The organism is Rheinheimera sp., assembly GCF_030690345.1.
Taxonomy (GTDB): Bacteria; Pseudomonadota; Gammaproteobacteria; order Enterobacterales; family Alteromonadaceae; genus Alishewanella.
The window spans coordinates 1-57,347 of sequence record NZ_JAUYGV010000001.1 but is presented as its reverse complement, the minus strand read 5'-3'; the positions used below and the strand labels follow the sequence as shown (position 1 = coordinate 57,347).

Genomic DNA, 57,347 nt, shown 5'->3' with positions numbered 1-57,347 from the left:
GACAAATCGTCAAACGGGTTCTGGCTATGATTATTTACCTTACTCAGCGCCATTTTCTGCGCAACTTCATCAGAAATATGCCGTGCGCCGGAATACACTTTACGAATGGCCGACACCATTTCCCGCGGTGGTGAATTTTTTGAGATAAACCCGGCAGCGCCAAGTTGCATCACTTTGGTCGGCACAGGCTCTTCACAGGATACCGATAGTGCCAACACCTTAATGTCGGGACAATAATGTAAAATACGTTTTGTCGCTGTCATGCCGCCCATACCGGGCATATTCATATCCATCAGCACCACATCGGGCTCATGTTGACGACAAAATTGCAGAGCTTCCTCACCAGAGCCAGCTTCGCCTATCACCTTGATACCGCGCTCATCCATTAGTATGCGACTGATCCCAGTGCGCACAAGCTCGTGGTCATCAACTAACAAGACGTTAATCAATTTCGCTTCTCCGCTTCACTGGTTATTAGAATTATTATTGCTGTCTAGCATAGCCGGGCATGAGCCGTTTTGCTAAACAAATTAGACCTGAATCGCCGGTTTTGGCCGGTTGAGTTTAAGTGTGCCAGAAAGGTTAATATTATGAAACAATTGAATTGTATTAAAGGTGATTTTCGCAAGACTTAGCTAGAACAGACTATGGCAGGAAAGTGGCGGAGGGAGAGAGATTCGAACTCTCGGTGGGCTATTAACCCACGCCGGTTTTCAAGACCGGTGCATTAAACCGCTCTGCCATCCCTCCGCGTTACAGGGCGCATATTAAAAACTGCCTGATACTTTGTAAAGGGCTTTTTTATGATTTTCAGCCGTTTGCTTAGTAAAGCAACAACAAAGCCATTTATCGCACAGTTTAATTGACTAAAAAGCAGCGCTTAACTACAGATATTTTTATTCAGCAACAAAAAAACCACCCTGAGGTGGTTTTAGTGGCGGAGGGAGAGAGATTCGAACTCTCGGTGGGCTATTAACCCACGCCGGTTTTCAAGACCGGTGCATTAAACCGCTCTGCCATCCCTCCGGCGACGCGTATATTAATCAGTTAATACGCTAAAAGAAAGCATTAAATGCAAAATATTAACGCTAAGCTGAAATTGTACACCCGGGTGCTGGTCTGTAAGGAACTAACCGGCTATGATGGCATCAAATGCGTTGATAAACCTTTGTATCAGGAGAACATAACTATGTCATACAGAGAAACCTCTACTCTCAGCACTGCCGGACGCAGTGTCGAGATTAATAAAGTACTGCGTAATACCTACTTTCTGCTGGCAATGACACTGACTTTCAGTGCTGTTACTGCAGGTGTAGCAATGGCAATGAATATGTCACCGATGATGTCTATCGTTTGCTTTGTTGCCGGCTTTATTATGCTGTTTGTGGTAAACAAAAAAGCAGACTCGGCCAGTGGTATTTTCTGGGTATTCGCCTTTACCGGCGCTATGGGTGCATCTTTAGGTCCAATGCTGAACTACTACGCCGGCCTGGCCAATGGCCCTGCGTTAATTATGCAGGCACTGGGTGGCACAGCACTGATCTTCTTCAGCCTGTCCGCTTATGCCTTAACTACCCGTAAAGATTTTTCTTTTATGGGCGGTTTTTTAACGGTCGGTCTGATTGTAGTATTAGTGGCAGCGCTGGCGAATATCTTCCTTAACATCCCGGCCCTGAGCCTGACCATCAGCGCTGCCATTATTCTGATTATGTCAGCCCTGATCCTGTTTGATACCAGCCGTATTATTAACGGCGGTGAAACCAACTATATCCGCGCTACCGTGGGGTTATACCTGAATGTGTTCAACATTTTTGTTAACTTGCTGCAGCTGTTAGGTATCTTTGGTGGTGATGACTAAGCACAAGGCTTTGCGTTACTAAGGTTATTAGTTAAAATGCCCCGCTCGTCGGGGCATTTTTTATTTGCGGAACAGGTTATGACACGTTTTGGCTTACTGTTAACATCAGACGGCTTTGCCAGCCAAAGTGTGCCGGCCATGCTGTTATTTGCCAAAACAGCACTTAACCACGGCCACCGTATTGATCACATTTTTCTCTACCGGGATGCGGTAACTTGTGCCGCAGCTCATATTGACCTACCGGCCGATGAGCCGGACCTTAGCGCTGAGCTGGCCGCATTTTGCCTGCAGCAGCATATTCCGCTGTTGTTTTGTGTTACGGCCGCCGAAAAGCGTGGTGTTGTCAGCAGCACCCTGAGTGCGCGCCACGGCTATACCGCAGCAGGTTTGGCTGAATTTGCCATGCGCCAGGCCGATATTGATAAGCTGGTGCAATTTTAATGCGTAATATTTTAGTGTTGCAACGCCACAGCCCGTTTAACAGCAGTAACGGCCGTGAAGCACTGGATTTAATCCTCGCGCTGGCGGCAGTAGAGCATAACGTCAGCGTACTGTTTAGCGGTGATGCGGTGTATCAGTTGTTACCTACAGCAGACCAGGCCGACTTTAAGCTTAAAGCCTATCCACGCAGTTTTAAATTGTTCGGTTTGTACGATATCGATCAGGTCTATGTTTGCCACCAGGCACTGACAGAACGCGGCATAGACGCAAACGCATTGAGCATCGGCGTCACTGTGCTGGACAAAGATGCCATAGGCCAACTGCTGCATAAACAACATCAGGTGATCACCGGCTAAGATGAAATTAATCAACATTATTAATCCTGCAGTAAATATCGGCGATTTGGCAGTGATATGTTTAGCTGACGATGTCATCCTGCTCAGGCAAGATGCGGTTTATCTGGCAACACGCAACGATATTGTATGGCCCACAGCCCGGGTTTATGCGCTGGACAGCGACATCGCAATACGCCAACTGACGGTACAACCCGACATTACAGCGCTAAGCGCACAGCAGTGGCTACAGCTGAGCATTGATGCCAGCCAGGTGTTGTTATGGCAGAGCTGACGTTATGACAGAATTAGTATTGCCCGGCAGCGGGCTGGCGCTGGATAAACATGGTTATCTGGCCAATCTACAGGAATGGAATGAACAAGTAGCAGAAGAATTTGCCCTGTTAGAGAGCATCAGCCTGACCGCCTCACACTGGGAGGTAGTATATTTTGTCCGGCAGTTTTATCTGGAGTTTAATACTTCGCCGGCGATCCGCATTCTGGTAAAGGCAATGGCACAGCAACTGGGGCCGGATAAAGGCAACAGTAAATACCTGTTTATGTTATTTCCGCAAGGCCCGGCCAAACAAGCTACCCGTATTGCCGGCCTGCCTAAACCAGCCAAATGCCTGTAACCCCACTACAGCTATTTCTCTACAGACTATCGCTACAGGCTATCGCGGAAAATCCCTAACATCGCCTCTAACGTGACAATTGCAAACACCGCTACGATACCAATAATAATGGCCCAATAAATCGCCCGCATCAGCGCCGGGTTGCTTTGCTTTAAACTTTTACGTGGTTTATTTGTCATTGACCCGTCCTTGTACAGCACCCGCTAAGTATAGCCAATGCTTTACCGGGCGGGTGCAATGACACAACTTAGCGTAATACCTCAACGCCAGCCATATAAGGTCGCAGCACTTCCGGCACAACAATGCTGCCATCTGCTTGCTGATAGTTTTCCAAAATCGCCACCAAGGTGCGGCCAACCGCTAACGCCGAACCGTTAAGCGTGTGGATTAACTCCGGCTTTTTCATCTCGCCACCGCGGTAACGCGCTTGCATACGCCGCGCCTGGAAATCGCCCATATTGCTGCAGGACGAGATCTCGCGGTAGGTATTTTGCGCCGGCAGCCACACTTCCAAATCATAGGTTTTCGTTGAACCAAAACCCATATCGCCGGTGCACAGCAGCATTACGCGGTATGGTAAGCCGAGTAATTGCAGCACTTTTTCCGCGTGCCCGGTCAGCTCTTCCAATGCCTGCATGGAGTGCTCCGGCTGCACCAGTTGCACCAGTTCGACTTTATCAAACTGATGCTGGCGGATTAAGCCACGGGTATCACGGCCATAAGAGCCGGCTTCACTTCTAAAACAAGGCGTATGCGCAGTGTATTTTACCGGCAGTTCACTGACATCAAAGATGGTATCACGCGCCAGGTTAGTTACCGGCACTTCTGCGGTTGGAATAAGTGCCATACCCTGCCCCTCTTCGGTAGCCGGCTGGGTGTGGAACAAATCGCCGCCGAATTTCGGTAACTGGCCGGTACCGTACAAGCTGGCATGATTCACCAGGTAAGGTACATACAACTCGGTATAACCATGCTGCTCAGTGTGTAAATTCAGCATAAACTGCGCTAAGGCGCGGTGCAGCCTGGCGATTTGGCCACGCATGACGACAAAACGTGAACCGGCTACCTTAACTGCACTTTCAAAGTCGAGGCCTTTGTCCAGCGCTTCACCCAGCGCCACATGATCTTTGATGTCAAAGTCAAACTGACGCGGCTGGCCAACACGGCGTACTTCCACGTTTTCGGTTTCATCTTTACCTGCCGGTACCGACAAGTCAGGCAAATTAGGAATGGTCAGCGCTATTTGTTCAACTTCTGTCAACACTGCATCAAGCTGCTGTTTGGCAGCGTCCAACTGAGCACCCAAGCCATCTACTTCTGCCAGTAACGGCGTAATATCTTCACCGCGGCCTTTGGCCTGGCCAATGGCTTTGGATTTGGTGTTACGCAGGTTTTGCAACTCTTGCGTATCAACCTGCAGCGTACGGCGCTGCTCTTCCAGCGCAGTTAAACGCGCAACATCCAGCACAAAGCCACGCTGCGCCAAACGCGCGGCAGTTTCAGTTAATTCATTACGTAAAAATTTCGCATCTAACATAGTAATTACTTCATTGAACCCAGTTTTAGCCCTAACCAGGCAAGCGTTAAACATAACAACACATTTAATAATACGTTGGCGATTGCTTTTAGCCAGTCGCCTTGCTGTAGCAGCAAGACCGTGTCCAGCGAAAAGGTGGAGAATGTGGTAAAAGCGCCGATTAAACCAATAGCGATCAGCGCACGCCAGGGCGAAGCAGCCAAAATACCGCTGCTGAACAAGCCATACAACAGCCCCAACACAAAAGAGCCAAGAATATTAACCAGCAAAGTGCCAAAAGGGAATGACTTACCGAAAACATTCACTGCCAACTCATTGCAGCCATAACGCAAACAGGCCCCCGTAGCGCCGCCGATGGCCACCGCCAGATAAGTCATCAGCATTATTTGTCCCTCTTACGCGGGCTATCGCTGTCCAGCTGTTTAAGGTAGCGCAGTTTTTCTGCCAGCTGCTTTTCCATACCGCGTTCAACCGGCTGATAAAACGCTTGCCCGGCTAACTCCGGCGGTAAATAGCGCTCGCCGGCCGCATAAGCGCCCGGTTCATCATGGGCATAACGGTAACCTTCGCCAAAGCCCAGTTGTTGCATTAATTTAGTCGGTGCATTGCGTAAGTGCAGCGGTACCTCATAGGCCGGCTGTTCTGCAACCAGTTTTTTCAGTTGGTTAAAGGCGCTGTACACGGCATTGCTTTTTGGTGCCAACGCCATATATACCGCAGCCTGAGCAATAGCCCGCTCCCCTTCAGCCGGCCCTACCCGGTCAAAGGTATCCCAGGCATTTAACGCCAGGGTAAGCGCACGCGGATCGGCATTACCGATATCCTCACTGGCAATGGCCAGCAAACGCCTGGCCACATATAACGGGTCGCCTCCACCGGCCAGAATGCGGCAATACCAGTACAACGCCGCATCCGGGTCTGAGCCACGCACTGATTTATGAAAGGCTGAGATCAGGTCATAAAACATATCGCCCTGGTTATCAAAACCCGGCAGTTGTTTCGGTACCAGATGCTTTAAGGTGTCAAAGCGAATAATTTTACCGTCGGCACCGGCATCCGTCAGCTCGGCGGCCTGCTCCAGCAGGTTCAATAATTTACGCGCGTCACCGGCGGCCAATTGCAATAACAACTGCTGCGCATCCGCAGCCAAACTGATGGCTTCATTACCAAGGCCACGCTCTTTATCCGTTAATGCCTGCTGCAGTACCTGGTGTAAATCCGTGTCGCTCAGCGCTTTTAACACGCAAACACGGGCGCGGGATAAAATGGCGTTATTCAACGCAAAAGACGGATTTTCGGTGGTGGCGCCGATAAAAATAATGGTGCCATCTTCAATAAAGGGCAAAAAGGCATCTTGCTGGCTTTTATTAAACCGATGCACTTCATCAACAAACAGTAAGGTACGTTGCTGATACTGCTGCTGGCGCTGCTGCGCCTGGGCAATAGCTTCGCGAATTTCTTTAATGCCGCAGGTAACGGCGGATAACTTACAGATAGCAGCATCGGCGTGTGTGGCAATCACTTCTGCCAGAGTGGTTTTACCGGTGCCCGGTGGGCCCCATAAAATCAGTGAAAACACCCTGCCGGCTTCAATGGCTTTTTTCAGGGCGCTGCCATCACCAATTAAATGTTGCTGGCCGGCATATTCCGCAAGAGTGCGCGGCCGCATCCGCGCTGCCAGCGGGCGGAAATCATCAGCAAAATCTAACGGTAAAGAGTTCACGCTGCTTATCGCTGTCGTTGATCGTCAATATCAGTGTCAGCCGGCGGCTCAAAGCGAAACAGCTCGTCGTCCAGCGCAATATTGAGCTGAACCAGGGTAAAGTTAAATGCACTGGTTTGCCGGTTCATATCCAATACCTGCATGGTGGATAAGGCCGCGCCGGAGAAACTTAAAGTTAGCTGCACTACCGGGCTATCTGCCGCCTTAGAGCGGATAATAAACTGCTCGCCCTGCTGCGTCACCTCATATTGCGCCCACAGTTCAGCTTTGGTTGAGGTAAGCAACACAAAAGGCGTGCGATTAACCTCGTTGGCAGCATCATAAATAGTCAACTGCTCCAGCGGCTCGTTATAAAACCACAGGCTGCTGCCATCGCCGATAAATAAGTTTGGCTCCGGCTCTGTGGTTTCAAAACGAAATAATGCCGGCTGTTTCAGCATCAGCTCGCCCTTGCCCTGTTGCAGCAACTGCTGTTGCTCGTCAAACACCTGTTGTTCAAAGCCGGCGGAGAAACTTTTAATTGCCGCCAGTTTACGCTGCAGCGTTTGCTCAGCACTTTGTGCCACAGACGTGGCAGAAAAACAACACAACACAACAGCTAACACACTACGTAGCATTTAATATCCTTTAGGTGGCGGTGGTGCCATCACTTCACGGTTACCATTGTGGCCCGGGCCACTGACAATACCACTGTGCTCCATTTGTTCAACCAAACGGGCAGCACGGTTATAGCCGATACGAAACTTACGCTGCACGCCGGACACCGATGCGCGGCGCGATTCCGTAACAAAAGCTACGGCCTGGTCATACAAAGGATCGGACTCACCGTCTTCGCCTTCGAGCGTCTCGCCCGGCAATAAGCTCTCTTCAGTGGTTTCACCACTGAGTATTTCAGCAATATAGTTTGGCCGACCACGTTTTTTCCAATCAGCTACCACGGCATGCACTTCATGGTCATCCACAAAGGCGCCATGCACCCGGTTTGGTACACCGGAGCCTGGTGGCAGATACAACATATCGCCCTGGCCTAATAAGCTCTCTGCGCCTTGTTGGTCCAAAATGGTACGGGAGTCAATTTTTGACGACACCTGAAACGCAATCCGCGTCGGAATATTGGCTTTAATTAAACCGGTAATAACATCGACCGATGGCCTTTGTGTGGCCAAAATCAGGTGTATACCGGCAGCACGGGCTTTTTGCGCAATACGGGCAATCAGCTCTTCTACTTTTTTACCGACGATCATCATCATGTCGGCAAATTCATCTATAACTACGACGATAGACGGCAGTTTTTCCAACAGCGGAGCCTCGGTACGCATATCGTCAGACGGCCGCCATAGCGGATCTTTTAACGGTGTGCCCTCTGCGATGGCTTCTTTTACCTTGACGTTGTAGCCCTTCAGATTACGTACGCCCAACGCCGACATTAACTTATAGCGCCGCTCCATTTCGCCGACACACCAGCGCAGGCCGTTAGCAGCATCTTTCATGTCGGTAACAACTTCGGTCAGCAGGTGTGGAATGCCCTCATAAATGGATAATTCCAGCATTTTCGGGTCGATCATTAAAAAGCGCACATCATCCGGCGTCGATTTATACAACAAGCTGCAAATCATCACGTTAACACCGACCGATTTACCGGAGCCGGTAGTACCGGCTACTAACAAGTGCGGCATTTTCGCTAAATCGGCTACTACCGACTTACCGGCAATATCTTTGCCCAGCACCATTGTCAGCGGCGATTTAGAGCCTTCAAATATCTCATCACCGATAACTTCAGATAAACGCACTATTTCGCGGTGCTGGTTTGGCAGCTCTAAACCAATAAAAGATTTCCCCGGAATAACCTCGACCACCCGCACGCTGATCGCTGACAGCGAACGGGCCAAATCTTTGGCCAAACCGGTAATTTTACTCACTTTAACGCCAGGCGCTAAATCCAGCTCAAACCGCGTAACCACCGGGCCCGGGTGTACACCAACCACTTTGGCTTCAACGTTAAAATCCAGCAGCTTGGTTTCTACCAGACGTGACACCCGCTCTAAATCTGCCGGGTCTATCGGGTTAATGGCTTTATCCGGCCGGTCAAGCAAGGCCAGCGATGGCAACTCTTCTAATAAGTGTGACACCTCTTCGCTGTCATCTTCCTCATCGGTTAGTTCGTGCAAAATTGTTTCTATTTCAGGCTCTGCCGGTAAATCCAGCTGCTGCAGGGTTTCACCCCAGCGCGCCTCCGATTCAGACTCATCGATGGCACTGAAAGACAGTTGCTCATCTGCCAGCGTATCCACGCTGTAAAAAGCTTTAGCTTCGGTTTTGGCATTCAGCGGTGTAATCGGCAGGCTATCGGCCGCAGGCTTGCTCAATTGCGGCGTTTTACGCGGTTTTTCCAGTACCGCCGCCGGCTCTTCGTCAAACTCATCCTGCTCCGGTGCCGCCGCGAAGGGGTCGTAATCGTCCTGACTGCGCTCACGTAAGCGCTGCGGAATGGACATTACAAATTGCGCTCCGGCATAGCAAACTGCCCCCAGCGCATCGGCCACGGTTAACCAGGAAATACCGGTCATCAGAGTTAAGCCGGTGGCAAAACCACACAGCAGCAATAAAATAGTGCCGATAAAGTTAAAATACGGTACTAAAGCGCCGCTTACCACGTCGCCAATTACGCCACCGGAAGAAAAATAGTAAATATCATTGAAATTCAGGCTGCTGATGGCAGTGGCGGTTAACAGTGTTAACACCAAACCAATAATGCGCAAGCCCAGGATCAGATAATCCAGGCTCATCAAATCATGAAAGCGCTTAAACAGCAGATAGCCGGCCAGCCCCAGCAAAAACGGCATTAAATACGCGATCCAACCAAAGCTGAATAACAATAAGTCAGCCAACCAGGCACCTATGGGCCCGGCGTAATTATGCACGTTGCTTTGATAACCGGTTTGTGACCAGCTGGGATCCGCCGGGTCGAAAGATAGCAGTGCCAGCAACAGGAATAAGGCAAAGCCGGTAAATATAATTAAGCCGACTTCAAGCAAACGCTGCACACCGTTTAGCGGAAAATAAACTCTGTTCTGCAAATGACAGGCCCTACCTTTTATCATCGTTTTTATATAAGCGCACGGGGCGTAGTACTACCCGCTAAGATACCAGAGACACTGTAAAAGTGCATCCGTGAAGCGCAACTGAACCGCTATTTAACTGCTGATGGCAACAAAGGTGGTTTGCTTCACCTCTTCCATCACCACATAGGTGCGGCTTTCGCGCACACTGGGTAATCTGAGCAGGGTTTCGCCCAACAGTTCCCGATACGCTGCCATATTAGCCACCCGGGTTTTCAGTAAAAAATCGAAACTGCCGGATACCAGATGGCATTCCTGAATTTCTTCCAGCTTTTGTACCGCTTTGCTAAATTCGTCAAAATCTTCCGGTGAGGTTTTACTCAGCGTAATTTCAACAAACACCAATAAGGCGGCACCTACCTTCTGCGGGTCAACCTGGGCGGTGTAACCCAAAATCACGCCTTCAGCTTCAAGCTTACGCACCCGCTCCAGGCACGGTGTCGGGCTAAGCCCTACCCTGCGCGCCAGCTCTACATTGGCTAAGCGACCGTCGCGCTGCAATTCCAGCAGTATTTTACGATCTATCCTGTCTAACTTCTTGATACTTTTACTTAAAGAGTACATAGCAGCTAAAAAATTCGCTTTTTAAATTTAAACAGAATTTTGCACTACCCCAAGGCCATAAAACAAGCATTAATTCTACAAAGTTAGCAGTATACTGCGCACATATTTTACCTCAGCCAACAATTACCTCAGAAAAGGGCATAAAACGATGATCATTGGCGTACCAAAAGAGATAAAGAACCACGAATACCGTGTAGGTATGACCCCTGCCAGCGTACGTGAGCTGGTAAACCATAAACACAGTGTACTGGTAGAAACCAACGCCGGTATGGGTATCGGTTTTACTGACGACGATTACACCGCGGCTGGCGCCACCGTATTGGCCACCGCAGCCGACGTTTTCGCCAAAGCGGAAATGATCGTTAAAGTAAAAGAGCCGCAAGCCGTAGAACGCGCCATGCTACGCGAAGGCCAGATTTTATTTACCTACCTGCACCTGGCTCCGGATTTACCGCAAACAGCGGATCTGATCAAATCCAAAGCCATTTGTATCGCTTATGAAACCGTAACCGACAACCGTGGCGGTTTACCGCTGTTAGCGCCGATGTCTGAAGTGGCCGGCCGGATGTCAATTCAGGCCGGTGCCCGTGCGCTGGAAAAATCCTGTGGCGGCCGCGGTATGTTATTAGGCGGTGTGCCTGGTGTAGCACCGGCTAAAGTTGTGGTAATTGGTGGTGGTATGGTGGGTACTAATGCTGCGCAAATGGCGCTGGGTTTAGGTGCGGATGTTACTGTGCTGGATCGCAGCGTAGATGTGCTGCGCCGTATCAATGCTCAGTTTAACGGTGCCGTGAAAGCCATTTACTCCACTGCCGATGCGTTAGAGCAGGAAGTGCTGGCCGCCGATCTGGTCATTGGTGGTGTATTAGTACCGGGCGCTGCGGCACCTAAACTGGTCACCAAAGAGCATATCAAACGGATGAAACCGGGTTCAGCCATTGTTGATGTGGCTATTGACCAGGGCGGTTGTGTTGAAACCTCAAAACCCACTACTCATGCCGAGCCAACCTATATTGTCGACGATGTAGTGCACTACTGTGTGGCGAACATGCCGGGCGCCGTGCCACGCACGTCTACTTTTGCGCTGAACAATGCCACCCTGCCGTTTATTCTGCGTTTAGCTAATAAAGGTTACAAGCAGGCACTGCTGGATGATGTGCATTTAATGAACGGCCTGAATGTGATGAACGGCCAGGTAACCAACCAAAGTGTGGCCGAAGCACTGGGTTTTGCTTTTGTTGAGCCTAAAGTGGCATTAAATGCTTAATGTTCAATAAATAAACAACTGTGTTTAAAGGCCGCTTTTGCGGCCTTTTTTATTTTTTTAGGCTTTTTTTATTGCCGGACAAAGGTTTATTTGCAATTTACTATATACATTCCGCTCAGACCTGTTATAGTTCTTTCCGGCCTGTAAAGCAGACCTATGTAACAAAATGTTTATGAAAACTTCGCTACACAGCTTCATTGTAAGTCATGTCCTGAAGATTCACGCACGTTTGGCCGCATAAGTAAGGTAACAGTCAGGCTAAAAGCGCAATTAAGCGTCAATTAGTTCTATTAAAATTTTTAGGAGTCATTCATGGCTAAAGTAACTGGTGTAGTTAAGTGGTTCAACGCTGATAAAGGTTTCGGTTTCATTACTCAGGATAACGGCGGCGCTGACGCATTCGTTCACTTCCGTGCTATCCAAACTGAAGGTTACAAAACCTTAAACGAAGGCCAACGCGTAGCTTTCGAAATCGAACAAGGCCAAAAAGGCCCACAAGCTGCTAACGTTACAGTTCTGTAATTTAAGCACTTGCTAAAAAAAGGACACTGCGGTGTCCTTTTTTATTGCCTGCAATTTGCTGTGTATAAAACTAAGCGCCCTGCTACAGGCGCTGAATACCCGGGCTACTGCTCTTCTCTGACAAAAGCGATATCGGCAAAGCCCATCCGGGCAAATTCCTGCTGCCGGTAATTCTTTACTGCCGCGCCGCGTTTCGCTGTCATCGCCACTTGTTGCTCCATCGCCAGAAAGCGGGTTAAATCGATGCCTTCTGCTGCCGCTACCGCTTCGTACATATCATGATACTTGTCGTAGCTGAAGTTAATCACTTTACGTTGGTTATTAAAGGTATAACTAATTTGTCGGGCCATTTGCCACTCCGGGTTTAACTGAGTTGCGCACGGGCTTACACAACATACAGGATAAGATTAACAGCACTGAGCCGATAGTTAAGCTCAGCAGATTTTCGTCGCGGTTCCACAGCACTATATTGACCACCAAACCGGCCGGGATCAGCATATTGTTCATCACTGCCAGCATGCCACTACTGACGAGGGTGGCGCCTTTGTTCCAACAATAATAGCCGCCACCGGACGCCACCAGCCCCAACCACAGCAACACGGCCCAATGGGTAGCGGTTTGCGGGTATTGCGTACTGCCAAGCAAGTACCACGCCGGTAACGCCACCAAAACAGCGCCCAGGTAAAACCAGCCAAACAACTGATGTTGCACCAATTTTACCGGCTGCTGTTCAAGCAACACTTTATAACCCACCTGGCCCAGCGCAAAACACAGGTTAGCGCCCTGCACTACAGCAAAACCCAACCAGTAATCCTGCGTCAGGCCCTGATACCGCATAATGGCCGCAGCGACTACCGCCAATAATGCGGCCAGTAAAAAGCGATAACGAAAGCGGCGCTGTAAGGCGTCATACAGCAGGGTAATATACACCGGCGTAAAGATGGTGAAAATTAACACTTCCGGCACCGTTAGCAGCAAGAACGACTGATAATAAAACAGATACATCAGCCCCAACTGTACTGCACCCAATACCAGCAGCTTTAATGTCAGCGCTGCCGATACCCGGCGCATAAAGGGCAAAAACAGCACAAAGGCCAACAGTACGCGTAACAGCACCGCAAAATAGGCATCCACCTGGCCGGCCAGATAAACGCCAATCAGGCTAAACGAAAACGCCCACAGCAGCGTTACCGCGATTAAATAGCTCAAATATTAGTTTCCACTGCTTGCTGCTTTACTAACGGCGCGGCATATAGCCGGCTTAACATTGGTTGTGCCGCCACCGGAACTGCCTGGAGACGCTGTTGCCACTGCTCCGCCACAGATTCATCAATAGCCGCATGTTGTTGCCCCGCGGCCAGATAATTCACCGGGAATAAACGGTACTGTTGCCAAATTTGCTGGTCAATTAACGCCGCCAGTTGCTCCGGCTCTGCCGGCACTGTAGTAAGCGGTTTGCCGAACGCCACGTGCACCCGACCTTTAAAACCCACTATACCTTTAATAATACTGTCGATATCTTCAAACTCGCCTTTTTGGTAGCTGCCGGCGGTTTGTTTTTGCCATAACTCGTTAATTTTATCGATATCGCATGGATCATACTCATAAGATAAGCACACCGGCACTATATTTAACCCAGCCATATAGGTAGCAAAATCTTCACCGCGCTTTTTGCCTTCCATATAAAACATTTTCAAAATTGCCGGGTCGGTTTCATCATTGCCGTCTTTGGCCCGGCCTTCTTTTTGCGCAATCCACACCGACTGTTGCTGTTCCAGCGAATGCTTAATGTAGGACGACAACTGGGAGAAATTCTTCAGCATTTCACGCGGGCCTTTAGCGCCACGTTTAACAATAAAGCTTTTGTTCAGCTTCATCAGCTCAGTGGCACAGGCTTTGCGCAGTAAATTATCGCCAATGGCAATACGCACGGTATCAAAGCCGTGATGGTGCAAACACCAGTTGACCAATGCAGGGTCCATGGCAATATCACGATGATTAGACACAAACAGATAAGCTTTGCCGGACGTAAGCTGATCCAACCCGGACACCGTTACCTTATTGGTGGTGTTGTCTATCATCCGATCCATAAAAGCGGCGACTTGCTTTTGCACTGCCAACACATTGGTTAGCTTGGCCCAGCGTCGCTTTAAGGCAAATTTCACCAGCGGTGATAACAACCAGCCGAACGGGCCGGATAAATGCGGGAAACGATAGTGCAAAATCGCTTTAATAAGCTCATCATCAGCAATCAGTCTGGCAATAGCCGGAGCTACTTCTTTATCGTTATAAGGCCGGATATCGGCATATATATCTTGATCTGACACAAAAATCACTACGGTTGGCTCTTAAGAGGGCTCCATTTTACTGAGTTAGTGAAAATTCACCAGTCTCATTGCTAATTAAGCCCACATTACTGCTATGGCCGCCAGCACAATCAGGGCCAAGCCCCAATGATCGGCTTTTTGTAGTTTCTCTTTAAATACAAAGGCCGAAATCAGCAACATAAACAGCACTTCCACCTGGCCAAGGGTTTTTACCAACGCCACCGATTCCAGGCTCATAGCGGTAAACCAGCCTACCGAGCCAACACAACTGCAAACGCTGACCAATAAGGTCAATTTCGGCCGCTGCCACAGCGCTGTTAACGTCGGCCGGTGTTTCAGGCTTAACCACAGCAGCAAGATGGCGGTTTGCAGCAAGATCACCAGCAATAGTACCCAGGCCGCCCCGTGCGGAAAAGGCAAGCCCAGCACCAAACTGGCCTGGCGTACCCACAAGGATGTTAAAGCAAAAGCTAAGCCGCTGCCCAAGCCCAACAACAGCACCGGCAGCGATAGCTGGCGTAAGCTGGCACCACTGAGTAAAAACACCGCACCGCCGCCCAGCGCAACGCCAAACCAACCGGTTATGCTTAAAGATTCACTAAAAAACACCACCCCAAGCACAGCCGCCAGCACGGCCTCACTTTTAGCCAGCCCGGCGCCTATGGCATAGTTACGCAGCTGAAACAGCTTTACCATCAGCGCAGTGGCCAGAATTTGCGCCAGCGCGGCTGCCACGACAAAGCCGGCAAAGCCGGCGCTGAACGATGGCATAGCCACAGGTTGCCATTGATACAAGGTCCACAAATACAGTGCCGCCAGAGGCGACGCCCAGATAAACCGCGCCAGAGTAACGCCGGCCACGCCAACATCTTTGCTCAATTGCTTTTGAAACGCATTGCGCCAGGCCTGCATAAAAGCTGCCAGCAAGGTAAAGGGGATCCACAGCACAGCCATACACCTGAAGGACGTAAAGATGGCTATGTTAGCAAGGGGCAGAACATTAAGATAGCTGGCCGCCGTAATAGCGGCCATTTAACACACTGATAGCGACAGCTTATTCTGTAAAGTCCAGCACCACAGGCGTAGCACTTGCAGCTATGTCCAGGTTCTGAGCCTGCAAAAACTCTATTGCATCTGCCGCTTCCGGGTCGTCTTGTACGTCACAACTCAAAGCAGCGGTATAACTGTCGGCTTCAATATAACCGATGCTGTAGTTGTACTCACTTACACCATCAAAATATACGTTAGTGCTGGCGTAAGGCTGGTAAGTGTTGTTACCGCCGTTATCAGATAACTCAGCCAGCGGCCGGTCTGCCCCCTGATATAAGTACACGGTGGCAACCGGTAACGATGCATCTGCCGGTGCTACTGTGCAGCTGTTAGTTATCAACAGCCCTTCGGCAACCTGACCTTCGAGGTGCCCCACTTCACTGTTATCGACTAAACGCAGGCCGGTCGGTTTTAGCAAATAACCATCCTGACCAGGTGGATTCACCATCGCTTTACGCAGGTCAAACTCCAGGGTGTAATTAAAGCTGCCTCCGGCGGATAAGGTAACGCCACCCAGCTTCAACTCATTGGACGGTACCCGCAACGGTTCACGCAGCCCATCTTCCAGCTCAACATAGCTGCCTTCTGCTATCTCCAGCCGCAACTGGCCATAATTACCGGCCGCAAACTCAGCACCGGTTACCAAAGCTTCAGATTTGGCACCATCGAGTAGCAATAAATCAACGCCGCGTGTATTGGCTATAATGTTGCCTTGGCCATCGCGGCAATTATCGTTGGCCTCTGCCGCCACGTCATCATCGCCAATAGTAAAACTTTGGCTGCCAACACCATTACCGGTCAGTTCAATTTCGTTAAAGCACACCATTACCACTTTAGCGCCGTTAACCGGCGCATCACTGACACCCAGGCTAAAACTCGCCATTTCCGGCTCCAACTCGCCGGAAGAGCCTCCGCCACACGCGGTCAACAGCGAAATAGACACCAAGGCTGCCGTCATCGTTATTGCTGTTTTCATAATCTTACCCTCTGTAAATACAAACACAGGTATAGCAACAACGGCTGAACATGCCCTTAATCAAAGCGTAGTGCTTTGTTTAACTGGCGAAAATAGCGACAGTCAACCACTACAGCATTGCTTTCTGGCGGGGAATCATTATGATACGCCCTACGTCGGTACGTAGCGCAGCTTGGTAGCGCACTTCGCTGGGGGTGAAGGGGTCGGAGGTTCGAATCCTCTCGTACCGACCATTAAATTCCTCAAAACAAAGCCCCGCTTTTGCGGGGCTTTGTTGTTTCTGCACTTACCTATATTGGTTTAAAGTTTAAAACCACTGAGCGATTTTTTCATCTCACTGGCCATTTGCCGTAGCTGCTGGCTAGCGACTGACAGCTCGGTCGATTTCACCGTGGTGCTTTCTACCGCGTTGGCGATATTCTCCATATTCTCGTTGATGGTGCCGGACACTACTGCTAACTCTTCGGTGGCACTGGCTAATTGATCGTTAACATCGGTAATGCTGGATACCGCTGTATTAATGCGTTTTAGTGCTTCATTCGCCTGCTGCGAGCAGACAATGGTTTGCTCGGTTTCGACTTTACTTTGTGCCATAGACTCTACCGCGTTGGCGGAGTCTTGCTGGATCCCCTGAATGCGCTTATTGATATCCTGAGTAGACGCCTGTGAGCGGCTGGCAAGGGTACGCACTTCATCGGCTACTACAGCAAAGCCGCGGCCCATTTCACCGGCGCGCGCCGCTTCTATAGCCGCATTAAGCGCCAGCAGGTTGGTTTGCTCGGCTATGGCACCGATAACGTCGGTTACCGCCCCTACCTCTTCGCCACGCTTAGACAGCTGGGCTATAACGTCCGATACCTGCTCTAACTTCAGTTTCAGCGCGTCAATTGCGGTAATGGTTTGCTGTACCGAGGTTACGCCATTTTGCGCTTCGGTATCGGCATCGCGGGCGGCTTTGGCTGCGGTGGTGGCACTGCGTGCCATATCCTCGCAAGTGGCGGTCATTTCATTTACCGCCGTGGCTACCTGGGCGGTTTGGTCCATGACACTTTGTAAAATGTGCTGGGTTTGCTGGCTGGTTTCATCCAGGGCTTCAGATTGCCCCGCCAGTTGCTCTGCCATCGCCGATTGCTGGCCGATAATACTGCGCAGCTGGCTGATAAGGCCGCCAAGTGCTGCCAGTAAGCTATCTTTGTCACCTGGCTTTAGCGCAAAGTTTACCGAGAAATCACCGCCGGCTACCTGTTGCACCAACGCTTTGGTTGTCGCCACTTCCCCGCCTAAGGCCCCCAATAACCAGCGACGGATAAATAAAGACACGCCCACTGTCAGGGCAATAATAATCACCACCACCAGCCCGACTTGCATAGCTACCGCCCAAAAAGCGGCTTTAACATCATCAATATAAATACCGGAGCCTAATACCCAGCCCCATTTTTCGTCTTTTGCCACATACGACAACTTGGTATAACGCTCTTCCGTTACGCCACCGCCTTTTAACGGCTTGGGCCATTGGTACTCGACAAAGCCGTTGCCGTAGCGGCCTATTACATCGACAAAGCTGACAAACAAATTGGCGTTGTCCAGCGTTTGCTGTTGGCTGCCGTCGCGGTTACGCATTAAAGTAGCATGATTAAAGTTTGGCCGGTCCAGTACTGTGCCGTCCAACGTGGGCACGGTGGGGTGCATAATCATTTTCGGAATGGGCCGGCCGGTGTCGTTAATCCAGACGTATTCGGTGCCGTCGTAACGGATTGCTTTAATAGCCGCCATCGCCTGTTGCTGCGCTTGCTCTGTGCTTAATGCACCGCTTTGCTCCAACGCCTGGTAATGCTTTACGATACTCAAGCCGCTGTCGATAACGGCCACAACGCGATTCTCCCTGCCCTCCACCAAACTGTGATTAAGTGCCTTTAGCGCCACGGCGCCCAGTACAATAAAACCAAGCAATGCCAATAAAGGAATGCTGAGTAAACGCCCGCCTACCGTGTGCCAAAAACCCATGTTGTCTCCTTACGGCTGTACCACATACATCAGTTTCAACTGATATTTCATTTGCTTAGCCGTTATTATTGTCTATTGAGCATAGCAAGCTTGTTAAAAGTTGCATAACTTGTATTTGCGACGCGGCCGGGGTAGAAATGAACTTTGCACAAATTGGAGCCGGTTATGCTATTTCGTCTTACCTGTACCTTGTTTACCCTGCTGTTAACCTGCAGCATCGCGGCAACACCGGCTAACCCGGCTGGCAGCGGCGCTGTAGCGTCGCCGGATCAATATGGTGCAGCAGTAGCAGAGCAAATATTACGCCGTGGTGGTAATGCGGTAGATGCCGCTGTGGCTACCGCCTTTACCCTGGCGGTTACCTACCCTGAGGCCGGTAATATTGGCGGCGGCGGTTTTATGACGCTGTGGTTTGATGGTAAAGCTTACTTTTTGGATTACCGCGAAATCGCGCCCGCTGCGGCCCATCGTGATATGTATCTGGATGAAGAAAAGCAAGTCATTGAGAATTTAAGCTTAATTGGCCATCAGGCCAGCGGCGTGCCGGGCACTGTTATGGGCCTGTGGCAAGCGCATCAGCGCTTTGGCCGCCTGCCCTGGGCTGAGCTGGTAAAGCCGGCAGTGCACTATGCGCAAAGCGGTTTTACCGTAGCAGACAACCAATACCAATACCGGGCGGATTTACTCAGCCAGTTGGAAGGTAAAACTAACTTTGCCGATTACTTTGGCGCTATGCAAGCCGGCAAAAATTTTCGCCAACCGGAGCTGGCAGCCACACTTAACCGTATCGCCGAACACGGCCCGGCCGATTTTTATCAGGGCGAAACCGCTAAACTGCTGGTGGCACAAATGCAGCGCGGTGGCGGCCTGATCAGCATGAACGATTTAGCCGCTTACAAAGCCGGTTGGCGAGAAGCGGTAATAACGTCATGGCTCGATTATCAGCTGGTTACCACGGCCCCACCCAGCTCCGGCGGCATCGCCCTGAGCCAACTACTGGCGCTGAAGCAACGCCGTGCGGCAGATTTTAGCGGCGTTACACTAAACAGTACGCAGTATGTGCATTTAATAGCGGAAATTGAAAAACGCGTATTTGCCGATCGTGCCGATTATTTGGGCGATCCGGATTTCACCACAGTGCCGCAGCAACAACTGCTGGACAGCAGCTATTTAGATAAGCGCGCCGCCGAAATAAATGCCAAAGCCATTTCAGCTACCAAGGCAGTGCAGCCGGGGTTAGAAGGTTATCACACCACGCATTTTTCCGTGTTGGACAAACACGGTAACGCGGTATCAAACACCTATACACTGAACCTGGATTTTGGCAGCGGCGTGGTAGTAGAAGGCGCCGGTTTCTTATTAAACAACGAAATGGACGATTTTTCCGCCAAAGCCGGCGTGCCCAATGCTTTTGGTGTAGTGGGCAGTGATGCCAATGCTATTGCGCCGGGTAAACGGATGCTGTCGTCAATGACGCCCAGCTTGCTGGTTAAAGATGGCAAAGTAGAGCTGGTTATCGGCACGCCCGGCGGTTCAACTATTTTCACCTCCATTTTCCAGGTGATGACAAATTTGTATGATTTTGGCATGCCACTGGCACAGGCTGTTGCCGCGCCACGCTTTCACCATCAGCTGTTGCCGGAAAATCAAATTACCATGGAGCCCTACGCCCCGCTATCAACAGAAGTGCAGGCCGAACTTAGCGCCAAAGGCTATAACCTGGTGACGCAAGGCTGGAGCCTTGGCGATATTCAGGCGATACAAGTCACTAACGGCAAGGTGACTGCGGTAGCCGATCCGCGCTCACGCGGCGTGGCAAAAGTGATCCGCTATTAAAAGATGGTAAAACTCTGTGTGTGAAAGTGGTTATAACCGGTCCGGCTTTTTATGCTCTTTGTGTAACAACCAGTATGTTACACCCAGCGCGAACACCGTGGCCGCGATAGCCAAGATGTAATCCGGCGTCAGTTTCTCAATATCCAGAACTATAACTTTGCGGGCTATTGCCATTAATGCCGTAGCGACAACCAGTTTTACCGGAAAGTCGTTTGACTCCAGATACAAACGGATATTAATAAAGATTTCTATCGCGATCAAAACTGCCATAAAAGCACCGAAGGTATAAAAAATATCATTGATATTAAGCAGAAACATCGGCGGCGTAATAAGGCGCTGATACAATACATAAAGTACATCACCAATACCCCAGATAATTACCGCGACCATCAATACAGCCAGCACGCGCACACATTGCCGTATCACGCGGTGTAAATGTTTAATTAACGGGTCAACGTGCTCATCCGGCAACTCCTTATGTTGACTGTTGTTCCCCTCTGCCATTAACTTTCTCCTTAATCTGCCGTTGCGACAACCCTTCACAAGCTGTACTAAAGCCTTATTGTAGCGGCGGTTTTATTTTGTCATGGTACAACAGACTATCACTTTTGCCAGGAGTTGCCATGCGCCCGCTTATATTAGCTTGTTTGACGGCTACAGCACTTAGCCAGCCATTACATGCGGCAGAAACGCTGCCTATACTCAAACTCGACCCCACTATTACTCTGTCCGGCTTATCCAGCGGCGCTTATTTTGCCGGCCAGTACCATTTAGCTTTTGCAGAGCAGGTCGATGGTGTAGCTATGCTGGCAGGCGGACCGGTGTATTGTGCACAAAACAGCTTAGGCCTGGCGCTGGAGCATTGTTTTAATAAAGACAGCAGCCAGCCCGATCTTAGCAGCATCAACCAATACCTTGAGACACAACGTGCCGCCGCTAAGCTGGCACCGCTTTCGGCAGTTGCCGGTGATAAAGTGTGGATTTTTCATGGCAGCAAAGATGCCACTGTACACCCTAAACTGGCGCTGGCGCTGCACAGCCAGTATCAGCAGTGGCTGAAACCGGAAAATTTAACGCTGATAAATGATAAGCCTTTTGGCCATACCTTTCCGACAAAGCGGCCCTACACAGCAAGCTGTGAGCTTTCTGAGTCGCCTTTTCTCGCTGCTTGTGATTATGATGCAACAGGCGAACTGTTAACACATCTGCTGGGCAACTTGCAGCCGGCCGGCACAGAAGCCGCCGGGAGCTTGCTGCAGATTAATCAGCATCAGTTATCGGCGGCAGCAAAAGACACCCTGGCGGAAACCGGTTACCTGTATGTACCGCAAAGCTGCGCCGACGGCCAGCCCTGCCGGCTGCATGTCAGCTTTCATGGCTGTAAGCAAAATGCGCAAAGTGTTGGTGAGGCCTATGTCAGCGGTAGCGGACTGAATAACTATGCCGATACCAACCAGCTGGTGGTGCTGTATCCACAAACCACAGCCAGCAGTATGAACCCGTTTAACCCCAACGCCTGTTGGGATTGGTGGGGTTACACCGGCGCGGACTATGCCACCAAAGATGGTATGCAGCTGCAGGCCGTGCACCAATTAGTGCAGGCCTTACGCCGCTAACTCAGAGAAAAATCAGAAAAAGGTCGACCAGGATAAGAACGCTGATAGCCCGGTATCACGGTCGGTCAGCGGGCTGTCACTGATACTGCTGCCATACCAGTGGTGCTCGATGCCAAACCTCGTCATACCGCCGAAAAACAGCGGCGTACTCAGGGATAAACCGGCATTATAGTTAACCGCACCGCCGGCTTTGTATGCCGCACGCTCAGCGGTGGCTTCGTTCTCACGCACGCCATAGTAGTAATTTACCAACTTGCCATCGGAGTAGCTGATACCAAATTTCGGCTCTATAACCACAGCAGCAAAACGGTAGCTGTAACCCACCGCCAGTTTCGATTCCCGGCCGTTAGAATTACCTAACAGATCAAATACGGTGTCGGCCTCCAACAGCCAATCTTGCTGACGTAATTGCACGCCAATACCGCCATCGAGAGAATCTTTACGTTTAGCCATACCGCTAAACACACTGCTGTCTGATTGATCAAACCCGGCAAAACGCGGCGCCAGTTTGGCGCTGAAACTGATATTGCCCAGCTCCAGCAGCTTGTAACTGATAAAAGGGCCGTAGACGGATAATTTTTCGCCGCGATATCCCAGTATCGGCAAGGGTATAGTGCGGTTACTGTAACCACGGTAAATCTCCTGATTTACCCCAATACCCACACCGTATAAAAACCCCTGCGGGGCAGCTTGCTGCGCTGATACCGTGCCACTGCATACCACAGCCGCACAGACCACCGCGGCGGAAAAATAACGACAAACGCTCATCTGATAACCTTATTTTGCTGATTTTATGGAGATTAACTTGTGTGGACAGCCACTGACACATAACAGCATCTTATGCTGACAGTTTAATGACTGTTCCTAAATGTACCACGATCAGGCGGTATTGTCAGAAGTGCTATTTGCCCCCTGCGTTTAACATGCCGGGCGGTAATATCTGCTCTACACCACCCAGCCGTTTGGCTATTTGCATAATGCGGTCATGGTGCTTAGCTAACGCCGTTTTATCGTCGTCTGTTAAGCAACCGCTTAACGTTTGATGATACTGTTGGCCCTGGTTAATGGCCAGCTCTGCCTTTTCACGCTGTGCGGCCGGCAAAAACATTAACGCCTGGCGCGACACATCCAGCATAGGTTGTACACTGTGCAGCACCGGCCAGCTAACTTTGGCGCTAAGCTCAACAAATTGCTGCGGCGTAAAACCGTGCTGTTTTACCAGTTGCTCTATTTGTGCCTGATAATTACTGTCTTTTTCCTGTGCACTCAGCTCGCGGTAATGCCGCGGCCAGTCGCAATGTTGCTGCAAATTAAATTGCTTGTTTTGCGGCCTTTGCTCCAGTTGCTGCAGCTTGGGTATCATGGCTTCAAACTGGTCCAAATTTTTATCTGTCAGCACGGTGGCTGCCATTGCCGGCGCGGTCGACACCAACAGCAATACAGACAACACAACATGGCTTTGCTTTAGCATAATAACTCCGGAATTTACATTATTGCGCCATCTGAACAGGCCCGGGCTTAATCCAGCCTGAAGCGTGCTAGCTAAACAGCAATACCGCCGTACCCAGCGTCAGTATTACCAGCGTAGCTGCAAGCAGTTTGTGCGCCAGCGCCTTACCACCCAAGGTGTATACCAGAACACACTTTACCAGGGTATTGCTCAGTGCCGCCACGGTAATGGCACCTGCCGCCAACGTTACGCTGCTGGCTGAGCCACGGGCATATTCCGCCATAGATAAGGTTATCGCATCGACATCTGTCATCCCCGCCACCGCGGCCAGCAGATACAAGCCTTCGGCTGCGGCATACTGTTCGGTTAATTTTACCAGCAATAAGATAACGGCGAACAAAGCGCCAAATTTAATAGCCGCAACCAGGCTAAACGGGTTGGTTACTTTTACTGCACTTTGCTGCGGCGCCTGATAGCGTGCGCTGCCACGGCGGTAATAAATCGCCGCCATTACCGCCGTCGCCCCGGCCATAACGCTAAACGGCAACCATAAGTGCGCCAGTAAAGGCTGATACACAATGCTGATGGTTACCAGCACGCGGATAAACATCACCAGCCAGGCCAGTAACACACCGCACGCCTGGGTATCGGCGGCCAGTGGGTCGCCCTCCATTTTGCTGCTGCGTGCAAAGCTTAAAGTAACAGCGGTTGAAGACGCCAAACCGCCGCTGATGCCGGTGACGACAGCACCATGCGCCGCACCGAGCCAGCGCACTGCGACATAACCCAGTAACGACATGGAGGAAATTAAGATCACCAACAACCAGAGTTTATAAGGATTAAGCGCTTGCCAGGGATCTATAGCTGCGTTTGGCAACAGCGGCAGTACAATAAAGCTGGCGATAAGCAGTTTAAGCCCGGCGTACAAATCATCCGTTCCTAGCTTACTTACCAGGCCATGCAGCGGCTGTTTAAAGGTTAAAATAGCCGAGGTTAAAATACCCAGCATAACGGCCAGTTCAGCGTAGCCAAACATAATGGCACCGCCGAGCAGACATACCGTAATAGCGCTTATCTCGCTGGTTAAGCCCAGCGCCGTCGGGTTATGCCGGTTCTCCAGGATATAGGCTGTCAGCACCGCTAACGCCACCACTAACACCGTAATAACGAACAGCAACGGCGATTGCAAATGAATAGACAACCAGGCCGACACGGCGCCGGCCTGAGCAAACAAAATATAGGTGCGCAAACCGCCAAAGCTGTTCGGATGCTCGTCACGGCGGTGCTTTTCGCGCTCAATGCCCACCAACGCACCCAATAACAGCGCGATTAAAAAGTTTTGCACCATATCAAAATCAAATTCAGACATTTGCGCGCTAACTCAGTTAGTTATCTTTGTTTTACCACAGCATAGCGCAGTTTGTCCGGCGATGGCAGCGGCCGCGTTGGCAAACAGTTAAATTGAGTGCAAGCCGGCTTCGCGCTACACTCGCCGCCTTTATACCGTTAGCGAGTTGGGTTATGGCACTTAAAGCCACAGTATTTAAAGTACAGTTACAAATTGCCGATATGGACCGGCACTATTATCAGGATCACAGCCTGACACTGGCGCAGCATCCGTCAGAAAATGATGAACGCATGATGGTACGCTTATTGGCATTTGCTATGAATGCCAGCGATAGCCTGGCCTTTACCAAAGGCTTAAGTGCCGAAGACGACGAGCCGGAGTTGTGGGATAAAACCCTCAGCGGCGAGATTAACCTGTGGGTGGAGTTTGGCCAAAGCGATGAAAAATGGCTGCGCAAAGCCGCCGGCCGCGCCAAACAAGTGCAACTGTTTTGCTATGGTGGTCGCAGTGTGCCGGTATGGTGGAAGAATAATCAGCAAGCACTGCAGCGCTACCAAAACTTGTGCGTGCTGGAAATTGATGAGGCCGCGGTAGCACAGATGGCTAAACTGGTAAGCCGCAATATGAACCTGCAATGCAATATCAGCGAAGGCCAGATTTGGCTGTCAGATGCAGAACAAAGTGTGTTAATTGAACCTGTGCTGCTAAAAGCAGCACAGTAATTCCGGCCTGCGCCTGTTTACCCCAGGCGTGGATCGCTGTCTTTAATCATCGGTTGCGCTTTGTTTTGCGCAACGAATGCCAGTAGCGCCGGATAATCATCAAATTCCAGCAGTTCACGGAACAAGGTCCAGTCCACCAAGCTGTATAACGCCATGGCAACGTAATCCCAGTTGGCAAACTCGCCATTAGCCGCTTGTTGCTCCAGCACAAATAACGAGGTTGCCACCCGCTCACGCTGCAAGTTAAAAAACAGTTTGTCGTCATTGGTGTCAAAACCGCTACGGCTGCACTGCAGCAACATTACTAAAGAGTCATTTACCGCGTTAATCACTGTTAGCTGGTTTTCCTGATACCAACTTAGCGCTGCTAAACCCAACTTAGGCGCCAGGTAACGGTATATTACGCCGGAGTCGAAAACCAGCTGGCCGTCATCATCTAACATCGGAATACGCAGCGCCGGATTAATCGCCGCCAGGGTTTCGCGGTCGGTGCCGGCAAAAATGTTCAGGTTAATAAACTCATGTGGCGTTGCCGCCAGTACCAAGCGGATCCGCCGCACATAGGGTGAGGTTTGCGAACCGTACAGTTTCATATTTACTCCTTAACAGGCGCTGCTGCAGCGCGTAATGAATTCAGGCTAAAACCGGTAACCAGCATAGTGCCGGCAATAACAATTGTTGCACCGGCCAGGGTATGCCAGCCAATAGTTTCATTTAAAAACAGGTGGCCCCACAACACACCAAACACCGGAATTAAAAAAGTAACTGTTAGTGTCGGCGTAGCGCCTAAATCCTGCACCAAACGAAAATACAGCATATAAGCCACGCCGGTGCATATTACGCCCAACGCCACTACCGCCAGTAAACTTTGTGTTGCCGGCTGCGCCACCGGCAACGGAATAAACCACAGCAGCGGTAACAACCATAACGTAGCGCCCCACATATTGCCATGGGCATTAATAAAGGCCGGCACCGGCTTGGCCAGCCGGGTATACCAGGTGGCAATACCATAACAACAGGCTGCCGCGGCAGCGGCTGCAATGGCAGGCAGTGCTGCGCTATCGGCCAGCACCGCATCAAAACCCACTAATATGGCCACACCGGTAATACCGAGCAGTAAACCCAGCGCCACTTTCGCCGACATTGGCTGGCGAAAGAACAACCAGCCTATTAATGCGCCCCAGAGCGGTGCCGTAGCATTAAGCACAGCCAACAAGGATGCGGTGAGGGTTTGTGCCGCCCAGGCAAATAATAAAAACGGTAAGGCGGTGTTAAAGAAGCTCAGTAGCATAAAATGCCCGGCATATTGCCGGATCGGCAAACTGCGCTTAAACGCCAGCGCCACTAACGCCAAAAACAACGAGGCCAGCAGTACGCGGCCGAACATCAACCAGGCAGGGCCCAGTTCCGGTACCGCAAGGCGCATAAACAGAAAAGACGCGCCCCAGATAGCAGCCAGACTAAGTAAGCGGATAATGCTGCCAGCCGTCACGGCACTCCTCCTTGGATTAAAATCGACACAGAACATAAAACAGTACAAAGCAGCAAATATTTAACAGACTGATATTGCCAAGCTATGCAGCTTTATTGCATAATCATCCCGCTTCATTTTTGCTTTATAGCTTTTGGCCCACGCTCTGCGTGGGCTTTTTACTTTTTAAGCCGGTAACATGGCCTCAGCCTTTATCGTCATGGCCAATACGGCTGGCGACAGCACCGGTTTGCTGCTGATATTTCGCATCCAGCCGTTTGTTGTATGGCCGCTCAGCCGGGCCTGTCATCAGCTCAAAGTTCAGCGCACCAATTTTCATTTGTGGCCGAAGCGCCAGGGGCAGCTTGCCGCTGTTATAAAACTCCAGCACGATATTGCCGGACCAACCCGGATCAATCCGGTGCGCGGTAACATGCACCATCAGACCCAGCCGCGCTAATGACGAGCGGCCGTCCAGCCAACCAACGATATCATCTGGCAAGGTGACCGATTCCAGCGTCATTGCCAGTGCCAGCTCGCCCGGGTGTAAAATAAACTTATCGCCATCAGCGATATAAATTTCATCGCTCATTACGCTGTTTAACGCTTTATCCACTTCGGCGCGCGGGCCGCTTAAATCAATATAAGCAGCCGTATGGGCGACAAATACGCGAAATTTATTGCCTAAGCGAATATCGACACTAACGCCGCTTATCATGTCGGCGTCCGGTAACGGGGTAATGCTAATTTTACCTTCGGCTAAATAGCGTTCTATATCGCGGTCACACAGTCTCATCTTAATCGTCCGTTATTATTATTTCAGGTTGGCTTACCTGCTGCGCAGCAGCATGCCAATGCAATGCCAGCATTAATTGCCGGCCGATTGTACGGTAAATTTGCGCCACTGGCTGCTGTTTTAGCACCGCCGGCACCCCGGCATCAGCCTGCTCGCGGATATGTTTTTGCAGTGGTAACTGGCCCAGCACCGGCACCTGGTAGCGCTCAGCTAATAAGATGCCGCCTTCGGTACCAAAAATATCATCCGTACTGCCACAGTGGCTGCACTGGTAAAAGCTCATATTTTCCACCAGGCCCAGCAGCGGAATATTGACCTGGCGAAACATACTGATGGCTTTTTCTGCATCCGATAGCGCCACATCCTGCGGTGTGGTTACCACTACCGCACCGGTTACCGGCAGCTTTTGCGCCATAGTCAGCTGAATATCACCGGTGCCCGGCGGCATATCAACAATTAAATAATCCAGCTCCGGCCACAGTGTTTCGTTCAGTAATTGCAACAGCGCCTGGCTGGCCATAGGACCGCGCCATACCGAGGCTTGCTGTGGGTCAACCAAAAAGCCGATAGATTGCAGATACACGCCATGGGCAAACTTGGGCTGCATCAGTTTATTATCCGGCGAGCTGATTTTCTCACCGCTAAGCCCCAGCATTGTAGGGATTGACGGGCCATAAATGTCGGCATCGAGCAGGCCCACCTTAGCGCCTTCCAGCGCCAGCGCCGCCGCCAGATTAACGGCTGTGGTGGATTTGCCCACCCCGCCCTTACCCGACGCAATAAGAATAATCTGCTTAATTTGTTTAAACACCGGCGCTGTTGTCAGCCGGTAATCCAGCGTTAACTGGTAATTAAACCCTGCATCGGCCAGCGCCTGCTGCAACGGCTGCGCTATGGATAGCAGCGGCAGTTTTAAGCTGATAGTCAGCTTGTTTTTCTGCAGGCGAACGCTATCGAGTAATAACGCCAGCGGCGCGCCGCTATCGGGCAGTTGCCAGTGTTGTAGCAACTGCTGTGCGGCTTCAGGCAAAGCATCGGTTTTGGCAGATTTAAACCAGTTAAACATCAGCAAGTTCCAAATTCAGGCGTTAACACGTTTTTTTAGCAGATCCGCGCCCGGGCGGGTGCGGATCGATGGCGGCTAGTGTATCATTTAGTGAAATTTTTTCAGTTATTTATGCAAAAGAGCACCGCTTAATGTCGACACGCAAAATACTTGTTACCAGCGCTTTACCCTATGCCAACGGCCCTATCCATTTGGGCCACTTACTGGAATATATTCAAACCGATATCTGGGCCCGGTTTCAAAAGGCCCGTGGCCATGAATGTTATTACGTTTGCGCCGACGATGCGCACGGCACGCCCATTATGCTCAAAGCGCAGGAACAAGGCATTACGCCCGAGCAAATGATTGCCAAAACCAATATTGAACACCAGGCCGATTTTGCCGGTTTCGGCATTGGCTTTGACAATTACTACTCTACCCACAGCGATGAAAACCGCGAGTTTGCCAGCCAGATTTATAATAAACTCAATGATGCCGGCTACATTAAGCGCAAAACGATCAGCCAGCTGTTCGACCCGGAAAAGCAGATGTTTTTGCCCGACCGTTTTGTTAAAGGCGATTGCCCCAAATGCGGCGCGCTGGATCAAAACGGCGACAGCTGCGATGTCTGTGGTGCCACCTACAGCCCGACCGAAGTAAAAAATGCCCGCTCTGTGGTATCTGGCGCTACGCCGGTATTAAAAGACTCTGAGCATTATTTCTTTGATTTACCGGCCTTTAGCCAGATGTTGCAAGACTGGACCCGTAGCGGCAGCTTACAGGAAGAGATGGCCAATAAACTGCAGGAATGGTTTAAAGACGGCCTGCAAATGTGGGATATCAGCCGTGATGCGCCCTACTTCGGCTTTGAAATACCCAATGCGCCTGGCAAGTTTTTCTATGTTTGGTTAGATGCGCCCATCGGCTATCTGGCCAGCTTTAAAAACCTGTGTGATAAAACCGGTATCGATTTTGACAGCTTCTGGCAGTTGGATTCCGACGCCGAGGTGTATCACTTTATCGGTAAAGACATTATTTATTTTCACAGTCTGTTTTGGCCGGCTATGCTGCACGGCGCCGGTATGCGCAAACCCAATGCCATTTTCGCCCACGGTTTTGTTACCGTAAACGGCGCCAAGATGTCAAAGTCGCGCGGTACCTTTATTAAGGCGCGTACTTATCTGGATCATCTGAACCCGGAATACCTGCGCTATTACTTTGCCTCGAAGCTTAGCAGCAGCATTATTGATCTGGATTTAAACCTGGATGATTTCAGCCAAAAAGTGAATGCCGATTTAGTCGGTAAGGTAGTAAATATCGCCAGCCGCTGTGCCGGTTTTATTAGCAAACGCTATGACGGCAAGTTAGCTGCCACTGTAGCTGAACCTGCCCTGCTGGCAGAGTTTACCGCCGCAGGGGACAGCATCGCCGACAGCTTTGAAAAACGCGAATTTGCCCGCGCTATCCGCGATATTATGGCGCTGGCCGATAAAGCCAACCAGTACATTGACGCCAAAGCGCCCTGGGTGCTGGTAAAAGATGACACCAAACAGCAAGAAGCGCATGACGTCTGCTCAATGGGCATTAACCTGTTCCGCGTATTAATGCATTATTTAAAGCCGGTATTGCCGTTAATGGCCTCAGAAACTGAAGCCTTCTTAAACAGCGAACTGAACTGGAACAACTATCAGCAGCCGTTAACTAGTCACGCCATAAACCCATTTAAAGCGCTGATGCAACGGGTTGACCCGGTAAAAGTCACTGCTATGCTGGAAGCCTCGAAAGACAACCTGCAGCCACAAACCGCAGCACCGGTTAAAGCGGCTGTTAAAGCAGAAAAAGCCCCAAGCACAGAGCGCGAACCGATCAGCGATACCATCAGCATTGATGATTTTGCCAAAATTGATTTGCGCGTGGCTAAAATCATTAAAGCCAGCGCGGTAGAAGGCGCCGATAAATTGGTGCAACTGCAACTGGATATCGGCGACGGTGAAGTACGCCAGGTGTTTGCCGGCATTAAATCGGCTTACAGCCCGGAGCAACTCGAAGGCCGCTTAACCGTGATGGTCGCCAACCTGGCACCACGCAAAATGCGCTTTGGTTTATCCGAGGGTATGGTATTAGCCGCAGGCCCGGGCGGCAGCGACTTGTTTATTTTATCTCCGGATGACGGCGCCCAGCCAGGTATGCGGGTGAAGTAAGTAGTCAGGCAGCCTTGGCTGCCTGGTTTTTTTAAAAGGCAACGGATGTCCAGTAAACACCCTTACCGCAGTTTTACTGCGCTATTTTTAACCACCTTGCTGATGCTGGTGGCCCAGGGTTCGTTATCAACCTACCTGGGTTTATCGCTGGCACAGCAAGAAGTCGATTCTATCTGGATTGGCGCCTTGATGTCCTGCTACTACCTTGGCCTGGTGCTGGGGTCCAAGCTGGGCCATAAGGTTATTGCCAGGGTTGGCCATATCCGCGCCTTTGTCGCCAGCGCGGCTATTGTCAGTGCCTGCGCCATGACGCATGTGTTGACGTCGCAGTTGGAAATCTGGCTGGTGATGCGCGTTATCGTCGGCATGGGCATGATGTGCCAGTATATGGTGCTGGAAAGCTGGCTGAACGAGCAAACCGAAAGCTCGCAGCGTGGTACCGTGTTTGCCTTTTATATGATCACTTCGTATCTTGGCATGATTGGCGGCCAGCTGATGCTGAGTCAGTTCCCTGAGCTTGGCACGGCGCCGCTGCTGATCATCAGCATGTGTTACTCGCTGTGCATAGTGCCAATAGCATTGACGAAACGCATTCACCCGGCACCGCTGCAACCGGCTCCGCTGCAAATTATGGCGTTTTGGCGGCTGGTGCCGCAATCACTGACTGCCATTACGGTCGCCGGTATGATGGCTGGTTCGTTTTATGGCCTGGCACCGGCGTATGCCGCCAGCAAAGGCATGCCGACAGAGCAGGTAACATTGTTTATGTCGATGACAATTCTGGCGGGCTTACTGGCGCAATGGCCAATGGGCAAAATTTCTGACCGCATTCCACGCAGTCGTATTTTGCGTTTTAATGCTGCGGCGCTGACGATACTGACGCTGCTGATTGCCCTGCTGCCGCTGTCTGGTATAGCGCTGCTGTTTGCCACCTTCTGCTATGGTGTATTGGCCTTTACGCTGTATCCCATTGCCTCAGCTTTTGCTAACCAGAATGTTGAGCAAAATGATCGGGTGGCATTGTCAGCGACAATATTGCTGACCTTTGGCCTGGGCGCCTGTTTTGGCCCTTTGTTGGCCTCCGCGTTAATGCAGTTAATTGGCCCGGCCATGTTGTATGCCTTTATCAGTTGCTGTGCTTTTACGTTGTTCCTGCGGCTACTCAGAGTGAATTACACGCAGAAGCAGGTAAAACGTATGATGGACGAGCAGCAAAATGCGCAGTTTAAAATGGGCTCGGGCGATCTGGTGTCATCGCCTCTGGCGGCAGCACTCGATCCCAGGGTAGATGAAGAAACCGTATTGACCCAGATGCGCGATGAAGAGTTTCAGGCTGCCAGGCAACAAGTTCCTGCCGGCTATGATGAAGATATCGAGTGGGAAAGAACTGATGACAGTTTTGACGTGGCACCAGCGGCAGAGCCTGAGGTTACTGCACAGAGCGACGCAGCAGACAACCCGGCGTCAACCGATACAACTATCATAACCGGGCCTGATAAAACCGGCTAAGCCGGTTTAGTTATTGTGCATCACCACTTTATTCCACAGGTTTTGATTTTTAACAAAAGAGAAATACTCGTCAGGGTGCCAGCATTTGGGTAGCAGCGACATATTTTTGCGCTCTTCAAAATTGGATACCAGTTTGCTTAAGATTTCCAACAAGCGCTCTTCGCTGATGCGCTCCAGCTTTTTACGTGCCTGCGGATAATACAAATTATTCTCCACACTGACCACGCAGCCCATGGCCGAAACGTTATAGGTTAGGTTACGGGTAACCATACGGCACACCGGTTGGCGGATATCGGCCGGATACAGCGCGGTAACAATAGCGTATTCATAGCGGTCGAGGTCTTGCCGGTCAGAGTCTTTCGGAATGTAGGTCACACCAAAACCCTGTGGAAATACCCCGGTAATACTGATTAGTGCATCTACCGCTACCTTGCTGTAAACGCCCTTCTCTACGCCTTTTTCCAGCACCAGGGTCACCTTGGGCAAAGTATCATAAGCAAAGCTGCTTTTAGTCGATAGCACCACTGAGGTATAAATTTGCGGAATTTTCAAAATATTGCCAATACCATGCTCCGGCTTAATAGCATTTTTCAGCAGCATTAAGATAAAAGCGCGACGCTCTGCATCGCGCTTAACAAGGTTATCGCGCTCCTCTTTTGAGTTACCGTTGTACCTGTCGGCACCCAGCCCTTCACTCAGGTACTTTAAACTTTCGCGGTAACTGATTTGCAATAAGGCGATGCGCTCGTCGTTTTCCAGCACCCGAAACTCGTCTTGCTCACCTTGTGCGCCTTTTAAAATTGCCTGCGCGTCAGGGTGACAGGTACCAATATCCTGTAACAACGCCGCCATGACCAACGGAATTTGTACGTCATCACGAAACGGCTGATATTCGTCTTTACTGTCGGCTTTACGCTGTGCCGCTATGCGCTGCTGTACATAGGGGTTATTCAGCTCGCCATCAGCCAGCAGTTTATCCAGCAAGCGTAGGCTTAACAGCGCTTTGTACAAATGTTTGCTTTTCTGGTTAGCGGCGGCAACCAGCTTACCTTCTGTCGGCGACAGCAACTGAATAGTGCCCAGCATTTTTGCGCTATTCACACGGGTCTCTTCTTCCGACTCACCCTGACACAGCGCCAGAGTGTCCTGGCATAGTTTTTTCAGCGCACTGAAACGTACAAAGGCTTCTTCAGAGCGCGCCTGCACAAAGGTCTGCTGCTCGCCTCTGGCTTGATTCAAACTGCGCTCAACCTGGGCCAGATCGCGCTTATCTACCTGCTGCTGGCGGTGTTCAAACAGATACACTTGCTGCGCCAGTTCGGTTTTTTCAGCTTGCTGCGCCACCATCTGGATAAAACAAGCCGTGGCCTGTTCATACAAAGAGTCGGCTACTGCCGTATTGTCACTGATGCGATTGATCAGCGACGCCACCTGCTTACTATAGGTTGATTTTCCAATGGTACCTGTAGACATCTGAATAACGCGTCCTTGTGGCTACTGAAGGCTGGTTACTGTTTTATATTCAGTCTATCTGAGCATTAAAATTTTGCCAGCTGATCAAAGTGTTAGTACCAGTTTCCCGACAGTCTGGTTAGATGCCATAAGTTGATGTGCCTGCTCAGCCTGGTGCAGCTTAAATTGCTGCTGCAGTACAGGCGCGATTTGCCGGTGTGCCAATGCCTGACCAAATGCATTGCAAAACGCCTGCGTCAACGCGGTTTTATACTTATTACTGCGATTGCGTAATGTGGAGCAAATCAGCTGACCACGGCGTTTAAATAACATTGATAAATCCAGCTGCGGTATCTCCCGCCCGCCCATCATGGCATAGAGCACAATTTTGCCATCCATGGCCAGCAGCGGAATTTCACGGCTTATGTACTCACCGGCTACCGGATCCAGTATCAAATTCACCCCGTCCGGCCACTGTGCGGCCAGTTCCTGTTCAAAGGCAGCTGTGGTGTAATTAAGCAGTACCTCTGCTCCCAGAGCCTTGCAGGCGGCCAATTTGTCATCGCTGCTGGCCGTTACCGCGATCACAGCACCAGCCGCTTTTGCCAGCTGAATTGCTGCCGTACCCACACCACTGGCACCGGCATGAATAAGCACCTTCTGGCCGCTTTGCAAAGCACCGATACTAAACAACAGTTGATAAGCGGTGAGAAACACCTCTGCACAGGCAGCAGCTTCGGCCATGCTGTAACCGGCCGGTACCGCCATAGCATGGCCGGCATTCAGCAAGGCATACTCTGCGTAGCCACCGCCCGGTACCAGGCCAAACACGGCTTTACCGAGCCAGCTTTTATGCTGCGGCCCCGCCGCCACTACAATACCGGCCACTTCCAGGCCTAAAATATCGCTATCACCGGCAGGTGGCGGATACAAACCGCGACGCTGCATTAAATCGGCACGGTTAATACCGGCTGCCGCCACCTTTACCAACAGTTGCTCGGCCGAAGGCTGCGGCACGGGGCGCTGCTCTACCCGCAAAGTGCTGTCTTTGCCGGCGTTAACAACCGCAATTGCCTGCATAGTGGATGGAATAGTGGCCAAAGGTAACTCCTTAGCGAATTGGTTGGCTGCATAAATTCTGCTTTAGCTTTGTGCAGCGCTTCTCTACAATGCGGCCTTTAGTCTAGCACAGTGTGAAAATGCCCATGAACCAGCCTTCAGTATCATCTACCCAATCTGCTTTACCGCGCTTAACCTTGCAGGAAACGCGGGAAAAGTCGTTAAAGCGGTTACACCCGTGGATTTTTTCTAAAGCAGTAAAGCATATCAGTGGCAATCCGGCTAATGGCCAAACGGTTGAGGTAGTCAGCAGCAAGGGCGAATGGTTGGGCTATGCTGCCTATTCGGCCGAGTCGCAAATTCGCGCCAGAGTATGGAGTTTTAACCCGCAAGAGCACATCGATGCGGCGTTTTTTCAGCGCCGTATTGCCCGCGCCTGGCAGCTACGCACTGAGCTATTTGATTTAAACCACACCAGCGGCCTGCGCGTCGTGGCGGCAGAGTCTGATGGCTTACCGGGCGTCACCATTGATAAGTACGATACAGTGCTGGTGTGTCAGTTGTTGTCGGCCGGTGCTGATAGCTGGCGCAACGAAATAGTACAGGCGCTGATACAGTTATTCCCGGATCACAGTATTTACGAGCGCTCTGACGTGGATGTGCGCAAAAAAGAGGGCTTAAAGCCGGTAACCGGCTGGTTGCATTTACCACGCGAGCACGGCGAAGTGATTGTTAAAGAACACGGCATGTCACTGCTGGTTGATGTAATACAGGGCCATAAAACCGGTTTTTATCTGGACCAACGCGCCAGCCGTGCTGCCGCCAAACGTTATGCCAAAGATAAAACCGTGCTGAACTGCTTTAGCTATACCGGCACCTTTGGCGTAGCAGCCTTGCAAGGTGGAGCGGTGGCGGTCACTAATGCCGATTTATCCGAATTGGCGCTTAATACCGCCTTAAAGAATGCGGAACTGAATCAGCTCGATTTATCAAAAATTGATAACGTAAAATTTGACGTGTTTAAATTACTGCGCCAGTACCGCGAGCAAGGTAAGCAATTTGATATGGTGATCCTGGACCCGCCAAAGTTTGCCGACAGTAAAGCCCAGCTGATGGGCGCCTGCCGCGGTTACAAAGATATAAATATGGTGGCGATGCAAATTGTAAAACCGGGCGGCTTGCTACTGACGTTTTCCTGCTCCGGCCTGATGGAAGACGGTCTGTTCCAGAAAATTGTTGCCGATGCTGCCATTGACGCTAAACGCGACTGTCTGTTTATCGAAAAACTGAGCCAGGATAGCGACCACCCCATCGCCAGCTTTTACCCGGAGGGCAGTTACTTAAAGGGTCTGGTATGTAAAATCTATTAAAGTCAAAGATTTGGTGTCAGCCGTTGCTTAAGGTATGCTGACACTATCACTACGATTGGCACTATGATTGGAGCAAGTTATGAAAGTATTCGCACTGGCGCTGGCACTGAGCAGCAGCGTCGCCACCGCTGCTAACTGGACATTGGATAACAGCCAATCCGGTTTGCATTTCGTGTCGGTAAAAAATGAGTTAGTGGCAGAAACGCATCAGTTTAACCAGCTCAGCGGCAACTGGGACGGTAATACCGTTACCGTAAGCATTGCGGTAAACAGCATGGACACGCTGATCCCAATCCGTAACGAGCGCATTTGGCAATATGTATTACAGGCAGAGCAATTTGCTGCCATCACCGCATCGGCAGAGCTGAAACAGGCGGCGGTAGCCAAACTGACGCCTGGCGACAGTATATTACTCGAGCTGCCGCTGGCCGTTACCATAGCGACAGAAACGATGACACTCAATGCCAAACTGCGCGTTACCAAACTCAGCGCCAATACATTGCAGGCAGTAACAGCAGCGCCCCTGATGTTGAACACTAACAGCTTTAAGTTAACCGCCGGCCTAGCCAAACTGCAAGAGTTAGCCGGGCTTAAAAGTATTGAGCCGTTAGTTCCGGTTAGCTTTAACGTACGCTTTAACCAACAGTAACCGACACTATACGACGCAATTTGCGCAATAAAAAAGCAGCTGACGCTGCTTTTTTATTTGTTGCTGACACAGCCAACAGTGTACTTTTTCAATCGCTTAATTCAGATCCATAAAAGCCAACCCCAGCTGATAGCTGTCTTCGCTTTCCTGGCTGCAGCGCATCACCTTCGCACTGGCATCCAACGGCGGCACACTGGCATTGGCGGATTCCAGCCGGACACGGATCAAAGTGCCCATCTCCAGCGGCTCATCTACATCGACTGACATACCGGACGCACTGAGATCACGGCAAATACCGTCCAGCACCCGTCCGGCTTCCGGATCATTGATCATTAATTTAACTTCGGCATTGACCATCATCCTGAAATAATGCCGATTATCGCCTTTTGTTAGCATAGCGTCCCCCTTCGCAACGTCAGCTGCTAGTTATAGAACTTTCCCCTGTCCATGTAAAGCTTGCTGAGCACTGGCCCAATCTGCCGTGGCTATTAACTTGCTTACCGCTGAGTGAAAGCGACCACTCTGCGTATTTACTAATATTATTCTGCGTTTAATTCAGCTTTTAATTTCCTGCACAGCGTGCAACACGCGCTTCACCGAAATTGGATAAGGTGTGCCTAATTGCTGGGCATGTAAAGACACTTTCAGCTCTTGCAGCATCCAGTAAATCGCCTGCACCGGCTCAGGCAATATCTTGCTGCCGGCAAATTTACCTAACAGGTTATTATAGCTGTCAAAGGCTTTTTGATACTCGTGCATCAATAAGCGATCGCGCTGTGGATCAACCGGCAGTTTTTCCAGCCGTTTTTGCATGGCTTGTAAATAACGCAGTATATCGTCCAACCGTGCGGCGCCATGGCTGCTGACAAAGCCTTTAAAAATCAGCTCATTCAGTTGCTGTTTAATATCGCCTTGTGACTGCACATGGGCTAAATCAACTTTGCCTTTTAAGCGCTTTTGGATGTCATGGCACAGGGTTAAAATTTGTTCTACTTTCAGCGCTATCGCCAGCACGGCATCACCAAGCTCTGCGCGCACCTTCTCTCTGAGCAAAGTAAAATCTTGTTCATTTTGCGGCAGCTCGCCTTGGGCTATTAAGGCATCAACGCCGGCAGCGATGCAATCGTCAATCAGCTCCAACACGCGGCCAAAGGGGTTAAAGTACAAGCCCAGCTTGGCTTTATTCGGTAACGATTCCTGCAGGTATTTTACCGGTGACGGAATATTCAGCAGCAATAAGCGCCGCAGCCCCTGTTTGGTTGTTTCCAGTGCCTGTTGCGGGTTATCCAGCAACTTTATTGCCACAGAATCACGCTCATCCACTAAGGCCGGAAAGGCTTTAATTTCATAGCCGGCCTGCAATTTAACGTATTCGCGCGGCAGTTGGCCAAAGCTCCACTGCGTTAATTGATCCTGCTCTATGCCCTGCTCGGCCACCTGGCTTAAGCTTTGTTGCACTTCGCCCTGTAAACCTTGCTTTAGCAAACTCAGCGAGCGGCCTTGCTGCAAGGTGGTGCCTTTGTCATCCACCACTTTAAAGTTCATTTTTAGATGTAGCGGCAGGCTGGTTAGATCCCAGGCATCTTCCGGAATAGTGACGCCGGACATCCGCTTTAAGCGCGAAGTGATGACCTCAAGCAACTTACCGTCGTCCGGGTTCAGCGTTTGCATTAACGCATCGGCATAATTGGGTGCCGGCACAAAATTACGCCGGTATTGCTTGGGCAATGATTTAATTAATGCCACCAGCAACTCGTGGCGCAGCGCCGGGATCAGCCAGTCAAAGCCGTTATCGTCCAATTGATTTAACAGCGCCAGCGGAATGATCACGCTGACACCATCGTCCGGCTCGCCGGGCGCAAAATGGTATTCCAGCGGCAGGGTTAAATTGCCCTGACGCCAGCTTTCGGGAAATTTATCCGCAGTAATATCACTGGCATCGCGGTTCAGCAGGCTATCGGGGTCAAAGTTAAGAAAAGACGCATCTTCGCTGCGCTTTTTCTTCCACCATTTGGCAAAATCTATCCGGTTATTCGCCCACTGCGGCACGCGCTGAAGATAAAACGCCGCCAGGGTATCTTCATCAACCAGAATATCGCGCCGGCGTGATTTCTCCTCCAGCGCAGTCACATCATCAATTAAGCGCTGGTTATGCTGTAAAAAGCTGTCGTTAGTACCCAGCTCCTGGTTCACCAGCGCTTCGCGCACAAACAGCGTATGACACACTGCCGGGTCTATTTTGCTGTACAGCACCGCGCGCTTGGGCACGATAACCAAGCCGTACAAACTGACCTGCTCATAAGCGATAACAGCGCCGCGTTTTTTCTCCCAGTGCGGTTCGCTGTAACTGCGCGTTACCAAATGCTCTGCCAGTGGTTCTATCCATTCCGGTTCAATTTTGGCCAGGGTACGGGCATACAGCTTGCTGGTTTCTACCCACTCCGCTGCCGCTACCCATTTGGGTTTGCGCTTAAATAAATGGCTGCCAGGGAACACATAAAACCGCGTTTGCCGCGGACCTAAATAATCGGCTTCTGAGTCTTTAAAACCAACCTGACCGAGCAAGCCACTTAGCACTGCCTGGTGAATGGCCTGATAGCCGGCCGTTTGCTGGTTTTGCTGATAGCCCTGCTCCTGCATAAGCTGGGTAAGCTGACCGGTAAGATCTTGCCATTCGCGCACCCTCAGGTAGTTTAAAAACTCCTGGCGGCACAAACGGCGAAACTGGTTATTACTTAACTGCTCTTGTTGCTCCTGCAGGTATTGCCACAGCTTAAGCCAGGCAGCGAAGTCTGAGTCCGGGTCAGCAAAACGGGCATGACACTGATCGGCTTTTTGCTGTTTATCTAACGGCCGCTCACGTGGATCCTGAATGGACAGCGCAGCGGCAAGCACCAACAACTCATGCAATGCACCGTTGTCAGCGCCAAACAGCACCATCCGCGCCAGACGTGGATTTATTGGTAAACGCGCCAGCTTTTTACCCAGTTCCGTTAGCTGCAGGCCCTGCTTATTGCGATTTAACGGAATAGCACCCAGCTCTTCGAGCAGCTTTACACCATCGTTAACAAAACGGCTGTCCGGCTTTTGTAGAAAAGGAAAGGCTTCAATATCACCCAGGCCCAGCGCCAGCATTTGCATAATCACCGAGGCTAAATTGGTGCGCAGTATTTCCGGATCGGTAAATTCCGGCCGGCCGTTAAAATCGTCTTCGCTGTACAGCCTGATACAAATACCGGCGGCTACCCGGCCACAACGGCCCTTACGCTGGTTGGCACTGGCCTGGCTGATGGCTTCTATCGGTAACTGTTGTACTTTGGAGCGATAGCTGTAGCGTGATAAGCGCGCGGTGCCGGGATCGATCACATAGCGAATACCGGGCACTGTCAGCGAGGTTTCGGCCACATTGGTGGCCAGCACGATGCGCCGGCCGGCGTGGCTTTGGAAGATACGGTTTTGCTCGGCCGCACTTAATCTGGCATACAGCGGCAGTACTTCGGTGTGCGGCAGTTTTAACTTTTCCAGTGCATCGGCGGTGTCGCGAATTTCACGCTCGCCGTTTAAGAAAATCAGAATATCGCCCGGCGGCTCGCGGTATAGCTCGTCTACTGCATCAAAAATACCCTGCAGCTGGTCGGCGTCTTTGTCATCCTGCTCGCTTACCGGCCGGTAGCGGGTTTCTACCGGAAAAGTACGGCCGGATACTTCAATCACCGGCGCATTAAAAAAGTGCTTTGAAAAGCGCTGCGGGTCAATGGTGGCCGAGGTAATAATCAGCTTTAGATCCGGCCGTTTCGGCAACAGCTGTTTTAGGTAACCCAACAAAAAGTCGATATTCAGGCTGCGCTCGTGCGCTTCGTCAATAATTAAGGTGTCGTATTGGTTTAAAAAGCGGTCTTGTTGAATTTCAGCCAGCAAAATACCGTCGGTCATCAGCTTGACGAAAGTATTGTCGCTGGTGTGATCGCCAAAGCGGATTTTATAGCCGACCTGGTTACCCACCTGACATTGCAGCTCTTCGGCGATACGATCACAGACACTGCGCGCGGCTAAGCGCCGCGGCTGGGTGTGGCCTATCATACCGGCCACGCCACGGCCTAACTCAAGGCAAATTTTCGGAATTTGCGTGGTTTTACCTGAGCCGGTTTCCCCGGCAATAATCACCACCTGATTGGCAGCAATGGCGGCTTTAATATCGTCTTTCTTTTCCGATACCGGCAGCTGTGGCGGATAGCTTACCTTAGGTAGCGCAGCCAGCCTGGCAGTGCGCTGTGCCTCTGAACGCGTAATATCCGCGGCTATGCGCTGCAACTGCACGGTTTTGCTGCTATCAGGCAGATTTTTACAATTGTGCAAACGCCGACGCAGGCGAAACTGGTCTTTTAACAGACAAGCGGGAATGCGGGAAATAAGATCAGATACGGAGATAACAGCTTCAGACAAAACAACGCCCTCGTTAACAGAGGGCGCCATGCTACCAAGAGCAGCAGGTAAAAATCCAGCGCTTACGCTAGCCTACCTTACGATAATGCGAATGTAGTTCTTTATCTATGGCACCCAGCACATCCGAGCGGGTAATAATACCGAGTAAATAGCCATCGTCATCCACTACCGGATACAATTTTGGTTTGGCTTTTAACATTATTTGCGCTAAATCGATAATGCCATCATAACCTTTTACCGTTAACACCGCCGGATTCATCACATCAGCGACTCTTGAGGCCTGTTGATCATGGTAAGTTGACATCAGCATGCGCTGCAAACAATCCTGCTCGGAGATAAATCCGATAATTTTTTTGTGTTCATCAATAACGGGTCCGCCGGTTTGGCGGCCTTTAATCAGCCGATCAACAGCCATTTCAACCGGCATATCCGCACTAAAAGTAACCGGATAGCGGTTCATATAATCTGCCACTTTGAGTAAATCCATGCTTCCCCCTGCACTATGTTACTGAGCATCAGGCTCGTGTTAAGGTTAGCCGAATTTAACCGCTTTGCCGCAAAATTACGGTTTGGTGGCAAAGATTTCGCTGATCACTTCGCCGCCTTCGGCTTTTAATGCGCGGTACATACCTTCGGTGTTAAAGGTCCAGCTAAGCTGGCCTTTCTGGTCGACCACGATAACACCGCCATCACCGCCCACTTTTTTTAGTTCGGCCATCACTTCTTTTGCCGCCACAGCAGCTGTTTTGTTCTGATATTTCACTCTGGCACAGATATCGGCGGCCACCTGATAGCGGATAAAAAACTCGCCGTGGCCGGTTGCCGATACTGCACAGCTTTTATTATCGGCAAAGTTACCGGCACCAATAACAGGCGCATCACCAATCCGGCCATAACGTTTGGCCGTCATGCCCCCGGTTGATGTCGCGGCTGCCAGGTTACCCTTTTTATCTATCGCTACTGCGCCTACCGTGCCCATTTTCCATGCCGGATCATAAGGCACCGCCGCCTGATGCGGCTGCGGTGCTATCGCCTGTTTCGCCCGCTTTAAAGCGTCATAGCGAAATTCAGTGTTAAAATAGCTGTTATCTACCAGTTCTAACTGCTGCTCTTTAGCAAACTGTTCTGCGCCCTTGCCGGCCAACATTACATGCACCGATTTCTCCATTACTGCCCGCGCCAGCAAAATTGGGTTTTTTACGTTGCTTACCCCGGCGACAGCACCGGCATTGCGGTTACGGCCATCCATAATAGAGGCGTCCAGTTCATGGCTTTCATCAAAGGTATACACCGCGCCCTTACCGGCATTAAACAACGGCGAATCTTCCAGTACGATAACCGCCGCAGTGACAGCATCCAGGCTGGAACCACCGCGCTCTAACACCGCATAACCCTGATTAACCGCATGTGTCAGCATAGCGTGATACGCCTGCTCCTGCGCCGCGCTCATGCTGTCACGGCTGATAGTACCGGCGCCGCCGTGGATCACGATGCCGATAGGCGCTTTGGCGTACGCGAGAACAGAACAAGTACCGAGCGCAACTGCTAATAGTAGTGTTTTCATGGTTAATTCCTGCGTTCACAATAATTCTTTGTACTTGATTCATCACAAAATCACAACCGGCTGTAACGCAAAGTGGCCGCTACCGTGACGAGCTTTGTTACAATTCGAAGCACTGATTGCCTCCCAAGCTGGTCTATAGTTAACAATGTTGAATACCGGAGCAGTATTATGAACACTGTAATTTCGATTAGTTTTGTTTTATCTCTGGTCGCTTTGGTGTCGTGCCAGCACACGTCAGAGCATTGGCAGCTGATGGAACCGCAAAAGCTGCTGCTTGATGAAACACAGTTTCCGGGCGAACTGTACCCGGTTGAAACGGCAGAGGAGATATTCCGCTTGCCCGCGGCCAATAAAGCTGAACTGACTGCGCTAACCTCTGCCCGGTTGGGCATGACGCAGCGCAGTACCGCTATCTTAAAGTATATATTGGCTCACACCGGCGATAGCTTAACGTACAACCATACCGTAACCAGAACTGTTGGCGAGACTCTGGCAACACGCCAGGCGAATTGCTTAAGTTTGTCTATTCTGACTTACAGCATTGCTAAAGAAGTCGGTATAGATGCAGTGTTCCAGGACGTTAAAATTCCGGAATACTGGAGCAGCGATACCAACCAAACCTGGTTAAATGGCCATATCAATTTAAAGTTACTGCAAAACCGGCAGTTAAATTATGCCTCAGGCCTGGTGCTGCTTGGCAGCGACATTATCGTCGATTTTGACCGCAATACAATAAAGCAGCGTTTCGCAACTGAAAGCATTAAGCCGGAGCGCGTTATTGCTATGTTCTATAACAACAAAGCCGCTGAACATTTCGACCGTTATAACCTTGCGCAAACCTATCGTTACTACCGGGCGGCTATAGCCGCCGATCCGAACTACGCCGTTACCTGGTCTAATCTTGCTGTATTGTACCGGCAACAGAATTTGTACCCACTGGCAGAACAGGCATATCACCATAGCCTGGCGTTAGACCCGACATCTACCAATGCGATGGCCAATCTGGCGGTGCTGTACCGTTATAGCGGTGATGTCAGCGCTGCCAAACGGCTGGAGCAACAGGTGCATGAAAAGCGTAAAACTAATCCCTGGTACTATGTAATGCTGGGTAATGAAGCAGTAAAACGCAATGAACCAAATGAAGCCATTGCGCTGTTTAAGCAATCGTTGGCTCTGAACAGCGATACGCATGAAGCCTTGTTCGGCTTGGCCAGAAGCTATTTCGCGCTGAACAACACGTTAAAAGCATCGCATTACCTCGAAAAAGCCCGCCGGGCAGCCAAATCAACTGAAGATAAACAGCGCTACCAGCATAAAATCAGTGTGCTTAACCGCATCGCCAGTGCAGGCTAACAGGCTCAGAGCAGCAAACGCCGCTGCTCCGGCAGCCCCATACTAAGTACAAAGGGGATTGCAGCTTGCTGTGCGGCAATAAAATCCTGTTTTGCACGCAGCCCCTGCCAGTTAATCTCAATCAGGCTTTGTGCTACAGCTCCGCCTAAGCTGGCGCCGGGGCCCAATAAAATAATATGCTCTGGCGCAAACTCTTTTACGGCCACCTGCAACGCCTTACTAAAATTATAAGGCTGGCAAACCTGATGTTGCAGCGTATAGCGCTGCAGTGCGGCCAAATCACTGCCGCCATCCGGCCAGATGCGGCCACGACCGTCTACCAACGACAATTGTGGCTGATTAAAGCGCGCCGCCGGCCACAGCGCTAAGGCTTTATCTGACGCAGCCTGCATAAACCCGGTATGAAAAGCAGCATGGCCCGGCAACAACAGCGGAAAGCGCTCATCGCAAGGCGGTAACGCTGCCATCGCGGCCTTTACTGCAGCTTCACTGCCGGCCAGTACTGCATAACCACCATAGACAATAGACATAAACAGCGCACCTTCATGCAACGCCAGCTGGTGTTGTACTAAAGCTGCGCGCTCTGCATCCGGCTGCCAGTTGTCATCAATAACCGGATAAATAAACTGCGCCCCGACACCTCCTGCAGTTAACTGCGCCATATCAGTCACCAGTTGCATGCCGTTGTCGGCGGCCAACACACCTGCGCAACCCAGCGCCGTGTACCAACCCATTGAATTGCCGGTTACGGCCACCACATCAAACTGAGCTGTATTGATACTGCGATAATCCACTACACCGGCAGCAAAAATCAATGCGGCGGCGTTTTCTGCTTTTAAATGCATACTGCGGCTAAATACTGTTTGACGATCGAGTTCACTCAACGTCGCTAGCCCGGCGTTGGCTCTGACGCTATCAAACTGCGCCAACAAGATGCTGTCTTCGCAGTGCTGACTGATATAGCCCAGCTCTGCTTTATTGTAAGTACCGCGCCCCGGACAAACTACCAGCGCCGTTTTTTTCATAACATCACCTGTTCAGTATCAACGGTAAGCAGGCTGAGCGCCTGTTGCACAATTTGCTGCGTCGACGGCAGCACTGCGTATGCGGCAGCCCCCAGCGGAATAAAACTATCCTCGGCGCACAGGCGCGAAACAGTAAAATGGCCGGGCCGGGCCTCATGTAAGGCGGTAAACAGCTCTTCACTTAATGAGCCACGGCGACGGCATTCGTCAACAATCAGCACCTTGTTGCAGCCTTGCAGCGCTTTGATAATTTCCTTGGTATGCAGCGGTACCAGAGTGCGTAAATCCAGCACGCGAATGCGGTAACCTTGTGCCCTCAGCTCCTGCTCCGCCTGACGGCTTAAATAATAACCATTGCCGTAACTGATAATAGCCAGTTCATCGCCATCACCAAATACGCCTGGCTCCCCCAGTGCGGGTAAAGCCGTATCCGGCGCCGGATAATCGGCTAACCACAAACCATCACCTGGCTGGCTGAGATCACGCGTCATATATAGCGCTATCGGTTCAAGGAAAATAACCAGCCGTTTTTGCTGATGTGCCAGTTGCACCGCCTGGCGCAGCAATAAAACCGCATCATGGCCATTAGACGGACACAATAAAATAACCCCCGGAATATCGCGAAATACAGCAAAGGAGTTATCGTTATGGAAGTGGCCGCCAAAGCCACGCTGATAGGCCAGCCCGGCAATGCGAATTACCATCGCATTGTGATACTGGCCATTGGAGAAAAACGGCAAGGTGGCCGCTTCACCGCGAATTTGATCTTCAGCATTATGCACATAGGCCAGAAACTGAATTTCCGGGATGGCGATAAAACCCTGCTGTGCCAGGCCAATTGCCATACCCAAAATACTTTGCTCATCCAGTAAGGTATTAATAACGCGATTACTGCCAAAAGCATGCACCAAATGCTGGGTTACGCCGTACACGCCCCCCTTTTTGCCGACATCTTCGCCAAACACCACGGTATTGCTATATTGCGCCAACACATCATGCAGCGCCCAGTTTAGTAACTTGGCCAAATGCTGCTTTTTACCGCTGTTATGCTGATCAAAGGCAAATAATTGCTGGCGCGCTTCAGCCACCGGCAGTGCCGGTACAGCAGCAGCCTGACGCAGCGGTGCAATGGACGCCATTACCTGCACTGCTGTCGTCAGTTTAGGCCGGCTACAGGCGACGGCGGCTACTCTGGCTATTTGTGCCACCAACCTGTCCAACTGCGTCAATAATTGTTCAGCAGTAATATCCCCGCCGGCCAGCAGCGCTGCTGTGCTGCTGAGTACAGGGTCAAGCTCCAGCTCGGCATCAATCTGTGCTTTGCTTCTGTATGCCACTTCGGCATCGGCACCGGCATGGCCAAACAGCCGCACAGTGGATAAATGCAGCACTGCAGGTTTACGCTTGCTGCGCACATAGTCGGCGGCGCGTCGGGCGATATGATAGGTTTGAGCCAGATCACGGCTGTCGGCCGCAAAGTACTTCAGCGCCGGCCTGTCGGCTAAGTCCTGCTCTATCCAGCCGCTGGGCGTCGGGGTAGAAATGCCCAGACCATTATCTTCACAGACAAACAGCACCGGCACCGGCACCTGCTGATAGGCGGCCCAACAGGCAGAATTAACAGCACCCTGTGCGGTGGAGTGATTGGCCGAGGCATCACCAAAACTGCACAGCACTATCGCATCGGCCGGCCACTGGCCATCAAGGCCAAGCCGTTTAGTTAAATCCACCGCAAAAGCCGCGCCAACCGCTTTGGGCAACTGCGAGGCAATGGTACTGGTTTGCGGCGGTATATTCAGCGCCAGGCTGCCTAGTACCTTGTGCCGGCCACCCGAGATGGGGTCGTCGCTGCTGGCACAAAACGACAGCAGCATATCGTAAAGCGGTGTACTACCCGGTAGTTGCTTACTGCGCTCGATAAAAAACGCACCGCTGCGGTAGTGTAAAAACGCCGGATCGGTAAGCCTTAACGCAGCAGCGACGGCTGCATTGCCTTCATGGCCGGCACTGCCTATGGTATAAAAACTCTGGCCTTTGGCTTGCAACAGCCTTGATTGCAAATCTAACAGACGGCTGCACAATTGGCTGTGCCACAGCTGGTGCAAGGTGGAAAAATCGATACTGTGACTGCTGCTATGCGCCGGCAGTTTGCCACTGCTTAAACGCGCCCGGTATTCGTTAACCCAGGGATGCACGGCTTCTGACATAAGACTTACTCCGCTTAACTAGTGTCAGGCTCAGGCGCCGCTAAAAGCTTGCAAACCAGTTTGGGCACGGCCTAAAATCAGCGCGTGCACATCGTGCGTACCCTCGTAGGTATTAACCGCTTCGAGGTTCATTACATGGCGGATAACATGGTATTCATCTGCTATACCATTACCGCCGTGCATATCACGCGCCATCCTGGCGATATCCAGCGCCTTACCGCACGAGTTACGTTTAATCAGCGAGATAGTCTCCGGCGCCAGTAAATGCTGATCCATCAACCGGCCAGCTTGTAAGCAAGACAATAAACTAATGCTGATTTCGGTTTGCATATCGGCCAGTTTTTTCTGGATCAGTTGGTTTGCCGCCAACGGCCGGCCAAATTGATGCCGGTCCAGCGTATATTGGCGAGCCGCATGCCAGCAAAATTCAGCGGCGCCCAGTGCACCCCAGGCGATGCCATAGCGGGCTTTGTTTAAACAGCCAAAGGGGCCTTTTAAACCACTTACGTTAGGCAGCAAAGCATCTTCCGGCACCTCAACGTTGTCCATCACAATTTCACCGGTTATAGAGGCCCGCAGCGAAAATTTACCTTCAATTTTCGGCGCAGATAAGCCCTGCATACCCTTTTCCAGCACAAAGCCGCGAATATCGCCGTCCAGCTTGGCCCATACCACAAACACATCGGCAATCGGCGAGTTAGTGATCCACATCTTGCTGCCGTTCAACACATAGCCGCCCGCTACTTTTTTTGCGGTAGTGCGCATGCCGGCCGGATCCGAGCCGGCGTCCGGTTCAGTTAAACCAAAACAACCTACCCATTCGCCGCTGGCTAATTTGGGCAAATATTTCATCCGCTGCGCTTCGCTGCCGTACTCGTGAATCGGATGCATAACCAGTGAGGATTGCACACTCATTGCACTGCGATAGCCACTGTCTACCCGCTCTACTTCACGCGCCACCAGGCCATAACAGACATAATTGACCGCTGAACAGCCGTATTTTTCCGGTAAGGTGGCGCCCAGTAAGCCCAGTTCACCCAGCTCGGTCATAATTTCACGGTGAAAATGCTCCTCGCGGTTAGCCATCAGTACCCGCGGCAGCAATTTATCCTGGCAATACTGCTGCGCACTGTCGCGGATCATCCGTTCTTCTTCAGTTAGCATGGCAGAAAGCGCAAACGGGTCCTGCCAGTCAAAATGTGCACGTGTCATAGCAAATTCCTCAATAAAACCAGCGAAATAATTTTTGTTATGGCCAGATTAGCCTGCTTTGATATAGAGTTAAAATATAATAATTCTGTATCAGGTATAGTTTATAACTATGGATATTCGCCAGCTCAGTTACTTTGTTGCCGTGTACGAACAAGGCAGTATTAGTGCGGCCGCGCGCCTGTGCTGCGTAGCCCAGCCATCGTTGTCGGCAGCGCTGCGCCAGTTGGAACACGAGCTGGGGGTAAGCTTATTTAATCGTCTACCCAAAGGCGTAACGCCAACAGAAGATGGCGAAAAACTCTATGGTCATGCCGGCCGGTTGTTGGCGCAGTTGCAGTCACTCAAAGCGTCGTTCAGCCAACCGGTGGCGCGAATTAAATTCCGCCTCGGGTTAATCCGTGCGCTGGGTGTAGAACGCATGAGCCGGTTACTGCGTGAATTCAGCAACAGTGTGCCCGGACTGGAGTTGCATTTAGTTGAACCGGATGAGCACTGCGACGCCCGCATTATTACGCCGCAGTTGCTCAAAGCCGGCGAAGCATTTCAGCCAATTTGGCACGACAGCTACTTGCTGGCTATTCCGCCGGCATCAATGCTGACGCTGCAGGACACTATAGCCCTGGGCGATTTTGAAGACTTGCCGCTTATTAAACGTACGCCCTGTGATGCGTGGAACACGTTATACCCGGAACTGGTGCGCCGCGGCATTAAAGCGGATTTACGCGCCGATATTCAAACTATCGAGTACGCGCTTGGCTTGGTTTCGGCCGGTGTCGGTTGTGCGTTAGTACCTGATTTTGACAATATGCAACAGCGCAATGATGTTATCCTGCGCCGGATCAGCGAGTTGAAACTTGAACGCACCATAGGCCTGGCCTACCCGAAAAATACCAATACAGAGGTACTGAGTTTGCTGAAGCTTCAATGTCAGCAGGCAGAAAACCGTTAAGGCGTCTTGCTGTTATTGGCAGTAAAAGCGGTGCACTGCGGTTGTGCTTGCTGCTACACTGACGCTATATTTTGCTAAATCATTAATTAAGCCATTGTGATGCCAGAACAAACCAGCTTTTATTTTCACGACTACGAAACCTGGGGCGCTGATCCCAAACGCGACCGCCCTGCTCAGTTTGCCGGGATCCGTACCGATCTTGAGCTGAATATTATTGGCGAGCCTGATGTCTGGTATTGCCAACTGGCAAATGACTACCTGCCCCATCCGCAAGCGGCATTAATCACCGGCCTGACGCCGCAACTGTGTAACAAAAAAGGCCTGGCTGAAACTGAGTTTATGCAGCGAATTCTGCAGCGTTTCAGCACGCCTAATACCTGTGTGCTGGGCTATAACAACCTGCGCTTTGACGACGAAGTAACCCGCTACAGCCTGTACCGCAACTTTTATGAACCCTACGGCCGCGAATGGCAAAATGGTAACAGCCGCTGGGACCTTATCGATATGGTGCGTGCCTGCTATGCGCTGCGCCCGGAAGGTATTAATTGGCCCGTGCGCGAAGATGGCAGCCCAAGCTTTAAACTGGAAGAGCTGACTAAAGCCAACGGCTTAGCTCATGAAAATGCCCACGATGCGTTATCTGATGTCTATGCCACCATTGCCATGGCAAAACTGATAAAACAACAGCAGCCTAAGCTGTTTGGTTATTTATTTGAGCTGCGTAAAAAAGCTAAAGTCGCTGAGTTGATTGATGTCGCGGGTATGTCGCCGCTGGTACATGTATCGTCTAAGTTTCCCGCTACTCAGGGTTGCGTTAGTTGGATAGTGCCGCTGGCGTTCCACCCTACTAATAAAAATGCGGTGATTTGCTATAATCTGCAGGCAGATCCAACACCGCTGCTGGAAGACGATATTGCCACCTTACAGCAAAAACTGTATACCAAAACTGCGGATCTGGCAGACGGTGAACAGCGGCTGGGCTTAAAACTTATTCATTTGAATAAATGCCCGGTGTTAGCACCGGCAAAAACTCTGACTGAAGAGCGCGCAGCTGCATTTGGCATCGACCGTGCGCAGTGCCTTAAGCATTTAGACTTTTTGCGCCAACATCGCGCCACGCAAGCTAAAGCGATTGAGCTGTATCAGCAGTTAAATGAGTTCCCGGCAGAAACCAACCCGGATTATCAGTTATATAGCGGTTTTATCAGCGATGGCGATAAGCAAAAAATGCAGCAACTGCATCAGTTGCCACCGGAGCAGTTGGCTGTTAACGCCCCGGTATTTGCCGATGAGCGCTTAAACAATTTGCTGTTTTTATTTCGCGCCCGTAACTACCCGGCCAGCCTGACCCACAGCGAACAGCAAAAATGGCAGCGCTACCGCACTGATAAATTAATGCATGGCGTGGACAACCCAAATCTGACGATGGAAGATTTTAGTCTGATGTTGGAGAATCTGACACATGAACATGCCAGCGACGAGCGGAAATTGAAAATACTGAAATCATTGTATCTATACGTGCAAAGCCTGTAACAAAAAACACCGGCCTGTGCCGGTGTTTACCTTTACTCTTTTTCTGCCAGCTTTTTTAAATTCTCATGGATTTTAAATAGCACGATCAATAATTCGCACCAAATCCGCACACCAATACTACCAAACACTAAAATACCCAGGCCCGACCAGAAACTACCGTAAGCGGTAAACATAGCACCCAGACCACTGACTAACACAGCAAACAGCAGCAACCAATAAACAAAAGTAATTATCTTCGGTGTCAGCATTGAATCAAAAAACAGTACATCTCTCATAGTGAAGTCCTTTTTTATTATCTTTCAACTGTTAGCAGTAACAATCCGTTTCACAATAAGATACTTCATGCCGGCTGACAACTCCGACTAGCAAGCAAGTTCCGTAATACATGTAGCCTTCCAATTTGTTCCGCTTGTCTTTATACTCGGCCACTACTTGTCGGAGTGCCCAGCTGTTTACAGCGGGCTGAGACCGTGAAAACGGGATCCGTTGAACCTGATCAGGCTAATACCTGCGAAGGGAAACAAGGGGAAATACAGTATCTAACACAGCGAAAATCCGCCCGGCGGTTTGGCTGCTTGTTATAACCTGCCCCCACTCCGGACAAGCAACCTCAACTTGTTAACCGGAGTTTGCTATGTCTGTATCAACTTTATCCAAACGTGATTTACGTGCCCATGCCCGTGCTTATATTCAGGCGCTGCAGGGTGAAACCTTTCCGGGCTCCAGCCGTCGTTATCTGCTGTGCGAGAAAAGCGGCGTGCAAGTACCGGTGCGGGATATTCATCTTAGCCCCAGCCGCATGACTGACGGCTGTGAGCAGCCTAATCCGTGTTTACCGGTGTATGACACTTCAGGCCCTTACGGTGATCCGGCACAGCAATTAGATGTGCTCAAAGGCCTGCCTAAATTACGCCTTAACTGGATTAACGCACGCGCCGATGTTGCGCTCTCACCGCTACCGCCCTTTGCAGATATTGCACTGGATGAGCAGATCACCGAGTTTGAGCATCAGCCGCTGCGGGCCAAAGCCGGTAAAACGGTAACCCAATTACACTATGCGCGAGCCGGTATTGTTACGCCGGAGATGCATTTTATTGCGCTTAGGGAAAATATGGCGGTTACTACCGATGGCGTCAGAAGCCATCAGGGCGAAAGCTTCGGTGCTGCTATACCAGAGCAAATCACTGCTGAGTTCGTGCGCAGGGAAGTCGCGGCCGGCCGCGCCATTATTCCGGCCAATATTAATCACCCGGAAGCGGAGCCGATGATTATCGGCCGCAACTTTAAAGTAAAAGTGAATGCCAATATCGGCAACTCTTCGGTCAGCTCCAGCATTGAAGAAGAAGTCGAAAAGCTGGTGTGGGCCACCCGTTGGGGTGCCGATACGGTGATGGATTTGTCCACCGGCCGGCGTATTCATCAAACGCGGGATTGGATCTTACGCAACAGCCCGGTACCCATTGGCACAGTACCAATTTATCAAGCGCTGGAAAAAGTAAAAGGTGATGTTAGCCAACTGAACTGGCAAGTTTTTTACGACACCCTGGTAGAGCAAGCCGAACAAGGTGTCGATTACTTTACTATTCATGCCGGAGTGTTAAAAGATTATGTTGCCTTAACTGCCAACCGTGTCACCGGTATCGTCTCACGTGGCGGCGCCATTATGGCGCAGTGGACCAGGCTATATAACCAGGAAAGCTTTTTATATCAGAATTTTGAACAGATTTGTCAGCTCTGTGCCGCCTACGATATTTCACTCTCCCTGGGTGACGGCCTGCGCCCCGGCAGCATTGCTGATGCCAATGATGAGGCCCAATTTGCCGAGCTGCGCACCCTTGGAGAGCTGACTAAAATTGCCTGGCGTTATGACGTCCAGGTAATGATTGAAGGCCCGGGGCACGTGCCGATGCAGCTGATTCAGGAAAATATGACCGAGCAGTTAAAGCATTGTCACGAGGCGCCGTTTTATACCTTAGGCCCCCTCACCACCGATATTGCACCGGGCTATGACCATATAACCTCCGGTATAGGGGCGGCAATGATTGGCTGGTTTGGCTGTGCCATGTTGTGTTATGTCACTCCGAAAGAGCATTTAGGCCTGCCAAATAAAGAAGATGTAAAACAAGGCCTTATTGCATACAAAATTGCTGCCCATGCTGCCGATCTGGCCAAAGGCCATCCGGCCGCGCAACAAAGAGACAATGCGTTGTCTAAAGCCCGCTACGAGTTTCGCTGGCAGGATCAGTACAACCTGGCACTGGACCCGTTTACCGCCAAAGCCTATCACGATGAAACGCTAAGCCACGAAGGCGCCGATGCTGAGCCATTCTGCTCCATGTGCGGCCCCAAGTTTTGCTCAATGCGGCTTAATCAGCAAATTCAGCAAGAAGAGGCAGCAACTGATGCATGAGCCAGCAGCTGAAACTAAACCCATCGTCTGGACTATCGCCAGCTCAGACAGTGGTGGCGGTGCCGGTATTCAGGCTGATCTGCATACCTTTGCCGCACTGGGTTGTCATGGCTGCAGTGTTATTGCGGCAATAACAGCACAAAACAGCACAGAAGTGGTGGGCTATGAAACGGTCAGTCCGGCGCTGTTTATCACGCAATTAAATTGTCTGCTGCAGGATATACCACCGAAAGCTATTAAAATAGGCCTGATTCCCGACCCGGCGTTATTGCAACAATTGGCATTGTGGCTGGCCAAGCATAAGACTGATTATGGCTTTAGCGTCATTGCTGACCCGGTATTAAGCAGCAGCACCGGTTATAACTTTATCCGCCAAAGTACACTGAGTATCTGGCGGCAACAACTGCTGCCGCTGCTCGACCTTATTACGCCAAACCTGCCGGAACTGGCATTGCTAAGCGGCTTAGTTCAGCAGTCAGTAGCCAATCAGGCGGCGCAGTTACAGCAATGGGGCGCGGCGGCCGTACTGGTCAAAGGCGGCCACAGCACTACCGGCACCACTGTTACCGACAGCTTTTTTGGCAAAAATACCGGCTTTACGTTACATCAACCCAGGCTCAGCACCACACATAACCATGGTACCGGTTGCGTGCTATCCAGTGCCGTCACCGCTGCTTGCGCCCACGCTTACCCGCTTAGCGACAGTATTATTGTCGGCCGCGCCTATCTGCAGCAAGCATTAAGCCGTGGCTACGCTACCGGCAAAGGCGCCGGCAGCCTGCAGCATAGCGGCTGGCCGCAGCAGTATCATTACTTCCCGCAATTACAACAACAGCATAACCTGCAGCACAACCTCAGTTTTGCAACAATGGGCGCGCCTATTGGCCTGTACCCGGTGGTAGATAGTGTACAGTGGTTAAAACGCTTACTGCCGCTGGGGTTAGACGTGATCCAGTTGCGGCTGAAACAAGGCTCAGCTGCAGATATCGAACAACAGATCGCGCAAGCTGTGCTGCTCAGTCGTGATTACAAACTACGGCTGTTTATTAATGACCACTGGCAGTTAGCCATTAAATACGCCGCCTTTGGTGTACATTTGGGCCAGGAAGATTTAGCCAGCGCAGATTTACCCGCCATTGCCGGTGCCGGTTTACGGCTGGGTGTTTCTACCCACAGTTACACCGAGCTGTTAATAGCGCGTCAGCTACAGCCCTCTTATATTGCGCTTGGCCATATTTATCCAACCCAAACCAAGCAAATGCCGTCAATGCCACAAGGGCTGCAAAGACTGAAACACTATGCAGCTCTGTGCCACGATGTGCCAACGGTAGCCATTGGCGGGATAAACCAGGCCCGTGTGGCGGATGTGTTGTCTTGCGGTGTCAATGGTATTGCCGTGGTATCGGCAATCACCGGGCAGACACAGCCGGAGCAAGCCTTTTTACAGTTAAAGCAGGCATGGGAGCATCATTATGCATATCAGCATTAATGATGTGCGTTATCCATTGGATAGCGCCATCACGGTAGAACAGTTGCTGAAACAACATGCTCCGGAGCACACCGGCCTGGCCGTGGCGATAAATAATACCGTACTGGCCAAACGTTTATGGCCGCAGTATCAGTTGCAGCCGGATGATGCCGTGCAACTGTTTCAGATAGTAACCGGAGGTTGACCATGCTTCACATAGCAGACAAAAGCTTTAGCAGCCGTTTGTTGCTGGGCAGCGGTAAGTTTGCCAACCCGGGCCTTATGCAGCAGGCAATACAAGCTAGTGGTTGCCAGTTGGTTACCCTGGCACTTAAGCGCCTGCAATGGGAGCAGCCGCAAGATGACTTACTCAACCCGCTGCGCGAGATGAATATTCAACTGCTGCCTAACACCTCAGGTGCTAAAACGGCCAAAGAAGCCATTTTTGCTGCAGAGTTAGCGCGCGAAGCACTGCAAACTAACTGGCTGAAATTAGAAATTCATCCTGATCCGCGCTATTTAATGCCTGACCCAATCGAAACCTTACTGGCGGCAGAGCAACTGGTTAAATTGGGTTTTGTCGTACTGCCCTACTGCAGCGCCGACCCGGTATTATGCAAACGGCTGGAGCAAGTTGGCTGTGCCGCAGTGATGCCGCTGGGTGCAGCTATTGGCTCTAATCAGGGCTTACAAACCCGCGCTATGCTGGAAATTATTATCGAACAGGCCACAGTGCCGGTTATTATCGACGCCGGCCTTGGCGCGCCTTCGCATGCGGCCGCTGCAATGGAGCTGGGCGCGTCGGCAGTACTGGTTAATACCGCCATTGCCGCAAGTCAGGATCCGGTTGCTATGGCCAGTGCCTTTGCGCAATCGGTAAGCGCCGGCCGCACCGCCTACAACGCCGGTTTAGCAACAACACAGCCGCATGCTACAGCGTCAAGCCCGCTCACTGATTTTCTGGCGGCGCTATGAGCTTTAATACGCAATGGCAGCAACAAAGCTGGCAAACACTGCAGCTGCAAAGCCGCAATTTTTCAACGGCTCAGGTGCAAACGGCGCTACATAAACCACGCTTAACGCTCAGTGACTTACAAGCACTGCTGTCCCCGGCCGCTTTACCTTTGCTGCCAGTGCTGGCGACTAAAGCACAACAGCTGACCCGGCAAAGGTTCGGCCACAGCGTACAGTTTTATGCGCCTTTGTATCTATCTAACCTTTGCGCTAACGAATGCACTTACTGCGGCTTTTCCCTAAGTCAAAAAGTAAAACGGCGCACCTTAAACCTTGCTGAAATCGAGCAGGAATGCGTGGCCATTAAAGCAATGGGTGTAGATCAGGTGCTGCTGGTAACCGGTGAGCATGAGCGCAAGGTGGGTATAGATTACTTTTGTGATGTGTTGCCACTGATCCGGCGTTACTTCAGCAGTGTGCATTTAGAAGTGCAGCCACTAAGTACTGATGAATATGCCAGGCTGAAAAGCCTGGGCGTAGATGCGGTAATGCTGTATCAGGAAACTTATAATGCGGCGGCGTACCAGCAATATCATTTAAAAGGCAAGAAAAGTGATATTCATTGGCGGCTGGATGCACCGGACAGAGTTGGCCTGGCCGGTATAGATAAAATCGGCTTGGGTATTTTACTCGGTCTTAGCGATTGGCGTACCGATGCCATCTTGCTGGCGCAGCATCTGCAATATTTGCAAAAACAGTACTGGCAATGCCGTTTTAGCTTATCCGTGCCCAGAATACGCCCTTGCAGTGGTGGTAACGAGGTAATAAATCCAATCAGTGACAAAGAATTGATCCAGCTTATTTGCGCCTTCCGCCTGTTTGCCCCCGAGCTGGAAATCAGCCTGTCTACCCGCGAGTCCGCCGTGTTTCGTCAGCACGTTGTACCACTGGCAATCACCAGTGTCAGCGCTGGCTCCAAAACCCAACCCGGCGGTTACAGTGTCGAGCCAGAGAACCTTGAGCAATTCAGCATAGACGATAACCGCTCTCCGCAGCAGGTCGCCAGAGCTTTAATTGAACAAGGCTTACAGCCGGTTTGGAAAGATTGGGACAGCTTTTTAGGTCGATAAAAAGCAAAAAGCCCGGCTCTTACGAGTCGGGCTTTGCTTAATTGGGAGGCTGCGGGGCTGGCCATCCAGCGGTGAACTTCCGCAATACCAATAAAAAAACCCTTCGTTTTCACGAAGGGTCTGTTTATTTGGGAGCCTGGCGGTGAACTACTCTCGCATAGCGAATGCTACACTACCATCGTCGCAGCTGCGTTTCACTTCTGAGTTCGGAATGGGATCA

General features: G+C 50.9%; 53 protein-coding genes, 3 tRNA genes, 1 pseudogene and 1 riboswitch (1 of these 58 running past the window's edge). Of the genes and pseudogenes, 23 read left to right on the top strand and 34 right to left on the bottom strand.

Annotation, left to right across the window (positions count from 1 at the left end; genetic code table 11):
• From uvrY to Q8O77_RS00275, 3 genes are all read right to left on the bottom strand, one after another.
• Positions 1-449, bottom strand: the 5' portion of a protein-coding gene (uvrY, locus tag Q8O77_RS00285; protein ID WP_305550624.1) for a UvrY/SirA/GacA family response regulator transcription factor. 196 nt of this gene lie to the left of the window's left edge; the window shows 449 of its 645 coding nt (coding positions 1-449); it begins with the start codon at positions 447-449; its stop codon lies beyond the left edge, outside the window.
• Positions 450-659: 210 nt separating this feature from the next.
• Positions 660-750, bottom strand: a tRNA-Ser gene (locus Q8O77_RS00280).
• Between the two features lie 185 nt (positions 751-935).
• Positions 936-1,026, bottom strand: a tRNA-Ser gene (locus Q8O77_RS00275).
• Between the two features lie 163 nt (positions 1,027-1,189).
• Here Q8O77_RS00275 and Q8O77_RS00270 point away from each other — a divergent pair.
• From Q8O77_RS00270 to Q8O77_RS00250, 5 genes are all read left to right on the top strand, one after another.
• Positions 1,190-1,858 carry a Bax inhibitor-1/YccA family protein gene (locus Q8O77_RS00270; RefSeq protein WP_305550623.1) on the top strand — a complete coding sequence of 223 codons (669 nt, stop codon included), beginning with the start codon at positions 1,190-1,192 and terminating at the stop codon, positions 1,856-1,858.
• Positions 1,859-1,936: 78 nt separating this feature from the next.
• On the top strand, positions 1,937-2,299 hold the full coding sequence (locus Q8O77_RS00265; protein WP_305550622.1) for a DsrE family protein: 363 nt from the start codon (positions 1,937-1,939) through the stop codon (positions 2,297-2,299).
• Positions 2,299-2,655: a sulfurtransferase complex subunit TusC gene (gene tusC / locus Q8O77_RS00260; RefSeq protein WP_305550621.1), complete on the top strand. Its 357-nt coding sequence runs from the start codon at positions 2,299-2,301 to the stop codon at positions 2,653-2,655. Before Q8O77_RS00265 ends, tusC begins: the two co-directional genes overlap by 1 nt.
• A 1-nt stretch (position 2,656) precedes the next feature.
• Positions 2,657-2,926 (top strand): DsrH/TusB family sulfur metabolism protein, encoded by a 270-nt coding sequence (locus Q8O77_RS00255; protein ID WP_305550620.1) that lies wholly within the window; start codon positions 2,657-2,659, stop codon positions 2,924-2,926.
• Positions 2,927-2,930: 4 nt separating this feature from the next.
• Positions 2,931-3,266, top strand: a complete 336-nt coding sequence (locus Q8O77_RS00250; RefSeq protein ID WP_305550619.1) for a TusE/DsrC/DsvC family sulfur relay protein — start codon at positions 2,931-2,933, stop codon at positions 3,264-3,266.
• Positions 3,267-3,298: 32 nt separating this feature from the next.
• Here the strand turns inward: Q8O77_RS00250 and Q8O77_RS00245 are convergent, their stop codons facing one another.
• The 7 genes from Q8O77_RS00245 to lrp all read right to left on the bottom strand — a co-directional run bounded on the left by Q8O77_RS00245 (position 3,299) and on the right by lrp (position 10,209).
• Positions 3,299-3,445 carry a hypothetical protein gene (locus Q8O77_RS00245; RefSeq protein ID WP_305550617.1) on the bottom strand — a complete coding sequence of 49 codons (147 nt, stop codon included), beginning with the start codon at positions 3,443-3,445 and terminating at the stop codon, positions 3,299-3,301.
• 68 nt (positions 3,446-3,513) lie between these two features.
• Positions 3,514-4,803, bottom strand: coding sequence for a serine--tRNA ligase (serS, locus tag Q8O77_RS00240; RefSeq protein WP_305550615.1), 1,290 nt, complete (start codon positions 4,801-4,803; stop codon positions 3,514-3,516).
• A 5-nt stretch (positions 4,804-4,808) separates the two neighbouring features.
• Positions 4,809-5,186, bottom strand: a complete 378-nt coding sequence (crcB, locus tag Q8O77_RS00235; RefSeq protein ID WP_305550613.1) for a fluoride efflux transporter CrcB — start codon at positions 5,184-5,186, stop codon at positions 4,809-4,811.
• Positions 5,186-6,526, bottom strand: coding sequence for a replication-associated recombination protein A (locus Q8O77_RS00230; RefSeq protein WP_371133427.1), 1,341 nt, complete (start codon positions 6,524-6,526; stop codon positions 5,186-5,188). Before Q8O77_RS00230 ends, crcB begins: the two co-directional genes overlap by 1 nt.
• Before the next feature lie 5 nt (positions 6,527-6,531).
• Positions 6,532-7,143, bottom strand: coding sequence for an outer membrane lipoprotein chaperone LolA (gene lolA / locus Q8O77_RS00225; RefSeq protein WP_305550611.1), 612 nt, complete (start codon positions 7,141-7,143; stop codon positions 6,532-6,534).
• Positions 7,144-9,603 carry a DNA translocase FtsK gene (locus Q8O77_RS00220; RefSeq protein ID WP_305550609.1) on the bottom strand — a complete coding sequence of 820 codons (2,460 nt, stop codon included), beginning with the start codon at positions 9,601-9,603 and terminating at the stop codon, positions 7,144-7,146.
• A gap of 117 nt (positions 9,604-9,720) precedes the next feature.
• A complete protein-coding gene (lrp, locus tag Q8O77_RS00215; RefSeq protein WP_173501274.1) occupies positions 9,721-10,209 on the bottom strand; it encodes a leucine-responsive transcriptional regulator Lrp in 489 nt (162 codons plus the stop codon).
• Positions 10,210-10,357: 148 nt separating this feature from the next.
• Between lrp and ald the strand changes: the two genes are divergently transcribed.
• Positions 10,358-11,476, top strand: a complete 1,119-nt coding sequence (ald, locus tag Q8O77_RS00210; protein ID WP_305550607.1) for an alanine dehydrogenase — start codon at positions 10,358-10,360, stop codon at positions 11,474-11,476.
• A gap of 312 nt (positions 11,477-11,788) precedes the next feature.
• Complete coding sequence (locus Q8O77_RS00205; RefSeq protein ID WP_027670166.1) at positions 11,789-11,998, top strand: cold-shock protein; 210 nt, start codon at positions 11,789-11,791, stop codon at positions 11,996-11,998.
• Between the two features lie 104 nt (positions 11,999-12,102).
• Here Q8O77_RS00205 and Q8O77_RS00200 read toward each other — a convergent pair whose 3' ends face one another.
• The 5 genes from Q8O77_RS00200 to Q8O77_RS00180 all read right to left on the bottom strand — a co-directional run bounded on the left by Q8O77_RS00200 (position 12,103) and on the right by Q8O77_RS00180 (position 16,351).
• Positions 12,103-12,348 (bottom strand): DUF2960 domain-containing protein, encoded by a 246-nt coding sequence (locus Q8O77_RS00200; RefSeq protein ID WP_305550604.1) that lies wholly within the window; start codon positions 12,346-12,348, stop codon positions 12,103-12,105.
• On the bottom strand, positions 12,332-13,207 hold the full coding sequence (locus Q8O77_RS00195; RefSeq protein ID WP_305550603.1) for an EamA family transporter: 876 nt from the start codon (positions 13,205-13,207) through the stop codon (positions 12,332-12,334). Before Q8O77_RS00195 ends, Q8O77_RS00200 begins: the two co-directional genes overlap by 17 nt.
• On the bottom strand, positions 13,204-14,325 hold the full coding sequence (locus Q8O77_RS00190) for a 1-acyl-sn-glycerol-3-phosphate acyltransferase (protein ID WP_305550601.1): 1,122 nt from the start codon (positions 14,323-14,325) through the stop codon (positions 13,204-13,206). The genes Q8O77_RS00195 and Q8O77_RS00190 overlap by 4 nt, the downstream gene beginning before the upstream one ends.
• A gap of 75 nt (positions 14,326-14,400) precedes the next feature.
• A complete protein-coding gene (locus tag Q8O77_RS00185) occupies positions 14,401-15,279 on the bottom strand; it encodes a DMT family transporter (RefSeq protein ID WP_305550600.1) in 879 nt (292 codons plus the stop codon).
• A 100-nt stretch (positions 15,280-15,379) separates the two neighbouring features.
• Complete coding sequence (locus tag Q8O77_RS00180; protein WP_305550599.1) at positions 15,380-16,351, bottom strand: DUF4382 domain-containing protein; 972 nt, start codon at positions 16,349-16,351, stop codon at positions 15,380-15,382.
• 156 nt (positions 16,352-16,507) lie between these two features.
• Here Q8O77_RS00180 and Q8O77_RS00175 point away from each other — a divergent pair.
• Positions 16,508-16,584 (top strand) — tRNA-Pro (locus Q8O77_RS00175).
• A 67-nt stretch (positions 16,585-16,651) separates the two neighbouring features.
• On the opposite strand, the gene Q8O77_RS00170 is transcribed toward Q8O77_RS00175, so the two are convergent.
• On the bottom strand, positions 16,652-18,355 hold the full coding sequence (locus tag Q8O77_RS00170) for a methyl-accepting chemotaxis protein (RefSeq protein ID WP_305550598.1): 1,704 nt from the start codon (positions 18,353-18,355) through the stop codon (positions 16,652-16,654).
• 165 nt (positions 18,356-18,520) lie between these two features.
• On the opposite strand from Q8O77_RS00170, the gene ggt reads away from it, so the two are divergent.
• Positions 18,521-20,191, top strand: coding sequence for a gamma-glutamyltransferase (gene ggt, locus Q8O77_RS00165; protein WP_305550597.1), 1,671 nt, complete (start codon positions 18,521-18,523; stop codon positions 20,189-20,191).
• Positions 20,192-20,221: 30 nt separating this feature from the next.
• Here the strand turns inward: ggt and Q8O77_RS00160 are convergent, their stop codons facing one another.
• Complete coding sequence (locus Q8O77_RS00160) at positions 20,222-20,695, bottom strand: phosphate-starvation-inducible PsiE family protein (RefSeq protein WP_305550596.1); 474 nt, start codon at positions 20,693-20,695, stop codon at positions 20,222-20,224.
• A 119-nt stretch (positions 20,696-20,814) separates the two neighbouring features.
• On the opposite strand from Q8O77_RS00160, the gene Q8O77_RS00155 reads away from it, so the two are divergent.
• On the top strand, positions 20,815-21,807 hold the full coding sequence (locus Q8O77_RS00155; RefSeq protein ID WP_305550594.1) for a PHB depolymerase family esterase: 993 nt from the start codon (positions 20,815-20,817) through the stop codon (positions 21,805-21,807).
• A gap of 12 nt (positions 21,808-21,819) precedes the next feature.
• Here Q8O77_RS00155 and Q8O77_RS00150 read toward each other — a convergent pair whose 3' ends face one another.
• The 3 genes from Q8O77_RS00150 to Q8O77_RS00140 form a co-directional block, all read right to left on the bottom strand.
• Positions 21,820-22,575, bottom strand: a complete 756-nt coding sequence (locus Q8O77_RS00150) for a MipA/OmpV family protein (RefSeq protein WP_305550592.1) — start codon at positions 22,573-22,575, stop codon at positions 21,820-21,822.
• Between the two features lie 133 nt (positions 22,576-22,708).
• Entirely contained in the window at positions 22,709-23,278 is a 570-nt protein-coding gene (locus Q8O77_RS00145; RefSeq protein ID WP_305550590.1) for a hypothetical protein, read from the bottom strand.
• Positions 23,279-23,345: 67 nt separating this feature from the next.
• Positions 23,346-24,626, bottom strand: a complete 1,281-nt coding sequence (locus Q8O77_RS00140; protein ID WP_305550588.1) for an MgtC/SapB family protein — start codon at positions 24,624-24,626, stop codon at positions 23,346-23,348.
• Between the two features lie 152 nt (positions 24,627-24,778).
• Here Q8O77_RS00140 and Q8O77_RS00135 point away from each other — a divergent pair, with 152 nt between their 5' ends.
• On the top strand, positions 24,779-25,327 hold the full coding sequence (locus tag Q8O77_RS00135; RefSeq protein ID WP_305550586.1) for a YaeQ family protein: 549 nt from the start codon (positions 24,779-24,781) through the stop codon (positions 25,325-25,327).
• 17 nt (positions 25,328-25,344) lie between these two features.
• Here Q8O77_RS00135 and Q8O77_RS00130 read toward each other — a convergent pair whose 3' ends face one another.
• The 4 genes from Q8O77_RS00130 to apbC form a co-directional block, all read right to left on the bottom strand.
• Positions 25,345-25,920, bottom strand: coding sequence for a glutathione S-transferase family protein (locus Q8O77_RS00130; RefSeq protein ID WP_305550584.1), 576 nt, complete (start codon positions 25,918-25,920; stop codon positions 25,345-25,347).
• A 2-nt stretch (positions 25,921-25,922) separates the two neighbouring features.
• Positions 25,923-26,819, bottom strand: a complete 897-nt coding sequence (locus Q8O77_RS00125; protein ID WP_305550582.1) for a DMT family transporter — start codon at positions 26,817-26,819, stop codon at positions 25,923-25,925.
• Between the two features lie 184 nt (positions 26,820-27,003).
• Entirely contained in the window at positions 27,004-27,594 is a 591-nt protein-coding gene (gene dcd / locus Q8O77_RS00120) for a dCTP deaminase (RefSeq protein WP_068238172.1), read from the bottom strand.
• Position 27,595: 1 nt separating this feature from the next.
• A complete protein-coding gene (gene apbC, locus Q8O77_RS00115) occupies positions 27,596-28,660 on the bottom strand; it encodes an iron-sulfur cluster carrier protein ApbC (RefSeq protein ID WP_305550579.1) in 1,065 nt (354 codons plus the stop codon).
• Between the two features lie 131 nt (positions 28,661-28,791).
• Between apbC and metG the strand changes: the two genes are divergently transcribed.
• The gene (gene metG / locus Q8O77_RS00110) at positions 28,792-30,840 is read left to right on the top strand and encodes a methionine--tRNA ligase (RefSeq protein WP_305550578.1); all 2,049 of its coding nucleotides are present in this window, start codon (positions 28,792-28,794) and stop codon (positions 30,838-30,840) included.
• 45 nt (positions 30,841-30,885) lie between these two features.
• Positions 30,886-32,349 (top strand): MFS transporter, encoded by a 1,464-nt coding sequence (locus Q8O77_RS00105; RefSeq protein WP_305550577.1) that lies wholly within the window; start codon positions 30,886-30,888, stop codon positions 32,347-32,349.
• A gap of 6 nt (positions 32,350-32,355) precedes the next feature.
• On the opposite strand, the gene Q8O77_RS00100 is transcribed toward Q8O77_RS00105, so the two are convergent.
• Together Q8O77_RS00100 and Q8O77_RS00095 are read right to left on the bottom strand one after the other, a co-directional pair.
• On the bottom strand, positions 32,356-33,822 hold the full coding sequence (locus Q8O77_RS00100; protein WP_305550576.1) for a hypothetical protein: 1,467 nt from the start codon (positions 33,820-33,822) through the stop codon (positions 32,356-32,358).
• An 84-nt stretch (positions 33,823-33,906) separates the two neighbouring features.
• Entirely contained in the window at positions 33,907-34,902 is a 996-nt protein-coding gene (locus Q8O77_RS00095; RefSeq protein WP_305550575.1) for an NAD(P)H-quinone oxidoreductase, read from the bottom strand.
• A gap of 104 nt (positions 34,903-35,006) precedes the next feature.
• Here Q8O77_RS00095 and Q8O77_RS00090 point away from each other — a divergent pair, with 104 nt between their 5' ends.
• Both Q8O77_RS00090 and Q8O77_RS00085 read left to right on the top strand, forming a co-directional pair.
• Positions 35,007-36,230, top strand: coding sequence for a class I SAM-dependent rRNA methyltransferase (locus Q8O77_RS00090; protein ID WP_305550574.1), 1,224 nt, complete (start codon positions 35,007-35,009; stop codon positions 36,228-36,230).
• Between the two features lie 79 nt (positions 36,231-36,309).
• Positions 36,310-36,879 carry a YceI family protein gene (locus Q8O77_RS00085; RefSeq protein ID WP_305550573.1) on the top strand — a complete coding sequence of 190 codons (570 nt, stop codon included), beginning with the start codon at positions 36,310-36,312 and terminating at the stop codon, positions 36,877-36,879.
• Positions 36,880-36,975: 96 nt separating this feature from the next.
• On the opposite strand, the gene Q8O77_RS00080 is transcribed toward Q8O77_RS00085, so the two are convergent.
• From Q8O77_RS00080 to Q8O77_RS00065, 4 genes are all read right to left on the bottom strand, one after another.
• On the bottom strand, positions 36,976-37,275 hold the full coding sequence (locus tag Q8O77_RS00080) for a PilZ domain-containing protein (RefSeq protein WP_305550572.1): 300 nt from the start codon (positions 37,273-37,275) through the stop codon (positions 36,976-36,978).
• A gap of 159 nt (positions 37,276-37,434) precedes the next feature.
• Positions 37,435-41,352, bottom strand: coding sequence for an ATP-dependent RNA helicase HrpA (gene hrpA, locus Q8O77_RS00075; RefSeq protein ID WP_371133426.1), 3,918 nt, complete (start codon positions 41,350-41,352; stop codon positions 37,435-37,437).
• A gap of 37 nt (positions 41,353-41,389) precedes the next feature.
• Complete coding sequence (locus Q8O77_RS00070) at positions 41,390-41,809, bottom strand: CBS domain-containing protein (protein WP_305550568.1); 420 nt, start codon at positions 41,807-41,809, stop codon at positions 41,390-41,392.
• Between the two features lie 75 nt (positions 41,810-41,884).
• A complete protein-coding gene (locus Q8O77_RS00065) occupies positions 41,885-42,886 on the bottom strand; it encodes an isoaspartyl peptidase/L-asparaginase family protein (RefSeq protein ID WP_305550566.1) in 1,002 nt (333 codons plus the stop codon).
• A 168-nt stretch (positions 42,887-43,054) separates the two neighbouring features.
• Here Q8O77_RS00065 and Q8O77_RS00060 point away from each other — a divergent pair, with 168 nt between their 5' ends.
• On the top strand, positions 43,055-44,239 hold the full coding sequence (locus tag Q8O77_RS00060) for a tetratricopeptide repeat protein (RefSeq protein ID WP_305550564.1): 1,185 nt from the start codon (positions 43,055-43,057) through the stop codon (positions 44,237-44,239).
• A 5-nt stretch (positions 44,240-44,244) separates the two neighbouring features.
• On the opposite strand, the gene Q8O77_RS00055 is transcribed toward Q8O77_RS00060, so the two are convergent.
• The 3 genes from Q8O77_RS00055 to Q8O77_RS00045 are packed head-to-tail and all read right to left on the bottom strand — an operon-like array spanning position 44,245 to position 48,683.
• On the bottom strand, positions 44,245-45,264 hold the full coding sequence (locus tag Q8O77_RS00055) for a malonyl CoA-ACP transacylase (RefSeq protein ID WP_305550562.1): 1,020 nt from the start codon (positions 45,262-45,264) through the stop codon (positions 44,245-44,247).
• Positions 45,261-47,471: a thiamine pyrophosphate-dependent enzyme gene (locus Q8O77_RS00050; protein ID WP_305550561.1), complete on the bottom strand. Its 2,211-nt coding sequence runs from the start codon at positions 47,469-47,471 to the stop codon at positions 45,261-45,263. Before Q8O77_RS00050 ends, Q8O77_RS00055 begins: the two co-directional genes overlap by 4 nt.
• Positions 47,472-47,501: 30 nt before the next feature.
• Positions 47,502-48,683, bottom strand: coding sequence for an acyl-CoA dehydrogenase (locus Q8O77_RS00045; RefSeq protein WP_305550559.1), 1,182 nt, complete (start codon positions 48,681-48,683; stop codon positions 47,502-47,504).
• 109 nt (positions 48,684-48,792) lie between these two features.
• Between Q8O77_RS00045 and Q8O77_RS00040 the strand changes: the two genes are divergently transcribed.
• Complete coding sequence (locus tag Q8O77_RS00040) at positions 48,793-49,632, top strand: LysR family transcriptional regulator (RefSeq protein WP_305550556.1); 840 nt, start codon at positions 48,793-48,795, stop codon at positions 49,630-49,632.
• A 99-nt stretch (positions 49,633-49,731) separates the two neighbouring features.
• Positions 49,732-51,165 carry an exodeoxyribonuclease I gene (sbcB, locus tag Q8O77_RS00035; protein WP_305550554.1) on the top strand — a complete coding sequence of 478 codons (1,434 nt, stop codon included), beginning with the start codon at positions 49,732-49,734 and terminating at the stop codon, positions 51,163-51,165.
• A gap of 32 nt (positions 51,166-51,197) precedes the next feature.
• Here the strand turns inward: sbcB and Q8O77_RS00030 are convergent, their stop codons facing one another.
• Positions 51,198-51,440 carry a DUF4282 domain-containing protein gene (locus Q8O77_RS00030; RefSeq protein WP_173501239.1) on the bottom strand — a complete coding sequence of 81 codons (243 nt, stop codon included), beginning with the start codon at positions 51,438-51,440 and terminating at the stop codon, positions 51,198-51,200.
• A gap of 151 nt (positions 51,441-51,591) precedes the next feature.
• A riboswitch (TPP riboswitch) is annotated at positions 51,592-51,702 on the top strand.
• Positions 51,703-51,799: 97 nt separating this feature from the next.
• On the opposite strand from Q8O77_RS00030, the pseudogene thiC reads away from it, so the two are divergent.
• From thiC to thiH, 5 genes and pseudogenes are all read left to right on the top strand, one after another.
• A pseudogene (gene thiC, locus Q8O77_RS00025) lies at positions 51,800-53,551 on the top strand (phosphomethylpyrimidine synthase ThiC); the annotation flags it as partial.
• Between the two features lie 16 nt (positions 53,552-53,567).
• Positions 53,568-55,064, top strand: coding sequence for a thiamine phosphate synthase (gene thiE / locus Q8O77_RS00020; RefSeq protein WP_305550551.1), 1,497 nt, complete (start codon positions 53,568-53,570; stop codon positions 55,062-55,064).
• Complete coding sequence (gene thiS / locus Q8O77_RS00015; RefSeq protein WP_305550549.1) at positions 55,048-55,248, top strand: sulfur carrier protein ThiS; 201 nt, start codon at positions 55,048-55,050, stop codon at positions 55,246-55,248. Before thiE ends, thiS begins: the two co-directional genes overlap by 17 nt.
• A 2-nt stretch (positions 55,249-55,250) precedes the next feature.
• The gene (locus Q8O77_RS00010; protein ID WP_305550547.1) at positions 55,251-56,018 is read left to right on the top strand and encodes a thiazole synthase; all 768 of its coding nucleotides are present in this window, start codon (positions 55,251-55,253) and stop codon (positions 56,016-56,018) included.
• Complete coding sequence (thiH, locus tag Q8O77_RS00005; protein WP_305550545.1) at positions 56,015-57,127, top strand: 2-iminoacetate synthase ThiH; 1,113 nt, start codon at positions 56,015-56,017, stop codon at positions 57,125-57,127. The genes Q8O77_RS00010 and thiH overlap by 4 nt, the downstream gene beginning before the upstream one ends.
• Positions 57,128-57,347: the final 220 nt, after the last annotated feature.

Bases quoted from the DNA above. Each gene is read 5' to 3' on its own strand.
- Q8O77_RS00270 (WP_305550623.1), top strand. From the start codon at position 1,190: ATGTCATACAGAGAAACCTCTACTCTCAGCACTGCCGGACGCAGTGTC.
- Q8O77_RS00265 (WP_305550622.1), top strand. From the start codon at position 1,937: ATGACACGTTTTGGCTTACTGTTAACATCAGACGGCTTTGCCAGCCAA.
- tusC (WP_305550621.1), top strand. From the start codon at position 2,299: ATGCGTAATATTTTAGTGTTGCAACGCCACAGCCCGTTTAACAGCAGT.
- Q8O77_RS00255 (WP_305550620.1), top strand. From the start codon at position 2,657: ATGAAATTAATCAACATTATTAATCCTGCAGTAAATATCGGCGATTTG.
- Q8O77_RS00250 (WP_305550619.1), top strand. From the start codon at position 2,931: ATGACAGAATTAGTATTGCCCGGCAGCGGGCTGGCGCTGGATAAACAT.
- Q8O77_RS00245 (WP_305550617.1), bottom strand. From the start codon at position 3,445: ATGACAAATAAACCACGTAAAAGTTTAAAGCAAAGCAACCCGGCGCTG.
- serS (WP_305550615.1), bottom strand. From the start codon at position 4,803: ATGTTAGATGCGAAATTTTTACGTAATGAATTAACTGAAACTGCCGCG.
- crcB (WP_305550613.1), bottom strand. From the start codon at position 5,186: ATGCTGATGACTTATCTGGCGGTGGCCATCGGCGGCGCTACGGGGGCC.
- lolA (WP_305550611.1), bottom strand. From the start codon at position 7,143: ATGCTACGTAGTGTGTTAGCTGTTGTGTTGTGTTGTTTTTCTGCCACG.
- lrp (WP_173501274.1), bottom strand. From the start codon at position 10,209: ATGTACTCTTTAAGTAAAAGTATCAAGAAGTTAGACAGGATAGATCGT.
- ald (WP_305550607.1), top strand. From the start codon at position 10,358: ATGATCATTGGCGTACCAAAAGAGATAAAGAACCACGAATACCGTGTA.
- Q8O77_RS00205 (WP_027670166.1), top strand. From the start codon at position 11,789: ATGGCTAAAGTAACTGGTGTAGTTAAGTGGTTCAACGCTGATAAAGGT.
- Q8O77_RS00200 (WP_305550604.1), bottom strand. From the start codon at position 12,348: ATGGCCCGACAAATTAGTTATACCTTTAATAACCAACGTAAAGTGATT.
- Q8O77_RS00185 (WP_305550600.1), bottom strand. From the start codon at position 15,279: ATGGCTGTGCTGTGGATCCCCTTTACCTTGCTGGCAGCTTTTATGCAG.
- Q8O77_RS00180 (WP_305550599.1), bottom strand. From the start codon at position 16,351: ATGAAAACAGCAATAACGATGACGGCAGCCTTGGTGTCTATTTCGCTG.
- Q8O77_RS00170 (WP_305550598.1), bottom strand. From the start codon at position 18,355: ATGGGTTTTTGGCACACGGTAGGCGGGCGTTTACTCAGCATTCCTTTA.
- ggt (WP_305550597.1), top strand. From the start codon at position 18,521: ATGCTATTTCGTCTTACCTGTACCTTGTTTACCCTGCTGTTAACCTGC.
- Q8O77_RS00160 (WP_305550596.1), bottom strand. From the start codon at position 20,695: ATGGCAGAGGGGAACAACAGTCAACATAAGGAGTTGCCGGATGAGCAC.
- Q8O77_RS00155 (WP_305550594.1), top strand. From the start codon at position 20,815: ATGCGCCCGCTTATATTAGCTTGTTTGACGGCTACAGCACTTAGCCAG.
- Q8O77_RS00150 (WP_305550592.1), bottom strand. From the start codon at position 22,575: ATGAGCGTTTGTCGTTATTTTTCCGCCGCGGTGGTCTGTGCGGCTGTG.
- Q8O77_RS00145 (WP_305550590.1), bottom strand. From the start codon at position 23,278: ATGCTAAAGCAAAGCCATGTTGTGTTGTCTGTATTGCTGTTGGTGTCG.
- Q8O77_RS00140 (WP_305550588.1), bottom strand. From the start codon at position 24,626: ATGTCTGAATTTGATTTTGATATGGTGCAAAACTTTTTAATCGCGCTG.
- Q8O77_RS00135 (WP_305550586.1), top strand. From the start codon at position 24,779: ATGGCACTTAAAGCCACAGTATTTAAAGTACAGTTACAAATTGCCGAT.
- Q8O77_RS00130 (WP_305550584.1), bottom strand. From the start codon at position 25,920: ATGAAACTGTACGGTTCGCAAACCTCACCCTATGTGCGGCGGATCCGC.
- dcd (WP_068238172.1), bottom strand. From the start codon at position 27,594: ATGAGACTGTGTGACCGCGATATAGAACGCTATTTAGCCGAAGGTAAA.
- apbC (WP_305550579.1), bottom strand. From the start codon at position 28,660: ATGTTTAACTGGTTTAAATCTGCCAAAACCGATGCTTTGCCTGAAGCC.
- metG (WP_305550578.1), top strand. From the start codon at position 28,792: ATGTCGACACGCAAAATACTTGTTACCAGCGCTTTACCCTATGCCAAC.
- Q8O77_RS00105 (WP_305550577.1), top strand. From the start codon at position 30,886: ATGTCCAGTAAACACCCTTACCGCAGTTTTACTGCGCTATTTTTAACC.
- Q8O77_RS00100 (WP_305550576.1), bottom strand. From the start codon at position 33,822: ATGTCTACAGGTACCATTGGAAAATCAACCTATAGTAAGCAGGTGGCG.
- Q8O77_RS00090 (WP_305550574.1), top strand. From the start codon at position 35,007: ATGAACCAGCCTTCAGTATCATCTACCCAATCTGCTTTACCGCGCTTA.
- Q8O77_RS00085 (WP_305550573.1), top strand. From the start codon at position 36,310: ATGAAAGTATTCGCACTGGCGCTGGCACTGAGCAGCAGCGTCGCCACC.
- Q8O77_RS00080 (WP_305550572.1), bottom strand. From the start codon at position 37,275: ATGCTAACAAAAGGCGATAATCGGCATTATTTCAGGATGATGGTCAAT.
- hrpA (WP_371133426.1), bottom strand. From the start codon at position 41,352: ATGGCGCCCTCTGTTAACGAGGGCGTTGTTTTGTCTGAAGCTGTTATC.
- Q8O77_RS00070 (WP_305550568.1), bottom strand. From the start codon at position 41,809: ATGGATTTACTCAAAGTGGCAGATTATATGAACCGCTATCCGGTTACT.
- Q8O77_RS00065 (WP_305550566.1), bottom strand. From the start codon at position 42,886: ATGAAAACACTACTATTAGCAGTTGCGCTCGGTACTTGTTCTGTTCTC.
- Q8O77_RS00060 (WP_305550564.1), top strand. From the start codon at position 43,055: ATGAACACTGTAATTTCGATTAGTTTTGTTTTATCTCTGGTCGCTTTG.
- Q8O77_RS00055 (WP_305550562.1), bottom strand. From the start codon at position 45,264: ATGAAAAAAACGGCGCTGGTAGTTTGTCCGGGGCGCGGTACTTACAAT.
- Q8O77_RS00050 (WP_305550561.1), bottom strand. From the start codon at position 47,471: ATGTCAGAAGCCGTGCATCCCTGGGTTAACGAATACCGGGCGCGTTTA.
- Q8O77_RS00045 (WP_305550559.1), bottom strand. From the start codon at position 48,683: ATGACACGTGCACATTTTGACTGGCAGGACCCGTTTGCGCTTTCTGCC.
- Q8O77_RS00040 (WP_305550556.1), top strand. From the start codon at position 48,793: ATGGATATTCGCCAGCTCAGTTACTTTGTTGCCGTGTACGAACAAGGC.
- sbcB (WP_305550554.1), top strand. From the start codon at position 49,732: ATGCCAGAACAAACCAGCTTTTATTTTCACGACTACGAAACCTGGGGC.
- Q8O77_RS00030 (WP_173501239.1), bottom strand. From the start codon at position 51,440: ATGAGAGATGTACTGTTTTTTGATTCAATGCTGACACCGAAGATAATT.
- thiE (WP_305550551.1), top strand. From the start codon at position 53,568: ATGCATGAGCCAGCAGCTGAAACTAAACCCATCGTCTGGACTATCGCC.
- thiS (WP_305550549.1), top strand. From the start codon at position 55,048: ATGCATATCAGCATTAATGATGTGCGTTATCCATTGGATAGCGCCATC.
- Q8O77_RS00010 (WP_305550547.1), top strand. From the start codon at position 55,251: ATGCTTCACATAGCAGACAAAAGCTTTAGCAGCCGTTTGTTGCTGGGC.
- thiH (WP_305550545.1), top strand. From the start codon at position 56,015: ATGAGCTTTAATACGCAATGGCAGCAACAAAGCTGGCAAACACTGCAG.